This window comes from Nissabacter archeti (genome assembly GCF_018257325.1).
Taxonomy (GTDB): Bacteria; Pseudomonadota; Gammaproteobacteria; order Enterobacterales; family Enterobacteriaceae; genus Chimaeribacter; species Chimaeribacter arupi.
Map to the genome: position 1 here is coordinate 1 of NZ_JAERKB010000001.1, position 56,636 is coordinate 56,636.

The window sequence follows — 56,636 nt, forward strand, 5'->3', positions numbered from 1 at the left end:
CCCGACCGGCCCGCCCCAGCCCCACGGGCCGGTCGGGCCGGGCGGCATCACGACCTGCTGTTGCAGCCGCCAGCGTTTGTAACTGTTGGCGTTCATCACCACAAAGGTGTAATCAGTCTGGCCGATTTTCCCCTGCTCAGCCCCGGTGATCGGCCCAACGACCGTCACCAGTTGCCCGCGCAGGTCAACCGGGTCAACAAAGCCGTTGATGTACGCCACCAGCCGCCCGGTAGAGCGCTCACCCAGCACCGGCCGGGCAGCCGAGTCGAGCGGGACCGCCGCGATTTCAAGGCGCGTGCGGTTTTTTTCATTGGTCATATTGACCACCGACCCGCCAAAGCGCGCCTCCTGCCCGACATAGAGCTGGGGGGCGTTCTGCACGGCCGCCAGGTTCTGCTGCGGCGTGGCAGTGGTACCTTTAATCACATCCGGCACCGTGACGCACCCTGTCAGCGACAGGGCAGCCAGGCTGAGGATGGCGACAACGATCGGGCCTTTCATAGACGGCTTACGCATGACCTGCTCTCCGGGTTGAATCTGACTCTTTGACCACATCACCAGGTATAAGTTGCCGTATCTCAGCGGCCGGGAAGTTTCTTCCAGGTCACTTCATTGCGCAGATAGACCGGTTCAGCCTGGTCGACCGCCACGGTACGCTTTGCAGACCAGGCCTCCAGGGCCGGCGGCAGCATATCCTCAGCATGGGGCAACTGCATGTCGCCATCGTTCAGCGTCAATGCGGCACCTGCCACCAGATCAGGATAGCTCGTCCAGCCGGTTCCGGCTGTGGCCCACTGCCCGGAAAGCGACGCTGCACGGGCCAGCGCCTGCGCCGGTGTGAGCACGGCCTCACTCTCTTCGCCTTGCCAGCTGCCTTGTTCAGTGCGGCAGTATTCGCCCCAGTAGACTTCGCCCATCCGCGCGTCAATGGCGGTCAGCACGCGGGTTGCGCCGGTGCGGCGGAACGCGCCCTGCGCCATGGTTTGCAGGGTGGAGACACCAATCATCGGCAGATCGGCCCCCAGTGCCAGCCCCTGCGCAATGCCGATGCCGATGCGTACGCCGGTAAAGCTGCCCGGCCCGCGGCCAAAGGCCAGGGCGTCCAGCTGGGAGAGGGTCAGCCCGGCTTCCGCCAGGATCTGCTCCACCAGCGGCAGAATACGCTGCGTGTGCTCACGCGCGCAGAGTTCGAAATGGGCGAGGGTTTCGCCGTGGTTCCAGAGCGCGACGGAACAGGCTTCCGTGGCGGTATCAATGGCTAAAATTCGCGTGGACATGCCAACCTCAGGCAGGAAAGATGGGTTTTTATTAAGGGCGCGCATGATAGCACAGGGCAGCCGCTATTGCTGCCCTGCACCCTGCCGCAGAAAGGCGGCAGCCTCGGCCAGGTCACGGGTGCGCGGCGTCGGCGGCAGGCTGTTGAGGAACACCGCGCCATAGGGGCGCATCACCAGCCGGTTATCGCAGATCACCAGCACGCCGCGGTCATCGGTGTCACGGATCAGGCGGCCGACGCCCTGCTTCAGGGTGATCACCGCCTCCGGCAACTGCACATCCGCGAACGGGTCACCGCCGCGCAGGCGGCAATCCTCAATCCGCGCTTTCAGCAGCGGGTCGTCCGGGGCGGTGAACGGCAGTTTGTCGATGATCACCAGCGACAGCGCATCACCGCGCACATCCACCCCTTCCCAGAAGCTGCTGGTCGCCACCAGCAAGGCATTACCGGCGGCGATAAACTGCGCCAGCAACTGGCCTTTGCTGGTTTCACCCTGCACCAGTACCGGCAGCGTCATGCTGGCGCGGAACTCCTCTGCCAGCTGGCGCAGCATCTGGTGGGAGGTGCAGAGGAAGAAGCAGCGCCCGCCGTTGGCCTCAATCAGCGGTTTCAGCATCCGCGCCAGCTGGCGGCCGCCACCCGGCTGGTTCGGCTCCGGCAGGAAACGCGGCACGCAGAGCAGCGCCTGGCGGGCGTAGTCAAACGGGCTGGCCAGCAGCAGCGACTCGGCATTCTCCAGCCCCAGCCTATCGGTAAAGTGTGCCAGTTTGTCATCCACCGACAGGGTCGCGGAGGTGAAAATCCAGCTGCCCGGTTTCTCTTTCATCACCTCGGTGAATTTATCACTCACCGACAGCGGCGTCAGCGCCAGAATGAAATGGCGTGAGGTGCACTCGAACCAGTAGCTGAACCCCGGCTGAGACGTCTCTTTCAGCCGCTTCAGGCGGGCGCGGTAGAGGGTGGCGCGCTCGAAGGCCGCATCCAGCAGCGCCGAGCGACCCAGTGACAGCTTCACCACGTCGTAACAGAGCTCCAGCGCGTCATCAAGCCGCACCAGCGCCCGCTGCACCTGCGTATCCTGCAACGCTTCCCGCAGGTTGCCGCGGTAGCCCGGTTCCCCCAGCGCCAGCCGGAAATCCTGCGCGCTCTGCGCCAGCCGGTCAGCGCTTTTCTGTAACTGGGCTGAGTCCCGCACTTCGGTGCGGTAAGCGATGGTGATGTCTTTCGCCAGATCGATAAGCTGGCGGCTGGAGAGTTGCTGGCCGAAATACTGGCTGGCGATATCCGGGATCTGGTGCGCTTCGTCGAAAATCATCACATCCGCCGCCGGAATAAGCTCCCCGAACCCGCCCTCTTTCACCACCATGTCCGCCATAAACAGGTGATGGTTGACCACCACCACATCGGCATCCATCGCGCGGCGGCGCGCCTTGACCACGAAGCACTCTTTATAGAGCGGGCAATCGCTGCCGAGGCAGTTGTCATTGGTGCTGGTGACCAGCGGCCAGACCATACTGTCTTCCGACACGCCGCCGCAATTGCTGATGTCGCCGTCACTGGTTTCTGATGCCCAGCGCCGCAACTGCACCAGTTCAGCCAGCGCGGAGTTCGCCAGCTCGCCCCCGGCCAGCGTCTGCTGCTCGAGCCGCTCCAGGCAGAGGTAGTTGGAGCGCCCTTTGAGCAGCGCCAGTTTGCCGGTGTAGTTGAGGGCTTTTGCCACCGTCGGCAGGTCACGGCTGTAGAGCTGGTCCTGAAGGGCTTTCGACCCGGTGGAGATAATCACTTTGCGATCAGCGCGCAGGGCCGGGGCGAGATAAGCGTAGGTTTTGCCGGTACCGGTACCGGCCTCGACCACCAGCGGCTGTTTGGCCGCAATGGCACCCGCCACGGCGGCGGCCATCTGTTGCTGGGGTTCACGGGGTTTAAAACCAGGGATATGTTGCGCCAGGGCGCCATCAGGGGCGAAATCGTCGGTCACACTGCCTCTCAGCCGGAAAAAATCAGCGCTGATTATGCCAATCCTTCCCGCCGGCTACCACACCCATCTTTCCCAGGCTGTGGTACGCTTAGCCTGCCGCCGGGGAAGCCTCCCGGCATCCCCTTGAAAAAACAGCCAAAGGAGCTGCCCATGACCATTGAGCGTTATCTGCCGGAGCACCGGATGTCTGAAGCCACGATCTTCAATGACACCATCTACTACACCAGCGTGCCGGAGAACCTGGAGGCGGACGCCGAAGCGCAGACCGCCAACGCGCTGGCCACCATTGATGCCGTGCTGACGACGCTCGGCTCAGACAAGAGCCGCATTCTGGACGCCACCATTTTCCTGGTCGAAAAAAGTGATTTTGCCGCAATGAACCGCGCCTGGGATGCCTGGGTGTCACCCGGCAACGCGCCGGTGCGCTGCACGGTGCAGGCCGGGCTGATGAATCCCGGCTACAAAGTGGAGATCAAGGTGATCGCGGCCCGCTGAGCCCCGGCCCTGACAGCGCCATAAAAAAAGCCATCCCGGAGGATGGCTTTTTGACAGCAGGCTATGGATCAGCCGCGGGCACCGGCAACAGCCTCACGGGCCAGCTCAGTGATGCGGCCGTAGTCGCGTTGCGAAAGCGCATCCGCCGGCACCAGCCAGGAGCCGCCGATGCACAGCACGCTTTTCAGCGCCAGGTAGTCACGGTAGTTGTTCGGCGTGATGCCGCCGGTCGGGCAGAAACGGACCTGCGGGAACGGCCCGGCAATCGCCTGCAGCGCTTTCACGCCGCCATTGGCTTCCGCCGGGAAAAACTTGAACTCGCGCAGGCCATAATCCATGCCCAGCATCAGCTCAGAGACGGTGCTGATCCCAGGGATTAACGGGATCGGGCCGTCGGTGGCCGCTTTGAGCAGGGACGCGGTCAGGCCTGGGCTGATGGCGAACTGCGCACCGGCGCTTATCACCTCATCCAGTTGCTGCGGGTTGATCACCGTACCGGCACCGATAATGGCGTCCGGCACCTCGCGGGCAATCGCCCGGATCGCTTCCAGGGCGCATTCGGTGCGCAACGTCACCTCCAGCACCTTCACCCCCCCGGCCACCAGCGCTTTAGCCAGCGGCACCGCGTGTTCCAGCTCATTGATCACAATGACCGGGACCACCGGGCCTGAGGTGAGGATCTGTTCCGCGCTGACTTTCCAGTTTTTCATCCGTTTACTCCATCTATGCCGTACCGGCATCGGTTGATATATGGCGCGCCCCTGCCACAGGGACTTATCAGCGAACTGACAAGTGTCCGACCGCACCTTGTGCCATACTCACTTTTTGTTACCTAATACTGGCTGTTACGCAATACGGGCTGCTGCGCAAACTGGCCGGTGCCGCGGCACCGGGTGCTGCATACTGCCGGTCAGGCCGTCCAGTAGACGTCGACCGGTGTTTGTTGCTGGTGCAGGATCGCCCGCACCGGCATCTCATTCACATCCTCACCCTGCTCGGCCTGCTCATACCGCTCGCGTTTGGCCTCACCCACCAGATGCAGGTAGATGTGGCGGCTGCTGAGCAGCACCGGCAGGCTCAGGGTCAGCCGCGCCAGCGGCGCCGTCACCGGGGAGATGGCGAAACAGCGGCGGCCCGAGTCCATCGCCAGCGCGGCGGGGAGATTGGCGGCACCGGGGAACAGCGAGGCGGTGTGCCCGTCTGCGCCCATGCCCAGCACCAGCACATCCGCCGGCCACGGCACCTGGGCCAGCGCGGCCTCGGTGGCGGCCGCGCCCTCGTCCGGCGTGGCCTGGCTGTTTTTCAGGCCGACAAAGGTGGCGGCGGCCGCCGGGCCGGTCAACAGCGCGCGGCGAACCAGGCGCTCGTTGCTCAGCTCGTCGTCCGGATCAACCCAGCGCTCATCCGCCAGGGTAATCACCACGTTGCCCCAGTCCAGCGGCTGCCGGGCAAGCTGTTCAAACAGCCCCAGCGGCGTCCGCCCACCGGAGACGACCAGGGTGGCATGGCCCCTCGCTTCAATTCCCTGACGCAGGCTGTCGGCCACCTTACGTGCAAAACTCTGGTTCAGCGTCACTGCGCTGGGAAACTCGGCGAAATGTGCCATGCCCTGCCCCCTGTTATTCAAACTCGTTCCAGGAACGGCCGTCACGGGTGATCATCGCCACAGAGGCGACCGGCCCCCAGGTGCCGGACTGGTAAGGTTTCGGCGCTTCATTGTCCGCAGACCAGGCCTGCATGATGGAGTCGACCCATTTCCACGCCTCTTCCACTTCATCGCGGCGCACGAACAGCGCCTGGATGCCGCGCATCGCTTCCAGCAACAGCCGCTCGTAAGCATCGGCGATATGCTGCTGGTGGAACGTTTCGGAGAAGCTCAGGTCGAGTTTGGTGGTCTGCAGGCGGTGCTTGTGCTCCAGCCCCGGCACCTTGTTCAGCACCTGGATATCGATGCCCTCATCCGGTTGCAGGCGGATGGTGAGCTTGTTCTGCGGCAGTTGCTGGTAAGAATCACGGAACAGGTTGAGCGCCGGGTTCTTGAAGTAAACCACCACTTCGGAACATTTGGTCGGCAGGCGTTTGCCGGTACGCAGGTAGAACGGCACCCCGGCCCACTGCCAGTTGTCGATGTCCACGCGGATCGAGACAAAGGTCTCGGTGTTGCTGGTTTTGTTGGCACCCTCTTCTTCCAGGTAGCCCGGCACTTTTTTGCCCTGCACAAACCCGGCGGTGTACTGGCCGCGCACCGTGGTTTCACGCACGTTGCTCTGGTCAATGCGGCGCAGCGAGCGCAGCACTTTCACTTTCTCGTCACGGATGCGGTCGGTGGTCAGGTCAGCCGGCGGCGACATGGCGATCATGGTAAGGATTTGCAGCAGGTGGTTCTGGATCATATCCCGCATCTGGCCGGCTTTGTCGAAGTAACCCCAGCGGCCTTCGATGCCCACCTCTTCCGCCACGGTGATCTGCACGTGGTCGATGGTGCGGTTGTCCCAGTTGGTGGCAAACAGGGAGTTGGCGAAACGCAGCGCCAGCAGGTTCAGTACCGTCTCTTTGCCGAGATAGTGGTCGATGCGGTAAACCTGGGACTCATTGAAGAACTCCGCCACCTGATCGTTGATCACACGGGAGGATTCCAGGTCGGTGCCGAGCGGCTTTTCCATCACGACGCGTGCCGGATCTTTGTTCAGGCCCGCTTCGCCCAGGCCACGGCAGATCGCACCGAAGGTGTTCGGCGGCATGGCGAAATAGTTGATGGTGACGCGGTTTTCCTGATCGAGCATTTTGCCGAGGTTGGCAAAGTGTTCGCTGTCGTTGACATCCAGGTTACAGAAATCGAGGCGTGCACTCAGGGTTTCCCACAGCGTGTCATCCAGCTTCTCTTTCATGAACGTGGTCAGCGCTTCTTTCACCACCTTGATGTAAGCCGCTTTGTCCCAGTCTGCACGCCCAACACCGATGATTTTGGTGTCCGGGTGGATGTGGCCAGCCTTTTCGAGCTGATAGAGCGAGGGCAGCAATTTGCGGCGGGCCAAATCGCCTTTCGCGCCGAAAATAACCAGGTCACATGCCTGGGCTGTAGAGGTTACCGCCATGTTCTTCTCCTCATTGCAGGATATTTGTAATTTTCTTACATGAATAATGTACTCTGTTTAGCCGCAACCCGTAAACCCGGATCTAAGGCCTTAATAAACGTCCAGAAATTACACCCGGCAACCCTGTGGAAACAGACTGACCATATTCCCCGTGCCTATGATGTAATTTTCTGACGTTTTTGACACCCGTTTACCATTATGAAAGTTAGACACAGTTCAAATTCTGGTGAAAAAAGAGGAAATTATCTCTTTTGGCCGGTGCCAAGCCCTTTCGGGTCGTTGTATATTTTCATTAAACCGGTATTGATTTCTCCTTTGATTGAAATCGACAAAACCCATGAGTGACCGTTAACGAATGAACACGCTGGACATTATCCAGACGCATCTGGAGATCCTGAGCAAGTCGGAGCGCAAAGTGGCCGAAGTGATCCTGGCCTCGCCCCAGACCGCCATCCACTCCAGCATTGCCACCCTGGCCCGCCTGGCGGACGTCAGTGAACCCACCGTCAACCGCTTTTGCCGCCGGCTCAATACCAAAGGCTTCCCCGATTTCAAACTCCATCTGGCACAAAGTCTGGCTAACGGTACGCCATACGTAAACCGCAATGTGGATGAAGCGGACAGCGTCGCCGCCTATACCGATAAAATTTTTGAATCGGTAATGGCCAATCTTGACCATGTCAAAACCACGCTGGATATCGCCGCCATTAACCGCGCGGTGGATCTGCTGACCCAGGCAAAGAAAATCTCCTTCTTCGGCCTGGGCGCATCCGCCGCGGTGGCCCACGATGCGATGAATAAATTTTTTCGTTTTAACATCCCGGTGGTCTACTTCGATGACATCGTCATGCAGCGCATGAGTTGCATGAACTCCAGCGAGGGGGATGTGGTGGTGCTCATTTCGCACACCGGCCGGACCAAAAACCTGGTCGAGCTGGCGCAGATTGCGCGCGAAAACGATGCGACGGTGATCGCCCTCACCTCCCGTGACACGCCGCTGGCGCAGGAGGCGACGCTGCCGCTGCTGCTGGATGTGCCGGAAGATACCGATGTCTACATGCCGATGATCTCCCGGATTGCCCAACTGACGTTGATTGATGTGCTGGCAACCGGTTTTACCCTGCGCCGCGGCACCAAATTCCGTGATAACCTGAAGCGTGTAAAAGAGGCGTTGAAAGAGTCACGGTTCGACAAAGGAACGGCACCCCCACGAGAGCCCGGCAACAGCTGACCCGGCCTGCCGCTGACAGCGCGCAAGGCGTGTCGTGCCCGGCGGGCGTCATGTTTCACCCGGATGAAACACTTTTGTCGTAAAATTACAATTACTGCATTGTTTGGTTATCCTGCTTCAGGGAACAACCCATGCCTTACCAGTCAACGGAGTTATACATGTCCAGACGGCTCAGAAGAACCAAGATTGTAACCACGCTGGGGCCGGCTACCGACCGCGACAATAATCTGGAAAAAATTATTGCTGCGGGTGCCAACGTAGTCCGCCTGAATTTCTCCCACGGTACTGCCGAAGACCAGATGCAGCGCGCCAACAAGGTGCGTGAAATCTCAGCCCGGCTGGGCCGCCACGTTGCCATCCTCGGTGACCTGCAGGGGCCGAAAATCCGGGTATCCACCTTCCGGGAAGGCAAGGTGTTTCTCAATATCGGTGATCGTTTCCTGCTGGATGCCAACCTGGCCAAAGGCGAAGGGGACAAAGAGCGCGTCGGCATTGACTACAAAGGGCTGCCGGGCGATGTGGTGCCGGGCGACATCCTGTTGCTGGACGACGGCCGGGTACAGCTGAAAGTGCTGGAAGTCCAGGGCATGAAAGTCTTCACCGAAGTCACGGTGGGCGGCCCGCTCTCCAACAACAAAGGCATCAACAAGCTGGGCGGCGGCCTGTCGGCGGAAGCGCTGACGGAAAAAGACAAGGCAGATATTGTTACCGCGGCCAAAATCGGCGTTGATTACCTCGCCATCTCCTTCCCGCGCACCGGGGAAGACCTGCACTACGCCCGCCGCCTGGCGCGTGACGCCGGCTGCCACGCCAAAATCGTCTCCAAGGTCGAGCGGGCGGAAGCCGTCGCCAGCGACGCGGCCATGGATGACATCATCCTCGCGTCAGATGTGGTGATGGTGGCGCGCGGCGACCTGGGGGTAGAAATCGGTGACCCGGAGCTGGTCGGCATCCAGAAGAAGCTGATCCGCCGCGCCCGCACCCTCAACCGCGCGGTCATTACCGCCACGCAGATGATGGAGTCGATGATAACCAACCCGATGCCGACCCGTGCGGAAGTCATGGACGTGGCCAACGCCGTGCTGGACGGTACCGATGCGGTGATGCTGTCGGCAGAAACCGCTGCCGGCCAGTACCCGGCTGAAACCGTGGCCGCGATGGCGCGCGTCTGCCTGGGGGCAGAGAAGATCCCCAGCATCAATGTCTCCAAACACCGGCTGGATGTGCAGTTCGAGAACATTGAGGAAGCGATCGCCATGTCCTCGATGTATGCCGCCAACCACCTGAAAGGGGTGACTGCGCTGATTGCCATGACGGAATCCGGCCGCACGGCGCTGATGATGTCCCGCATCAGCTCCGGCCTGCCGATTTTTGCCATGTCCCGCCATGAGCATACGCTGAACCTGACGGCACTCTACCGCGGTGTGACGCCGGTATACTTTGACAGCAACAACGACGGCGTTGCCGCCGCGCACGATGCCGTGACCCTGCTGCGCGACAAGGGCTACCTGCTCTCCGGCGATCTGGTCATTGTGACCCAGGGGGATGTGATGAGCACCACCGGCACCACCAACACCAGCCGCGTGCTGCGTGTTGAGTAGCGTTCGCCCCTGCTGAACCGGGCCGGCCCTGTGCCGGCTTTTTTATTTCCCTTTCCGGCCACCCGTTATTTCCCCGCCCGTTTGCTTTCCCCTGATATCTCCCCACCCAGGCTACGCCCATTATTTCCTGGTAAACCGGAATACCAAGATAATAGCCTTATCGTTGTTATGACTTATCGACTTTATTTCCCTTTTAATACGCTTTATTTAAAATTTTATGACAGGCAAATAAACAGAACTTTCTTATTTTAATTCATTTACGCGGTAATTATCCCACATGGAAAGTGTGACGCCCATCACATTTTTCACCCTGTCTCTCCTTAATTTCTGCATTTTCACAACTGATAACTTGAATGATAATGATTTGCATTTATAATGCTTCGCAACCGTTAAATGTTTGTTACCTCTCGATCTGTGAGGCTTTACCTACTGATTAACAAAGAAATATTTTTTAACACCTGCTGAGCGCCCCGCCGCCCCTGATCCCGTATCGGGAGGCCGGCACACGCCGGCACTGCATCGTTACCTCCTTTTTCTCTCTTTTTTAGGGCGATTCCTGCACGCGCCGGAAATAACCTTAAAATAAAACAGGGCTCTATTATGTTTGATATTGATCATGCCATTGCCAGCTATGAAAGCCGCAAAAACAACAGAGCAGCGGCCTCGTTTATTTTTAATCAGCACAGTACGCAGGAATGGCAACAGCAAATTACTCAGGCCGCTGAATTGGTCAGTGAACATATTAACGGCGCTGAGAAACCCTTCAGCGGAATATTGCCTTCTGAACTGGTAGAGGAATTTACCCAGGTTGACCTGCACCAGCCGCTGGAAAGCACCGAAGCCGCGCTGGCCGAACTGAATACCCTCTACCTGCGTGATGCCGTTTACTTCCATCACCCGAAATACCTGGCGCACCTCAACTGCCCGCTGGTGCTGCCGGCGTTGCTGGGGGAAGCGATCCTCTCCAGCATCAACTCCTCGGTGGATACCTGGGATCAGAGCGCCGGCGGCACGCTGATTGAACAGAAAGTGATTGACTGGACGCTGGACCAGATCGGCCTCGGCCCACAGGCAGACGGCATTTTCACCAGCGGCGGCACCCAATCCAACCTGATGGCGATGCTGCTGGCGCGTGACAGCCATTGCAAACGCACTCACCCCGGCCACAGCATCAAATATCAGGGCCTGCCGCCGGATGCCGGCCGCTGGCGCATCTTCAGCTCCGGCGTCAGCCACTTCAGCATCCAGAAATCCGCCGCGTTGCTGGGGCTGGGCTACAACGCCGTGGTGCCGGTCGCCAGTGATGACCGTTTCCGCATGGACCCGCGCGCGCTGGACACCGCCATCGAACAGTGTCTGGCCGAGGGCAATATTCCGCTGGCCGTGGTCGCCACTGCCGGTACCACGGACTTCGGCAGCATCGACCCGCTGAACCCGATTGCAGAGATCTGCCGCCGCCACCAGGTCTGGATGCATGTGGATGCGGCCTACGGCTGCGGGCTGCTGGTTTCCCAGCGTTTTGCCGACCGCATTGACGGCATCTGCCATGCGGACTCCGTCACCGTGGACTACCACAAATCCTTCTTCCAGCCGGTCAGTTGCGGCGCGTTCTTTGTGCGGGACCACCAGCACCTGGAGCATGTGACCTGCCACGCCGACTACCTCAACCCGCTGAGCGCCAAACTGGAAGGCACGCCGAACCTGGTGAACAAAAGCATCCAGACCACCAAACGCTTCGACGCGCTGAAAATGTGGCTGACACTGCGCATCATGGGCGAGCAGAAGCTGGGCGAGGCGTTCGACACCCTGCTGGATCGCACCGCGGAGGCGCACCTGACGCTGGCGGCCCACCCACACATTGATGTGCTGCACCAGCCGCAGCTCAGCACCCAGGTGTTCCGCTTTGTACCGCGCCAGTCACTGGCCCCGGAAGTGATTGATGAGATCAACGCCAATATCCGCAAGGCGATTTTCCGTTCCGGTAACGCCGTGGTGGCCGGCACCAAAGTGGACAACCGCCAGTACCTGAAATTTACCCTGCTCAACCCGGCCACCACCCTGGCTGACGTTGAAGAAGTGATCGACCTGATCGTGCATTACGGCAAGGAACTGACTGCCCAGCACCTCTCCCTGATGGCTACCGAGTAAACATTATGTCCAGCAAAATTTATGACTTTATCGCCATTGGCATCGGCCCGTTCAACCTGGGGCTGGCCTGCCTGACGGCACCGGTTGAGCAGCTCGACGGGCTGTTTGTTGACCAGAACCCCGGCTTTGACTGGCATACCGGCATGATGCTGGAGAGCGCCATGCTCCAGACGCCCTTTATGGCCGACCTGGTCACGCTGGCCGACCCGACCAGCCCTTACAGCTTCCTGAACTACCTGAAGCAGAAGGGCAAGCTCTACTCGTTCTACATCCGTGAAAACTTCTTCATGATGCGCAAGGAGTTTAACCAGTATTGCCAGTGGGCCAGCGAGCAGCTGACCAACCTGCGCTTTAACACCCGCGTGGAGCATGTCAGCCATGATGCGGCGCTCAACTGCTACCGGGTGCGCACCTGCGACACCCGCAGCGGCGAACGTACCGAGCTGCTGACCCACCGGCTGGTGCTGGGCACCGGCCCTGCCCCGTGGCTGCCGCCCTGCGCCGCCGCGCTGGGTGACAAGGTGCACCACTCCAGCGCCTACCTGCCGAACAAAGAAGCGATGCAGCAAAACCGTTCAATCACGGTGCTCGGCAGTGGCCAGAGCGCAGCGGAAATCTTCTATGACCTGCTGGGCGACATCGATAAACACAATTACCAGCTGAACTGGATCACCCGTGCGCCGCGCTTCTACCCGCTGGAGTACAGCAAGCTGACGCTGGAGATGACCTCGCCGGAATACATTGATTACTTCCACGCCCTGCCGATGGCGAAACGTGATCAGCTCAACCGCGAGCAGAAAGGGTTGTACAAAGGCATCAACAGCAGCCTGATCAACGACATTTACGATTTGATGTACACCAAACGGCTGGACGGCCCGCTGAACGTCAACCTCTATACCCACTCTGAGCTGACCGGCCTGCAGTGGCGCAGCAGCGGCGAGCTGGAGCTGGCGCTGATGCAGCAGGAGCAACAGGTGGCCTATACCCACCGCACGGATTCCCTGATCCTTGCCACCGGCTACGCCTACCGCCAGCCGGACTTTCTGGAGGGCATCAGCGACCGCATCAACCGCGATGAAAAAGGCCGCTTTGCCGTTAACCGCAACTACAGCATTGACGACCATAACGAGATCTTCGTGCAGAACGCCGAGCTGCATACCCACGGCTTTGTCACGCCTGACCTCGGCATGGCCTGCTACCGCAACAGTACGCTGATCCGCGAAATGGTCGGGCGCGAAATTTACCCGGTGGAGAAGGCCATCGCCTTCCAGACCTTCTGCACCCACAAAATCGGAGGCCAGTGATGGAGAACCACGCGCCTGATACGCTGTTTTGCGCCACACGCCCGGCCGGGGAGTTCCGCCTGCGCCCGCTGCGCCTGCCGGAAGATGCCGCGCTGCTGCACCGCTGGATGACCCAGCCCTATGCCCAGTTCTGGGGAATGCTCGACAGCACCCCGGACGAGGTGCACCGTTTTTACCATGACCTGACGCAGGACAACCCGCAGGCCGCGCTGATCGGTGAGCTGGCGGGGCAGCCGGTATTCCTGATGGAATTTTACCGCGCACAGGATGATGAGATTGGCCGCCACTATCCGGCGCAGCCGGACGACTACGGCATGCACCTGTTGCTTGCCCCGGCAGACCAGCCGCTGCCGGGCTTCAGCTGGCAGGTCTTCACCACCGTGATGGACTACATGTTCAGCCTGCCGCAGGTGGCGCGGGTGGTGGTTGAGCCGGATGTCCGCAATGAGAAAATCCACCGCTTGAACAAACGGGCCGGTTTTGCCTACCAGCACACCGTGACCCTGCCGAACAAAACCGCCTGGCTGGCCTTTTGCCGTCGCGAAGATTACCCAGGCTATGTGGCCCCCGCCTCTACTTTTCCCGTATCACAGGAGCAGACTGCCATGACTACCCCCGCCGCCGACCCGCGTGCAGCGGCCTTACAGGCCGGTAAACACCTTGAGCCTCAGCGCTGGGCGCACGCCAATGCCCTGCTGCTGCGTAAAGCGATCTCAGAGTTCGCCCATGAGCGGCTGATTACCCCGGAACTGCTGGGGTCAGATCAGAACTGGAACCATTACCGCCTGCCGGTGCCGCATTCAGAGGTGGAGTACCGCTTCAGTGCCAGCCTGTTGCCGCTCAATGACTGGCTGATTGACCTGCCCTCCCTCACCCGGCTGGAAAACCTGGCCCCGGTGCCGCTGGACGCGCTGCAATTTATCATCGAATTCAGCGAGCAGCTCGGCATCACCCAGGAACTGCTGCCGACTTACATGGAAGAGATCACCAGCACCCTGGCCGGCAGCGCCTTTAAAATGGCGCGTAACGCCCCGGATGCCGCGGCCCTGACCCAGGCGGATTTCCAGACGGTGGAAAGCACCATGAGCGAAGGCCATCCCTGCTTTATCGCCAACAATGGCCGCATCGGCTTTGATGCCGGTGACTACCTGCACTATGCGCCGGAAGCCGCCTCGCCGGTGGCGCTGATCTGGGTCGCCGTGCATGACAGCAAAGCGACGTTTGCCAGCATCAACGGCCTCTCCTATCAACAGCTGATGCGTGAGGAGCTGGGTGAGGCGCAGGTTGCGGCGTTCACGGCCCAGTTGCAGCAGCAAGGCGTTGACCCGGCGCGCTACTTCTTTATGCCGGTTCACCCCTGGCAGTGGCAGAATAAATTGCTGACGGTGTTCGCGCCGGACATCGCCGCCCAGTCGCTGATTTACCTCGGCACCGGTGAGGATCACTACCTGGCGCAGCAATCCATCCGTACGTTCTTCAATGCCAGCCAGCCGCAGAAGCGCTACGTGAAAACCGCGCTGTCTATTCTGAACATGGGCTTTATGCGCGGCCTGTCGCCCTATTACATGGCGACCACGCCCGGCATCAATGAGTGGCTGGCCGAGCTGGTGGAGAAGGATGCCTGCCTGCAATCCTGTGGTTTCGGCATCCTGCGGGAAGTGGCCTCCATCGGCTATCGCAACAGCTATTTTGAGTCGGCAATTAAAGCTGACAGCCCCTACAAGAAAATGTTTGCCGCCCTGTGGCGGGACAACCCGGTCACGCACCTGCCGGAAAACCACCGCCTGATGACGATGGCCTCCCTGCTGCATGTGGACGATGCCGGGCATGGCGTGCTGCCGGCGATGATTGCCGCATCAGGCCTCAGCGCCACGGACTGGCTGTCGCGCTACCTGCGCTGCTACCTGACGCCGCTGGTGCACTGCTTCTATACCCACGATCTGGTGTTTATGCCGCACGGTGAAAACCTGATCCTGCAATTCGAGCACAACATTCCGGTACGCGCCTGGATGAAGGACATCGCCGAGGAGATCGCGGTGATGAACCCGGATGCCGACTTGCCGGAAAAAGCGAAACGGGTGGCGGTGGCGGTGCCGGAGCCACTGAAATTGCTGTCGATCTTTACCGATGTGTTTGACTGCTTCTTCCGCTTTATGGCGCGCATCCTGCATCAGGAAGGCACCCTGCCGGAAGAGGCATTCTGGCAGACCGTGGCGCAGACCATTACGGATTACCAGCAGCAGCACCCGGAACTGGCGGCCAAATTTGCCCGTTACGATCTGTTCGCACAGGAGTTTGCCCACTCCTGCCTGAACCGCCTGCAATTGGCTAATAACAAGCAGATGATCAACCTGGCCGACCCGGCACAGAACCTGAAATTTGCCGGCACCCTGAAAAACCCGATCGCGGCGTACCGCCCCTGATCGCAGCCTTCAGTGCCCTTTTTATCCTGCGCGGCCCCGGCCGCGCTTTTTCCGTTTTTAACGTTGACTGGATGCCATCATGAGCCCCTCTTTTTCCCCGGCGGTGACCCTGACCCGCCGGCATCTGCTGTTTCCCCTTTCCCTGGTGCTGTTCGAGTTCGCCACTTATATCGCCCACGACATGATCCAGCCCGGCATGTTGCAGGTCGTCAGCGATTTCAGCGCCGACAGCAGCTGGGTTTCCACTTCGCTCACGGCTTACCTGCTGGGCGGCATGACGCTGCAATGGCTGCTCGGCCCGCTCTCTGACCGGCTGGGTCGACGCCCGGTGCTGCTGGTGGGCGTCGCGCTGTTTGTGGCCACCTGCCTGCTGACACTGTGGGTCACCAGTATTGAGCAGTTTATCCTGATGCGCTTTTTGCAGGGCATCAGCCTCTGCTTTATCGGTGCCGTGGGGTATGCGGCGATTCAGGAAGCCTTCGCCGAAACCCTGAGCATTAAAATGATGGCGCTGATGGCTAACGTGGCGCTGATTGCCCCGCTGCTGGGGCCGGTGGCAGGCGCGGCGTTTATCCATGTCGCCCCGTGGAAAGCGATGTTTGCCCTGTTTGCGCTGATTGCGGCGTTCTCACTGTGGGGGTTATGGCGCGCGATGCCGGAAACGGCCGGCAACGCCGGGGAACGCTTCTCCGTTGCCCGGCTGCTGGCGGATTACCGGCAGGTGTTCAGCAACCGCCGCCTGCTTTGCGGCGCACTGGCGATCGGTTTTTCTGCCCTGCCGTTGCTGGCCTGGGTGGCGCAGTCACCGGTGATCCTGATACAGGATGGCGGCCTGACGCCGCTGGAATATGGGCTGGTGCAGGTGCCGATTTTTGTCTCACTGATTATCGGCAACCTGCTGCTCAGCCGCCTCAGTGGCCGGGTGACGATTGAGAAACCGCTGTGGCTGGGTGCCTGGCCGATTGTGCTGGGCCTGGCGATCGCGGCTGTGGCCGCGTTGAGCGACCCGCACCAATGGGTAGTCAGCGTCATTGGCCTGAGCCTCTATGCCTTCGGCACCGGGTTGATTAATGCCGGGCTTTACCGCCTGACGCTGTTTGCCAGCCCGGTCGGCAAAGGCACGGTGGCCGCGGCGGTGGGGTTGATTACGCTGGCGCTGTACGCCGGGGGCATTGAAGTGGCGAAACAGCTCTATACCACCTGGGGCAATGGCGCGTTCTCACTGTGGAACCTGCTGGCGGGCGGCCTGTGGCTGCTGCTGTTGCGCTATTTTCTGCGGACGCGGCCTGCCGCCTGATCCCAGAACCGGGCCATAAAAAAACCGGCGCAGGGTCTGCGCCGGTTTTTTTCACTCACGCGGAACGGTGTCGCTCAGCGTTTCTTTTTCGGGTAGAGCTCATCGCGGCTGTACGGCTCTTTCTCGCCGGGGCGGCGGGTCTTCAGCAGCTTCAGGATCCAGGTATATTGCTCCGGATTCGGCCGTACCACGTTTTCCACTTCCTCATTCATCCGGCGGGCGATGTAAGGATCATCCGCGTCGGCCAGATCGTCCATCGGCGGGCGGATGTGGATGTCGAGGCGGCTTTCTGCCGCGTTATACACCGGGAACAGCGGCACAATTGACGCACGGCAGACTTTCATCAACCGCCCGACCGCCGGCAGTGTGGCTTTATAGGTGGCGAAGAAATCCACGAATTCGCTGTGCTCCGCGCCGTGATCCTGGTCCGGCAGGTAATAGCCCCAGAAGCCTTTGCGCACTGAGCTGATAAACGGCTTGATGCCGTCATTACGGGCATGGAGTTTGCCGCCGAAACGCAGGCGCACGCTGTTCCACAAATAGTCCACCAGCGGGTTGCTCTGGTTGTGGAACATCCCGGCCACCGGTTTGCCCTCGGCTGCCAGCAACATCGCCGGGATATCAATCGCCCAGCCGTGGGGCACCAGCAGGATAATGTTTTTCCCTTCGGCGTGCAGGCTGTCCAGCACGTCACGGCCATGCCAGTGGATGCGATCCTGTACTTTTGCCGGGGTGCGGCAGGCGACTTCCGCCATCAGCACCATGGATTGCGGCGCGGTGGCAAACATCTCATCAATAATCCGTTCGCGTTCCGCTTCCGGCACCTCGGGCATGCAATAGAGCAGGTTAATCTGCGCCCGGCGGCGGGCGCTGCGGGCGTATTTACCGGCCAGTTTGCCGAGCTTGCCCAGCAACGGGTCACGGAGGCGGGGCGGCACATAGCCCAGCGCCGCCAACAGCCCGGTTCCCAGCCAGACGCCCCAGTAACGTGGATGGTAAAACGCTTTCTGGAACTGCGGAATGAACTCCGCGTTCGGTTTATTCTCTTTTTGCATGCGAAAACTCAATGTCTTTTCAATCGGCTAATGATAATTGCGGTGAGAATTTTTGCAATCTACCTTCGCTACATCAAAAAGTTTCCACGCAGCCGACACGCCCTGTCGGCAGGCGAAATGAAATTGTGAAAGCCGCAGGTGAAATGGCCTGCGGCAAATGAAACCGGGGTTAATCCAGCTGCAACTGCGGGATAACCTCTTTCGCGGTGGCCAGATAATCGCTGCGATCCTTGCCGCTCAGCCCTTCAGAGCGCGGCAGCTTGGCGTACAGCGGGTTGACCGCCTGCTGGTTAATCCAGATTTCATAGTGCAGATGGGGGCCGGTAGAGCGGCCGGTGTTGCCGGAAAGGGCAATGCGGTCACCACGTTTCACTTTCTGCCCCGGTTTCACCAGGATTTTGCGCAGGTGCATGTAACGGGTCATGTACTGGCGGCCGTGGCGGATCGCCACATAGTTGCCTGCCCCGCCGCTGCGCTTGGCCACCACCACTTCGCCGTCACCGACAGCCAGCACCGGGGTGCCGACCGGCATCGCGAAGTCCACGCCTTTATGCGGCGCAATACGGCCGGTCACCGGGTTGGTGCGGCGCGGGTTGAAATTGGAGGAGACACGGAACTGTTTCACCGTAGGGAAACGCATGAAGCCGCGGGCCAGGCCGGAGCCCTGGCGATCGTAGAATTTGCCGTCTTCCGCGCGGATCGCATAGTAATCTTTGCCGCCGCTGCGCATCCGCACACCCAGCAACTGGCTCTGTTCGCTTTTGCCTTCGAACGTCTCACGGGACATCAGCACCGCGAACTCATCACCTTTACGTAACTTCTTGAAATCCAACTGCCATTGCAGGGCTTTGGTCACCGCGCTGATGTCGCTGCTGCTCAGCCCGGCGGCGCGGGCGCTGCCGACAAAGCTGCCGTCCAGCCGGCCACGGATGACGCTGTTCTGCCATTCGCCCTGCTGGGTCTGTACCGACGATTTAAAGCCGGTGGGGGTACGGTCATAGGTGCGGGTTTCGCGGCGGGACATCTCCCAGGTCAGGCGTTGCAGGTCGCCGTCATTGGTGAGGGTCCAGGAGAGTTGCTGGCCGACTTTCAGGTTACGCAGCTCGCTGTTCTGCTGCGCCAGCACCGAGATGTCAGACATTTCGATGCCGTACTGGGTAAGAATGCTGCTGAGGGTGTCACCGGTCGAGACGACGTACTCATGTACGCCCTGCTCGCCCTCGACTTTTTCATCAATTTCATCCTGGGGGATGTCATCTTCCGGGGCCGGTTGGTCAATCGGCTCGCTGGCCTCCGGCAGCAATGACCGGAGCTGCTCGGCATCCAGCTCCACATTGCGCACAATCGGGTTCTGTTCCGGGTGGTAAACAAAAGGCCGCCAGACAGCGACGGCCAGAGTTACCACGGTAAGCGACCCCAGCATTACCCGGTGCGGTCGCGGTAAGTTGTTGTATGCCAAGGCAATAGCGCGGGCTAGTTGCTGCACGTGATGTTATCCTCTGATGTTACTTCAGGCAGCTCACGTACTGGTTGGCTATCTGTGACAGGAACGTCATGTAGCTCGTTTTCCCCAGTGGCAGCCCGGTGCCAAGCGGATCAAGGGTGCCCATCCGGACACCGGTCCCTTGCGCAACGGCCGCAATGACGGCTGGCCTGAATTGTGGTTCAGCGAAAACGCAGACCGCTTTACGCTCAACCAACTGTGTTCGAATGTGATGTAAACGCTGTGCGCCGGGCTGTATTTCCGGGTTGACCGTGAAGTGCCCCAACGGGCTCAGGCCAAACTGTTTTTCGAAGTACGTGTACGCATCATGAAAAACGAAATACCCCTTGTTTTGCGCGGGCGCAAGCATAGTAGCAATATTTTGCTGGCTTTGCGCGAGGTTAAGCTCGAAGTCGCGCAGATTCGCGTCTAGTTTGTCCTTATTTTGCGGCTTGAGTTCCAATAATTTGTCATGAATCGCAATGGCCGCCTGTTTTGCAATCGCCGGCGAGAGCCAGAGATGCATATTGTATTCACCATGATGGTGATCTTCGTCATGGTCATGCGCATGATTTTCTGCCGCTTCTCCCGCGTGATCGGCCGCTTCTTCGCCATGCTCATCATGATCATGCTCACCGCGTAATAACAGCGGCTTTACGGTGGGCAAGGCTGCCAGAGAGAGCTGCCGCTCCGCCGGTTGCTGCGCCAGGGATTTGGTCATAAACGCTTCCATCTCCGGGCCGACCCACACCACCAGATCGGCCTGCTTGATGCGCAGCACATCGGTCGGCCGCAGCGCGTAGTCGTGCTCAGAGGCACCGTCCGGCAGCAGCACTTCCGTCGGCGTGACGCCGTCAGCAATGGCGGCGGCAATAAACCCAAGCGGGCGGACGGAAGTCACCACGGCGGCCTCCGCGCTGTGTACAGAAGCAGCCGCCATCAAAGACGCACCGAAAAAGGCACACGGTAACCAGCGTTTTTTTTGTATCATAATGAGTTATCTCGTCGTTTTATTTTGTGAAACGTAATATTATAACATTCGAATTTTACTGCAAGACGTAATCACTATGTCCACATTGGTCACCCTGGAGAACGTGTCGGTGAGCTTCGGCAACCGGCGGGTGCTCTCCGATATTTCACTTGCCCTGAAACCGGGGCGGATCCTGACCCTGCTCGGCCCAAACGGCGCGGGGAAATCCACGCTGGTCCGCGTGGTGCTGGGCCTGATTTCCCCTGACAGCGGTTCGCTGGTGCGGGAAGCGGGCCTGCGCATTGGTTATGTGCCGCAAAAACTGCACCTGGATGCCACGTTGCCGCTGACCGTCAGCCGCTTTATGCGCCTGAAACCGGGCGTTAAAAAAGCGGACATCTTGCCGGCGTTGCAGCGGGTCAAAGCCGCCCATCTGCAACATCAGCCGATGCAGAAACTCTCCGGCGGGGAAACCCAGCGGGTGCTGCTGGCGCGCGCACTGCTGAACCGGCCGCAACTGCTGGTGCTGGATGAACCGACCCAGGGGGTCGACGTCAACGGCCAGCTGGCGCTGTATGACCTGATTGACCAGTTGCGCAAGGAGCTGGGCTGTGCGGTGCTGATGGTCTCCCATGACCTGCACCTGGTGATGGCGAAAACCGACGATGTGCTCTGCCTGAACCAGCACATCTGCTGTTCCGGCACGCCGGAAGTGGTGTCAATGCACCCGGAATTTATTGCCATGTTCGGCAGCCACGGGGCACAACAACTGGCGATCTACCGCCACCACCATAACCACCGCCATGACCTGAAAGGCCGCATTGTGCTGAAAAGCCAGGCGGCACCGCGCACAGGGGAACGTGAAGCATGATTGAACTGCTGTTACCCGGCTGGCTGGCCGGGGTGTTGCTGGCCGCCGCCGCCGGGCCGCTGGGGTCGTTTGTGGTGTGGCGCCGTATGTCCTATTTCGGTGACACGCTGGCACACGCCTCGCTGCTCGGCGTGGCGTTTGGCCTGCTGCTGAACGTTAACCCGTTTTATGCGGTGATCGCCGTGACGCTGGTGCTGGCACTGGCACTGGTCTGGCTGGAGCGCAAACCGCACCTGGCGGTGGATACCCTGCTCGGTATCCTGGCCCACAGTGCGCTGTCGCTCGGGCTGGTGGTGGTGAGCCTGATGTCCAATGTCCGGGTTGACCTGATGGCGTACCTGTTCGGCGATCTGCTCTCGGTGACGCTGAGCGATATCTGGATGATTGGTGCCGGGGTTGTCGTGGTGCTGGTGGTGCTGTGCTGGCAGTGGCGCGCCCTGCTCTCCATGACCATCAGCCCTGAGCTGGCGCATGTGGACGGCGTTAACCTGCAACGGGTGCGCATTGTGCTGATGCTGGTCACGGCGCTGACCATCGGGCTGGCGATGAAATTTGTCGGCGCGCTGATTATTACCTCACTGCTGATTATCCCGGCGGCCACGGCCCGCCGCTTTGCCCGCACGCCGGAGCAGATGGCTGCCGTGGCGGTGGGTGTCGGGGTGGTGGCCGTGACCGGCGGCCTGACCTTCTCCGCGCTGTACGACACGCCTGCCGGGCCGTCCGTGGTGCTGTGTGCCGCCCTGCTGTTTGTGCTGAGCCTGAATAAAAAGCAGCCTGCCTGACCGGCAGCATTTCATCTGCAACTGATGTGAAAAAGGAGCCGTGAGGCTCCTTTTTCATTTTTATTATTTCACCTGCGGCAGGTCAGTCCGGCCGGTCAATGCCGAAATGACGGTAGGCATGGAGCGTGGCGATGCGGCCGCGCGGGGTACGCTGGATAAAACCCTGTTGGATCAGGAAGGGTTCCAGCACATCCTCAATGGTTTCACGCTCTTCGCCGATGGCCGCGGCCAGGTTGTCCAGCCCGACCGGGCCACCGGTGAATTTATCAATGATCGCCAGCAGCAGCTTGCGGTCCATAAAGTCAAAGCCTTCGGCATCCACATCCAGCATATCCAGCGCCTTGTTGGCGACGTTGCCGTCAATGTTGCCGTCTGAGCGCACTTCGGCAAAGTCCCGTACCCGGCGCAGCAGCCGGTTGGCGATACGCGGTGTGCCGCGGGCGCGGCGGGCAATCTGGTGCGCGCCTTCGTCTGACAGCGACAGCCCCAGGCAACCGGCGCTGCGGCTGACGATGTGTTGCAGATCCGCCACCTGATAGAACTCCAGCCGCTGCACAATGCCGAAACGGTCACGCAATGGCGACGTCAGTGACCCGGCGCGGGTGGTCGCACCGACCAGCGTAAAGGGCGGCAGATCCAGCTTGATGGAGCGCGCAGCCGGCCCCTCACCAATCATGATGTCGAGCTGGTAGTCCTCCATCGCCGGGTAGAGCACCTCTTCCACCGCTGGGGAGAGCCGGTGAATTTCATCAATAAACAGCACATCGTGCGGCTCAAGGTTGGTGAGCATCGCCGCCAGATCGCCGGCTTTTTCCAGCACCGGGCCGGAGGTGGTACGCAGGTTGACGCCCATCTCGTTGGCCACAATGTTGGCCAGCGTGGTTTTGCCCAGCCCCGGCGGGCCGAAAATCAACAGGTGGTCCAGGGCGTCGCCGCGCTGGCGGGCCGCCTGGATGAAGATTTCCATCTGCTCACGCACATGCGGCTGGCCGACATATTCGTTGAGCAGTTTGGGGCGGATGGCCCGGTCAATAATCTCTTCTTCATTGATCACGGTGGAGGAGATCAGGCGATCGGCTTCAATCATGGTTTACCTCACAGCGCGGCGCGCAGGGCGTCACGGATCAATGTTTCGCAATCAGCACCCGGTTTGGCGGCTTTGCTGACCAGGCGGCTGGCTTCCTGCGGCTTGTAACCGAGTGCCACCAGCGCGGAGACCGCTTCGGATTCTGCATCGGCTTCCTGGCGCGCCTCTTCTGCCTGCGGCAGTGTGATGTCGCTGACGCTGTTGAACAGGTCGCCGTTCAGGCCCTTGAAGCGGTCTTTCATCTCCACCACCAGCCGCTCCGCCGTTTTCTTGCCGACGCCCGGCAGTTTCACCAGCGCGGTGATCTCCTCTTTTTCGACGGCCCGCACAAATTGCTGCGCCGACATGCCGGAGAGGATCGCCAGTGCCAGTTTCGGCCCGACCCCGTTGACCTTTACCAGCTCGCGGAACAGCGCGCGCTCCTGCTTGTCATTGAAACCGTACAGCAACTGGGCATCTTCGCGCACGATAAACTGGGTGAAAATGATGGCTTCCTGCCCCAGTTCCGGCAGCTCATAGAAACAGGTCATCGGCATATGCACTTCATAGCCCACGCCCTGCGTTTCCAGCAGCACCAGCGGTGGCTGCTTCTCCAGAATAATTCCCCTGAGACGACCGATCACACTCTTCCCCTTCGCAAAAAATGCCTGCCGGCCATCCCGTTTGCCGGGTATGGCAGACGGCCGGAATAACTAACTGCGCTGTTTATAACATAAAAAAGGCTGGATGAATATCCAGCCTGAAGTCAGCGCAACCTGCCGCGTGCTAACTGAAGCCTGTCGCTGCTCATCTTAAGCGCATTCTGGCTCAGATGGCAGTGGGTAATCGCGATGGCCAGCGCATCCGCCGCATCGGCCTGGGGATTGGCGGGCAGCTTGAGCAGCGAGCGCACCATATGCTGCACCTGGCTCTTTTCCGCCGCCCCGGTGCCGACCACGGTCTGTTTCACCTGGCGCGCGGCATACTCGAATACCGGCAGGTCGTGGTTGACCGCCGCGACAATCGCCACGCCGCGTGCCTGGCCAAGCTTCAACGCCGAGTCAGCATTTTTGGCCATAAACACCTGTTCAATCGCGAAAAAATCGGGCTGGAACTGGGTGATGATTTCACAGACCCCGGCGTAAATCAGTTTCAGGCGGCCGGGCAGATCGTCCACCTTGGTGCGGATACAGCCGCTGCCGAGGTAGCTGAGCTGGCGGCCCTGCTGGCGGATGACGCCGTAGCCGGTAATGCGTGAACCGGGATCGATACCCAGAATAATTGCCATAAGAGGGAAGTCGCCCTGTCGGGGTGCGGCTGCACCCGGTCTAAAAAAAGATGCCGGACAAGCGTCCGGCATCGGGTCGTGCAGCGGGCGGACGGTCGCTTAGAGCGTCGCGGCCACTTCGTCGGAAATTTCACCGTTATGGTAAACTTCCTGCACGTCATCACAATCTTCCAGCATGTCGATCAGGCGCAGCAGTTTCGGCGCGGTGTCGGCATCCATGTCCGCCTTGGTGGACGGGATCATGGAGACTTCTGCCGTCTCTGCCTTGAAACCGGCCGCTTCCAGTGCGTCGCGCACCTCGCCCAGGCTCTCCCAGGCGGTGAACACATCAATCGCGCCGTCATCGTAACCGACGATGTCTTCTGCGCCCGCTTCCAGCGCCGCTTCCATCACGGTGTCTTCATCCAGGCCCGGTGCAAAGGAGATCACGCCTTTACGGGTAAAGAGGTAAGCCACGGAGCCGTCAGTCCCAAGGTTGCCGCCGGTTTTGGTGAAGGCGTGGCGCACTTCAGACACGGTACGGTTACGGTTGTCACTCAGGCACTCAACCATCACGGCGGTGCCGCCTGGGCCGTAACCCTCATAAATGATGGTTTCCATGTTGCTGTCATCTTCGCCGCCCACGCCGCGTGCAATCGCACGGTTCAGCGTATCACGGGTCATGTTGTTGGACAGCGCCTTGTCGATGGCGGCACGCAGACGTGGGTTCGCGCCCGGGTCGCCCCCGCCCAGCTTGGCCGCTGTCACCAGCTCACGGATGATCTTGGTGAAGATTTTACCGCGTTTGGCATCCTGTGCCGCTTTGCGGTGTTTTGTGTTGGCCCATTTACTGTGACCTGCCATAAGCATCTCCAAATAGTCTGTTCAGACTGAATAATTAACAAACTCTTCTATTGCCTGCCGGTTGCTCCATGACTTGGTCAGGGCAGCCGCCTCGGGGGCGGCCAGCCACCGGTAGGCATGGTGTTCCGTGATCACCACCTCACGCTGCGTGGGCAGCGCCAGGCAGAACCAGTGCTCCTGATTACGGAACACCCCAGGGGCATAGCGGTGGCGCAGGTGCGGGAAGATCTCGAACTCAATGCAGCGCCGGCAATCCAGCAGCGGCAGGTTCTCCCCGGCAATATCAATGCCGGTCTCTTCCAGCACCTCACGCTGCGCGGTATGCAGCGGCGGTTCACCCTCTTCCAGGCTGCCGGTGACCGACTGCCAGAAATCCGGGTCATCCCGCCGCTGAAGCATCAGCACCCGGCCGGTGGACTGGGCATAGATCACCACCAGCACCGATTCGGGTCGCTTATAACCCATTACGCGTTCTCTGCGTTGTCACTGCCTTTTTTCACCACGCTGATTGCCAGCTCCTGCAGCGAAGCCGGGTTGGCGTAGCTCGGGGCTTCCGTCATCAGACAGGCGGCCGCGGTGGTTTTCGGGAAGGCAATCACGTCGCGGATGTTGTCCGTGCCGGTCAGCAGCATCACCAGGCGGTCAAGGCCGAAGGCCAGGCCGGCGTGCGGCGGCGTACCGTACTTCAGCGCATCCAGCAGGAAGCCGAACTTCTCGCGTTGTTCATGCTCATTAATGCCGAGGATGCTGAACACCGTTTGCTGCATTTCGCTGCGATGGATACGCACGGAACCGCCGCCCACTTCATAGCCGTTCAGCACCATGTCATAGGCGTTGGCGATAGCGGAAGTCGGGTCGGCCTTCAGCGCGTCCGGGGTCATGTCACGCGGGGCGGTGAACGGGTGGTGCATTGCGGCCAGGCCGCCTTCACCATCCTCTTCGAACATCGGGAAGTCCACCACCCACAGCGGCGCCCAGGTGCCTTCGCGGGTCAGCTTCAGGTCACGGCCCAGTTTCAGGCGCAGCGCGCCCAGGGCATCGGTCACCACTTTGGCGCTGTCTGCGCCGAAGAACAGCATGTCGCCGTCGGTAGCGCCGGTGCGCGCCAGCAGGGCCGCCAGCACCTCTTCACTGAGGAACTTGGCCACCGGGCTTTGCACGCCTTCCAGCCCTTTCGCCGCGTCATTGACTTTAATATACGCCAGCCCTTTCGCACCGTAGATCTCAATGAATTTGCCGTATTCGTCAATCTGTTTACGGCTCAGCTGGGCGCCGCCCGGCACACGCAGGGCCGCCACACGGCCTTTGGCATCATTGGCCGGGCCGGAGAAGACTTTGAACTCGACATCTTTCAGCAGATCCGCGACGTCCACCAGCTCCAGCGGGTTACGCAGGTCCGGCTTGTCGGAGCCGAAACGGCGCATCGCCTCGGCGAAGGTCATGATCGGGAACGCGCCCAGATCAACCCCTTTCACTTCCTGCCAGAGGTTGCGGACCATTTTCTCCATCAGCTCGCGCACCTGTTCTGCGCTCAGGAAAGAGGTTTCCACGTCGATCTGGGTGAATTCCGGCTGGCGGTCAGCGCGCAGGTCTTCGTCACGGAAGCATTTCACGATCTGGTAGTAACGGTCGAAGCCGGACATCATCAGCAGCTGCTTGAACAGCTGCGGGGATTGCGGCAGCGCGTAGAATTTACCTTTGTGCACCCGGCTCGGCACCAGGTAGTCACGGGCGCCTTCCGGCGTCGCTTTGGTCAGCATCGGGGTTTCGATGTCGAGGAAGCCGTGATCGTCCATAAAGCGGCGCACAAAGCTGGTGATTTTGGCGCGTGCTTTCAGGCGGTCGGCCATTTCCGGGCGGCGCAGGTCAAGGTAGCGGTACTTGAGGCGCTGCTCCTCGCTGTTCACCTGGTTGGAGTCCAGCGGCAGCGGCTCAGCGCGGTTGATGATGTTGAGGCTGTGGGCAAACACTTCCACCCCGCCGGTCGCCATCTCTTTGTTGACCTGGCTCTCCGGGCGCGCGCGCACGGTGCCGGTAATCTGGATGCAGAACTCATTACGCAGTTCTGAGGCCTGGGCGAAAGCGGCCTGGTGATCCGGGTCGAAGAACACCTGGACAATCCCTTCACGGTCGCGCATATCAATAAAGATCAAGCCACCCAAATCGCGACGGCGGTTTACCCAACCACACAAGGTCACTTCCTGGCCCACATGGGACAGGTTCAGCTGTCCACAATATTCAGTACGCATAACGATATCCTTTAACTCAGCTGGGGGAACGGCGGAACCGTGCCCCGCCGGTGCTGCTGTTTTTTAGTGTGCTGTTACTTCTCTGCGGCACCCTTGCCGGTGTTGCTGCCGCCCGGCTTGAAGTCGGTGGCGTACCAGCCGGTGCCTTTCAGCTGAAACCCGGCCGCAGAGATGAGTTTGGTCAATGTCGGTTTGCCGCAGGCCGGGCACTCGGTCAGAGGTGCCGCAGACACCTTCTGTAACTTTTCTAACCGGTGATCACAGGCCTGGCATGCATATTCGTAAATCGGCATCGCGTTATAGTGTCATAGCTGGTGAAAAAAGGCGGACATTATAAAGGAATTTCAGGCATCCGATAAGAGCGAACCCAGGGTCAGGCCGCGACAAAATTGCACGCAGGCGGTTGTCGGCACACATCATTTAACAAATTTGTTAACCCCGCGCTTACCCATTCCTCCGGGCAGTAGCATAAACTCGTGGCGGCCGGTTGTATAGCAACCCCCGGCCCCGCGCCGGCCCTGACGCCGGACGTTTTTCCGCCCCCTTTTTCAGGAGTCCCCACGATGCTCACATTATCCCCTTCAACCACCGCGCTGGTGCTCATCGATCTGCAAAAAGGCATCCTGCCGTTCGCCGGTGGGCCGCACAGCGCCCAACAGGTGGTAGACAACGCCGCCCGGCTGGCTGCGCGCTTCCGAAAGCACGGGTCGCCGGTCATCCTGGTGCGGGTCGGCTGGTCAGCGGATTTCGCTGAGGCGCTGAAACAGCCGGTAGACCAGCCCGCCCCAGCCGGTGAATTGCCGGCAGACTGGTGGGACTTTGCGCCGGAACTCAACGTGGCAGAGCACGACATCCTGGTTATCAAGCGCCAGTGGGGGGCCTTCTACGGCACCGACCTCGACCTGCAACTGCGCCGCCGCGGCATCGACACTATTGTGCTGGCGGGCATCTCCACTAATATCGGCGTGGAGTCCACCGCCCGCAGCGCCTGGGAATATGGCTATAATCAGGTGATTGTGGAAGATGCGTGCAGCGCGCATAACGCGGCGCAGCACAACGGCAGCGTCACCGCGATCTTCCCGCGTATCGGCCGGGTGCGGTCCACGGATGAGGTGCTGGCCGCCCTGCCCGCGTAACGCCCCGCCTGACCCCAGCGCCGCCGCGGGCGGCGCTTCAGCTCAAGGACCCCGCTTGCATGTATATCGGATTGCCGCAGTGGCAGCATACCGCCTGGCACCGCATCGGCCTGCATACCCTGGCCGACTACAGCCGCTACTTCACCTGTGTGGAGGGCAACACCACGTTTTATGCCCTGCCGAACGCGGAAACCGTGTTGCGCTGGCGTGACATGACCGGCGACGGCTTCCGCTTCTGCTTTAAATTCCCGGCCACCATCAGCCATCAGGCGGCGCTGCGCGACTGTGACGCGCTGGTGAGTGAGTTTTTCCACACCCTCTCTCCCTTAGAGGCGCGCCTCGGCCAGCTCTGGCTGCAACTGCCCGCCGTTTTCGGCCCGCAGGGGCTGCCGGCGCTGTGGCGTTTTCTGGATGCGCTGCCTGCCGGGTTCAGTTATGGCGTGGAAGTGCGCCACCCGGCGTTCTTTGCCAAAGGCGCGGAGGAGCGGCTGCTGAATCAGGGGCTGGCGCAGCGCGGCATCAACCGCGTGATGCTGGACAGCCGCCCGGTGCACCATGCTGACCCGGCCAATGCGGCCGTGCGTGATGCCCAGCGTAAAAAACCGCAACTGCCGGTCCATGCGCTCTGTACCGCTGACCGGCCCATCGTGCGTTTTATCGGCGGCGACAAACTGGAGGATAACCTCACCTGGTTTACCCCCTGGTTCAGTAAGCTGGCTGACTGGCAGCAGAGCCACCCGCCGTACCTGTTCATCCATACGCCGGATTGCAGCGATGCCCCGCAACAGGCGCAGAAGATCTGGCAGCGGCTGCAACCGCAGATCCAGGGCCTCGGCCCGGCACCGGACTGGCCGGAGCAGGCCGCGCTGTTCTGAGCCTGCTAAGGAAGTGTCAACCCCGGCGGACAGCCTCTCCTTTGCTTTCAGCGTTTTCCGCAAGACAGGCCCGGCGTGCGCGCGTATTATCCGTGCGCAAAACAATAAGTCGGTGGAGTGAACATGGTTAGCGCGCTGTATGTGGTGCTGGGCGCATTGTTGCTGATTAAGTTGTCCGTGGATGTGGTGAGGCTGCGGATGCAGTACCGGGTCGCCTATGGCGACGGCGGGTTTTACGAGTTACAGACCGCCATCCGGGTACACGGGAACGCGGTGGAGTACATCCCGATCGCCGCGCTGCTGCTGGTGATGATGGAGATGAACGGGGCGGATATCTGGATGGTGCACCTGTGCGGCATCATGCTGCTGTGCGGCCGGCTGTTCCATTATGTCGGCCTGAAACAGCGGGAGTTCCGCTGGCGGCGCAACGGCATGGCGGCGACCTACGCCTCGCTGCTGCTGATGGTGGCCGCCAATATCTATTACCTGCCCTGGAGCCAGATCCTGACCCTGCGCTGAGCCTGCGCAGAGGCGCAAAACGCGGTTTATGCCGCCGGCAGCATGATTTCCGGCGGTTATCTGTTAGAATACGCCCCCTCATTTTTCGATCAGACACAGCGCTATGCCAAACCGCGATACTCTTTTTTCTGCGCCGATTGCCAAGCTGGGCGACTGGACCTTCGACGAGCGCGTCGCCGAAGTGTTCCCGGACATGATCCAGCGCTCGGTACCGGGCTACTCCAACATCATCTCAATGATCGGGATGCTGGCCGGCCGTTTTGTCCGGCCGGGCAGCCAGGTGTATGACCTCGGCTGTTCGCTGGGGGCCGCCACCCTCTCCATGCGCCGCCATATTGAGGTGCCGGGCTGCCGCATTATCGCCGTGGACAACTCGCCGGCGATGGTAGAGCGCTGCCGCCGCCACATTGACGCCTTCCGCGCAGAGACGCCGGTAGAGGTGATTGAGGCCGATATCCGCGACATCCCGATTGAGAACGCCTCGCTGGTGGTGCTGAACTTCACCCTGCAATTCCTCAAGCCGGATGACCGCCAGCAACTGCTGGACACCATCTGCCGCGGGTTGCGGCCGGGCGGCGCGCTGGTGCTGTCGGAGAAGTTCAGCTTTGAGGATGGCGACATCGGTGAGCTGCTGTTCAACATGCACCACGATTTCAAGCGCGCCAACGGTTACAGCGAGCTCGAGATCAGCCAGAAGCGCAGTATGCTCGAGGATGTGATGCTCACGGACTCCGTGGAGACCCACAAAGCGCGGCTGCATCAGGCCGGTTTTGCCCATGTGGAGACCTGGTTCCAGTGCTTCAACTTCGGCTCGTTGCTGGCACTGAAAGCGGGGGACGCGGCATGATCGAATTCGGCGATTTCTACCGCCTGATTGCCAGCGGCCCGCTCAGCCACTGGCTCAATACCCTGCCCGCCCAGCTCACCGCCTGGCAACAGGAATCCCTGCACGGCAAGTTCCGCCAGTGGTTCAACGCGGTGGATCGCCTGCCGCTGCTGACGCCGGAACGCCTGGATCTGCTGCACAGCGTGCGCGCAGAGATGGACGCGCCGCTCGCTGACGGGCAGAAAGCCGGGATGGAAAACCTGCTGCGCAACCTGATGCCGTGGCGCAAGGGGCCGTTTTCCCTGTACGGCATCGACATCGATACCGAATGGCGTTCTGACTGGAAATGGGAACGCGTGCTGCCGCACATCTCCCCGCTGGCCGGGCGCACCATTCTGGATGTCGGCTGCGGCAGCGGCTACCACATGTGGCGGATGGTCGGGGCCGGGGCGCAGCTGGTGGTGGGGATTGACCCGATGCAGCTGTTCCTGTGCCAGTTTGAGGCAGTGCGTAAACTGCTGGGCGGCGACCAGCGCGCCCACCTGCTGCCGCTCGGCATTGAGCAGTTGCCGGAGCTGGCGGCGTTCGACACCGTGTTCTCCATGGGCGTGCTCTACCACCGCCGCTCGCCGCTTGACCACCTTTACCAGCTGAAAAACCAGCTGGTGAGCGGCGGCGAACTGGTGCTGGAGACGCTGGTGATTGAGGGTGACAGCCAGCAGGTGCTGGTGCCGGGTGATCGCTACGCGCAGATGCGCAACGTCTACTTTATCCCGTCGGCCGCGGCGCTGGAGGGGTGGCTGGCGAAATGCGGCTTTGTGGACATCCGGCTGGCCGATCTCTCGGTCACCAGCCTTGATGAGCAGCGCCGCACCGGCTGGATGACCAGCGAATCGCTGGCCGACTTCCTGGACCCGGATGACCGCAGCAAAACGCTGGAAGGCTACCCGGCACCGCGCCGTGCGGTGCTGGTGGCGCGCAAACCCTGACGCCGCCCCTGACCATCAGGCGAAAAAAAGCCCCGACAAAATGGACGGGGCTTGGTACACGCGCAGTACACGCAAAAGGTCTTGCGACCCGGTAATGCTGTTGCGCTCCCGGTCCGTCGCCTCAGGCGGTACGCGACAGGGAGCCATCATTACAGAGTGCACTTTTCATGGTCGCCACCACGTCAGCATCCACGCAGTAACGGCTGAACTCATCGAATTCCAGATCGGTACACAGGGTGACACCCGCTTTGCGGTGGCGCACCGGTGACGGCACATGGCCGCCGGCGGAGCTGTGCACCTCACGGATGCCGATATCCACAAATTTATGCAGGTTGGTCAGGCGGATGCCGCCCCCGGCCATGATCTCCGGCCCCTGGGTGTGTTGCACCAGTTCGCGCAACAGGGTCAGCCCCAGTTCCGCGCTTTGTTGTTGCCCAGAGGTTAAAATGCGCGCAACGCCGAGTTGCGTCAACTGTTCTAATGCCACCATCGGGTTGAGGCACATATCAAAGGCCCGGTGGAAGGTGACGTCCATGCCGTTGCAGAGCGCCATAATCTGCCGCATCCGCGCCAGATCGATATGCCCCTCCGCATCCAGCACCCCAATCACCACGCCGGGGAACCCCATATCACGTATCGCGGCGACATCATTTTTCATCGCGCTGAAGGCATAGCTGTCGTAACAGAAATCGCCCCCGCGCGGCCGGACAATCGGATGCACCGGGATCGCCAACCCCTCGCGCGCCATCATCAGCGTGCCGTAACTCGGCGTTAACCCCCCTTCCGGCTGGCTGGCACACAGCTCGATGCGATCCGCACCCGCGCGTTCAGCCTCCAGCGCACAGGCCAGGCTATAGCAGCATACTTCCAGTTTCGTCATTACCTCTCCCCTTATTCGGACCACATGCTATAACCCCGGAAACGGGGCCGGGCGCGGAGGCGTCCGGCCGGTAACATGGCGGCTTGTTATTGATAACGCGTCTCGCGTAGGCTGAGTGACGACCTTTCAGCCACGCAGAAAGAGATAACTATGGCATTCAATTTCGATTTACGAGTCGATCGCAGTCACAGCGATAGTATGAAATGGCATAAATACCGCGATCAGGCAGTGATCCCGCTCTGGGTCGCGGACACCGATTTCCAGTCTCCCCCGGCAGTGATTGACGCGCTGGCGCAGCGGGTGGCGCACGGGGTGTTTGGTTACGGCACCCCGCCGCCGGAACTGACGGCGCTTATCGTGGAACGGATGCACACCCGTTACCAGTGGGCCATCCGCCCGGAATGGATCGTCTACCTGCCGGGGCTGGTGTGCGGGCTGAACCTGGCGATGCGCAGCTATACCAGGGAAACGCAGGCTGCCATTATCCCGACGCCGCTCTACCCGCCATTTGCCGAGGCCGCCGGGTACGCCGGGCGTCACGCTTATGCCGCCCCGGTGCGGGAGCAGGCGGGCCGCTGGCAGCTGGATCTCGCGGCCATTGAGCCGGCGCTGAACGGCGATCAGGCGCTGCTGTTCCTCTGCAACCCGCACAACCCCGGCGGCACGGTTTACCGGCGTGAGGAGCTGGAGGCGCAGCACGCTTTTGCCCAGCGCCACGATCTGGTGGTCTGTTCTGATGAGATCCATTGCGACCTGATCCTGGAATCGGGGTGCCGGCATATTCCGTTTGCCTCGCTGAACCCGGACGCTGAACAGCGCACCATCACCCTGATGGCCCCGTCCAAAACCTTTAATCTGGCCGGGCTGGGCGCGTCGTTTGCGATTATTGCCAACCCGGCGCTGCGCCATGCGTTTAAGCAGCAGCGGCGCGGGCTGATCCCGCATGTGGATATCCTGGCGTTTGTGGCAGCGACCGCCGCGTACCGTGACGGTGAGGACTGGCTGGCCGCGCAGCGTGACTACCTGCGCGCCAACCGCGATGAGGTGACCGCACGCATCAACGCCCTGCCCGGCCTGCGGCTGTTGCCGGTGGAGGCGACCTATCTGGCGTGGATTGATGCCTCGGCCCTGCCGGTGGAGAATCCGTGGCGCTTCTTCCTGGACGCCGGGGTGGGCCTGACGGACGGCACCGCGTTTGGTGACGCCCGTTTTGTGCGGCTGAACTTCGGCTGCCCGCGCGCCCTGCTGGATGAGGCATTGACGCGGATCGCGCGTGCGGTCGCGGCGCTTTAGGCCTGTTCGCTGGCGACAATCTCACGCAGGGTGTGCGGGTGGAATTTGAGGGTCACGGAGCCGTCACTGACAGCCAGCGTCGGGTTGGGCAGGCGCTCATTCTCGCCCTGCGGTGAGCTGTATTTCAGCTTGATGCCGGGTGCCAGCAGCGCATCATCCGAGAAATAGGTCAGCGCCCGGGCGTAGAGCGTGTCCGGGTCGCCCGGCAGCACCAGTTCCACATGCTCCCACCCTTCATGCGGGTAGCGGCGCTCGCCTGGGTAAGGCAGCTCAATCAGGTCTATCTGCCATGAACAGACCCGCAGCGGTTCGCGCAGATCAAACAAACAGATGGCGCGCCCGTTGATTTGGTTTTCTGACAACAGGCTGCCGCACTGTTCAAACCCACGCCGCCAGCGTTCCGCGGTGGCAACCTGATGGCAACGCACGGAGATGTGGTCGGCCGGGAATGCCGGCAGGTCGAGCTGGAGTTTTTGCGCAAAGGTCTCGAGCGCCAGCTCAAAACGGCTCAGGTCAGCCACCAGATCGTGTAATTCGGCGATGCCCGCCAAGGGTGAGGACGGCATAGTTTCTTCTCTCTGTTCAACATCATAAAGCCTTAATTTACATGGCGCCCCGGCGCGGTGCCAGCCGGACGCCCTCTTTTCATCAGAAACCGCTGCATCGTGACCTGCCGGCCGCGTCGGCGGGAGCGCAATGAACCAAAATTTCGCTTTACCGACCTGCTTTACTTAAGGTAAATTTCTAAAGTGAAATTTCACTTTTCTATCAAATGAAATTATGCAACCCCATGGAAACATAAAGGAAATTTATAGCGCTATCCGGGTGTTTTTCACGCACGGCGAGAGTTCACCTCCCTTTTCATTCCTGTACGATTTTATTTTTTGTTATTAAATAGGGATATAAAACACATGATGTTACTGGTCGCTTCTGTTTCGCTGGTGGTTATCGCTTTATTTGCCCTTTACCGGCACCTCCGACTGATTAAAAAATCGCAGCCCATCCCAGGCAGGAAAGCGTTAAGACATTAATGATTTACGTTATTCCTTTACCTTCCCGCCCGTCTTTATTTAATTATTATTAACATTCCCTCCTCTGTCTTCACGCGGCCCTGAATGGCTTTTGGCAGGCAAGCCGGCCGCGTCTGCCCTGCTGACTGCCCGTAAGGCATACTGACGTTCCTGTCCGGATAGGATATAATGGCCGTTTGCTTAACGCCTTGCCGGCACTGCGTTATTTCTGTGCTTTTACGGCAGGCGTCCCTTGATCTCAGGCGGGCCGCGACGACCCAGGCCCCCCACCAGCAATAAAGGTAATCCGGTGAATATACAGGCACTTCTTTCCGAAAAAATCAGCCAGGCGCTGATTGCCGCAGGCGCACCCGCAGAGAGCGAAGCGCAGGTGCGTCAGTCAGCCAAGGCCCAGTTTGGTGACTATCAGGCTAACGGCGTTATGTCGGTTGCGAAAAAGCTTGGGATGCCGCCCCGACAACTGGCGGAAAAAGTGGTGGATGCGCTGGACCTGAGCGGCATCGTCAGCAAGGTTGAGATCGCCGGCCCCGGCTTCATCAACCTGTTCCTGGAGAAAAGCTGGGTGGCAGCCCAGGTCGACCACGCCCTGAGCGCGCCGAAACTCGGTATTACCCCGGTCACCCCGCAAACCATCGTGGTGGACTACTCTGCGCCTAACGTGGCGAAAGAGATGCACGTCGGCCACCTGCGCTCCACCATTATTGGTGATGCCTCGGTACGTACCCTGGAATTCCTCGGCCATAACGTCATCCGCGCCAACCACGTCGGCGACTGGGGCACCCAGTTCGGGATGCTGATCGCCTATCTGGAGAAGATGCAGAACGAGCACGCCGCTGAGATGGAGCTGGCCGATCTGGAGCAGTTCTACCGTGAAGCCAAAAAGCATTACGACGAAGATGCTGTCTTCGCTGAACGCGCCCGCGCCTATGTGGTGAAACTGCAGGGCGGTGACGAGTACTGCCGCCGGATGTGGCGCAAGCTGGTGGATGTGACGATGGCGCAGAACCAGATCACCTACAACCGCCTGAACGTGACCCTGACCGAACGCGATGTGATGGGCGAAAGCCTCTACAATTCAATGCTGCCGGGCATTGTTGCTGACCTGAAAGACAAAGGGCTGGCCGTGGAGAGCGAAGGCGCGACCGTGGTGTTCCTGGACGAGTTCAAGAACAAAGAAGGCGAGCCGATGGGCGTCATCATCCAGAAAAAGGATGGCGGCTACCTCTACACCACCACCGATATCGCCTGCGCCAAATACCGTTACGAAACGCTGGGCGCTGACCGCGTGCTCTATTACATCGACTCCCGCCAGCACCAGCACCTGATGATGGCCTGGTCCATTGTGCGCAAAGCCGGTTACGTACCGGATTCCGTGCCGCTGGAGCACCATATGTTCGGCATGATGCTCGGCAAGGACGGCAAACCGTTCAAAACCCGCTCCGGCGGCACGGTGAAGCTCTCCGATCTGCTGGATGAGGCGATCGAGCGCGCAGGCAAACTGATCAAAGAGAAAAACCCGGACCTCAGCGAGGCGGATCTGCAACAGCTGGTGAACGCGGTAGGGATTGGCGCGGTGAAATATGCCGACCTCTCCAAGAGCCGTACCACAGACTACATCTTCGACTGGGACAACATGCTGGCCTTCGAGGGCAACACCGCCCCGTACATGCAGTATGCCTACAGCCGCGTGGCCTCTATCTTCAAGCGGGCGGCGATCGACCCGGCCAGCCTGCAGGCACAGCCGCTGGTGCTGAATGACGAGCGTGAAATCACGCTGGCGACCCGCCTGTTGCAGTTTGAAGAAGTGCTGACCACCGTGGCGCGCGAAGGTACGCCGCACGTGATGTGTTCTTACCTGTACGATCTGGCGGGCCTGTTCTCCGGCTTCTATGAGCACTGCCCGATCCTCAGCGCGGAAAGCGACGAGATCCGCAACAGCCGCCTGAAACTGGCCCTGCTGACCCAGCAGACGCTGAAAACCGGCCTCGATACCCTGGGTATTGAAACCGTCGAACGCATGTAATCGCGCGGGTTGTGCAACAAAAAGGGCGACATTCACTGTCGCCCTTTTTTATGCCCCCAACCGGTCAGACGGTGCGGCGGGCAAAATCACGCAGGCGGAAGCCCAGCAGCACCAGCACGCCAAAATAGGCCACCACCCCGGCCACCACCACGGCCGCCAGCCGCAGCAGGCGCAGCGGCATGGTGCCGAGCGACCATTCAGGCATCAGCCACATCACGCCGACCAGCACCGCAGACATCACCACCACCGCGGCCAGCAGCTTCAGCAGGAACGGCGTCCAGCCCGGTTGCGGCTGGAAAATTTTCTGCTTGCGCAGTTGCCAGTAGAGCAGCGCGGCGTTGAGGCAGGCGGCCAGGCCAATCGACAGCGACAGCCCGGCATGTTTCAGCGGGCCGATAAACGCCAGGTTCATCAGCTGCGTCATCACCAGGGTGATCATGGCGATTTTTACCGGCGTTTTGATGTCCTGGCGCGAATAGAAGCCCGGTGCCAGCACTTTCACCACGATAAGCCCCATCAGCCCCACAGAGTAAGCCACCAGCGCGCGCTGGGTCATTGCCGCATCAAAGGCGCTGAATTTGCCGTACTGGAACAGCGCCACCGTCAGCGGTTTCGCCAGGATCCCCAGCGCCACGGCGCTCGGCAAGGCGAGCAGGAAACAGAGGCGCAGCCCCCAGTCCATCAGGCGTGAATACTCATCATGGTTGCCGCTGGCAAAACTTTTCGCCAGTGACGGCAGCAGGATGGTGCCGAGGGCCACCCCCAGCACGCCGGACGGGAACTCCATCAGCCGGTCGGCGTAGTACATCCAGGAGACCGAGCCGGAAGCCAGGAACGAGGCGAAAATGGTATTGATGATCAGGGAAATCTGGCTGACGGACACCCCCAGGATGGCCGGCCCCATCTGGCGCATCACACGCCAGACCCCGGCATCTTTCAGGTTCAGGCGCGGCAGTACCAGCATGCCGATTTTACGCAGGTGCGGCAGCTGGTAACCGAGTTGCAGCACCCCGCCCACCACCACCGCCCAGGCCAGCGCCATCACCGGCGGGTGGAAATAGGGTGCCGCAAACAGGGCAAAGCCGATCATGCTGATATTGAGGAACGTCGGCGCAAATGCCGGGATGGAGAAACGGTTCCAGGTATTGAGGATCGCGCCCACCAGCGAGGCGAGTGAAATCAGCAGGATATAGGGGAAGGTCACCCGCAGCAGGGCAGACGTCAGGGCAAATTTATCCCCGGTATCGGCGAAGCCGGGCGCCGTGACGAAAATCACCCACGGGGCAGCCAGCATCCCGGCCACCGTGACCAGCGCCAGCACCAGCGTCAGCAACCCGGAGACATAGGCAATAAAGGTGCGGGTCGCCTCTTCGCCCTGCTGGCTTTTGTATTCGGCCAGAATCGGCACAAACGCCTGGGAAAACGCCCCTTCGGCAAAGATGCGGCGCAACAGGTTGGGCAGTTTAAAGGCCACGAAGAAGGCATCCGTTGCCATGCCTGCCCCGAATACCCGCGCCACGATAGCATCACGTGCAAATCCCAGCACACGTGAAAACATGGTCATCGAACTGACGGCAGCTAATGATTTAAGTAGGTTCATCTCTGTTTTTCTGTAGTGCAGCCCAAACAACAACGCCTGCAAATGCAGGCGTCGGGGGTGGGCCGCCAGGCTCATGGTGCGCTTAGTCTACGTATCCGGCGCGTAATAGCCAGAACCAGTTGTTACTGCCGGTTACTCCGGCAGCTCGCCCTCGTACAGCAGTTGCTCAATCACCCGCTGGGCGTAAAGTGCCTGATCGCCCGAGGTTTCCGGCGCCGTCTGGTTACTGACGCACTCAATAAAGTGCCGCACCGCGCCGTCAAAGCCGCGCTGCACCAGGGTGCTCTGCCAGCCGGGCACCGGCCGCTCAGTCAGCAGGCCGCCCTGCTCCTGCGTCCAGTGGCGCATCTCATCCAGCTGGTAGACCGCGCCATCACAGACTGCCTGCACCCGTTCGCGCTGGCTGCCGGCCCGGCGGTGCATACTGGTGGTGACGTGGATACTGCCGCAACGGAAATGGTGCTCGGCATACAGCATCTGCCCTTGCGGGTTTCGGTGGATACTGCCGCCCTCCAGCGTGGCATCCCCGTTCGTGAGCCAGAGCGCGGTGTCGATCACATGCAGGTAATCATCCAGCAGAGTAAAGCGTGCATCCTGCGGGCCGACGCTGTCACTGCGGTGTTTGTCCATGCGGATGGAGGCCGGTTGCTGCATCTCATTGCGCAACTGCCGGTAGAGCGGGGAAAAGCGCCGGTTGAAGCCGACCATCAGCGCCTTGCCGTTGTCTTTGGCGATCTCCACCAGATGCTCGGCCTGCTCCAGCGTTTCAGCCAGCGGCTTATCGACGTAAACATGCACCCCACGGTTAAGCAGATCGCTCACCACATGGAAATGGCTGGCGGTGCTGCTGTGCACGAAGACCGCGTCGCACTGCTCTGCCAGTTCATCCAGCCGGGAGAAGGCGCGCATCCGGTAAGCGCTGCACACCTGTTCTGTTTTTTGTTGGTTGGGCGAGAAACCGCCCACCAGCGTCCATGCCCCGGCATTGGCCAGCACCGGCAGATACGCTTTCTGGGCGATGTCGCCCAGCCCCACCACACCCACACGCAACGTCGTCATGGTCTGCTCCGTTAGTTGCCCAGCCGGGCCAACAGGATTTCAAGGCGCTCATGTAATTCAGCCACCTGGGACTCCAGCCCGGCAACGCGGGCCTCCAGCGGGCTGGTCTCAGTGTTCGTGGCCGCGCCGGCGGCCGGGGCACCGGGTTCAGCAGGCGCAGTCACCGCCCCGCTGAACAGGTGCATATACCGGTGCTCGCGCTTGCCCGGCTCACGCGCCAGGCGCACCACAAACGGGCCGTCCTCACGCGTCTCCAGCCCGGTCAGGGCCTGTTCAGCCTCGCTGACATCGCTGAACTCATAAAGCCGGGCGGCACGGGTGCGCAGCTCCCCCGCCGTCTGCGGCCCGCGCAGCAGCAGCGTGGTCACCAGCGCCACTTCCGGCGCGGAAAATTTCAGGTTGCCGAATTCGGAATTACAGAACCGGTGCTCATACTTCAGCGTGCGGCTGCCGCTGACACTGCGGATCAGATGTTTTTTCACCAGCAGATCCAGTGTCTGCTGCACCTCGCTTTCACTCAGCTCCAGCACCGGGTCACGGTTGGTTTTCTGGTTACAGGCGGCAGCCAGGCTGTTCAGTGACAGCGGGTAGAGTTCCGGCGTGGTGATCTGTTTCTCCATCAGGCAGCCGATGACCCTGGCTTCTTCAACACTCAGCGGATGTTTCATCATGTTCCCTTAGCGTGGCGGCACCCAGTCATGGCAGGTCAGCGCCGTCAAAATATGGTCCTGCCATTTCCCGTTAATCAGCAGATAATCTTTGGCATAGCCTTCACGTTCAAACCCCAGCCGGGCCAGCAGATCGCCGCTGCGCTGGTTATGGGGCATATAGTTCGCCATGATGCGGTGCATCCGTTGCTGGCGCTGCATATAACGGATGGCGGATTGCAGTGCCTCATACATCAGCCCCCGGCCCTGCCACTTCTCCCCCAGCGAATAGCCGAGGAAACAGGCATGGAAAGAGCCGCGCAGCACGTTGCTGAAGTTAGCCACCCCGATAATTTCCCGCTCATCCGGGTCGAGCAGTATAAAATAGTAGGCGTTGCCCTGTTTGTGCAGGTCGGTAATCAGCCCCAGCCGCGCCTGCCAGCCGGAGGGGTGGCAATGGCTTTCGTCCCGCACCGGTTCCCAGGGTTTGAGAAATGCCCGGTTTTCGGCGTAATACTCCGCCAGGCGGTGGGCATCCCGCTCATGAACCAGCCTGACGACCAGCCGGTCGGTGATCAGGCGTACCTTTGGTGATGCCGAGCGATAGCCAAACATCCATTCCCTCCGCTCTCTGGACAGGTCGATAAATCATCTTTATGGCGGTACTGCCGGTATTGCCTGCCAGGATTGCCGGCGCTTATCACCGAGCATAGACCACCCCACGGGCCTGTGCTGACGGGCAGCACCGGGACGCGGCACCGCTCATAGAAATTTACCCGCATTCTCGCTTATCGTTAACCGCTTGACGATAAAAAAATATTATCTATCTGCCACCTGTCTTATGCCTGCGTTCAGGTTCAGAATAGAGGCTCTGCTTCCCTCTCTGACCCGCCGCCCGGTGGTCGCCTTTACAGGATGTGTCATGTCATTGGTTTCACAGGCAAGGAGCTTGGGCAAATATTTCCTGTTAATGGATAATTTGCTGGTAGTGCTGGGGTTTTTCGTGGTGTTCCCGTTAATTTCCATCCGCTTTGTCGATCAGCTCGGCTGGGCCGCGCTGATGGTCGGTATTGCGCTCGGGCTGCGGCAATTTGTGCAGCAGGGGCTGGGGATTTTCGGCGGCGCGATTTCTGACCGCTTCGGTGCCAAGCCGATGATTGTCACCGGGATGCTGCTGCGGGCCGCCGGGTTTGCCGCGATGGCTGAAGCCGCTGAGCCGTGGCAGCTCTGGCTGGCCTGCGTGCTCTCCGCCCTCGGCGGCACGCTGTTTGACCCGCCGCGCACCGCACTGGTGATCAAACTGACCCGCCCGCATGAGCGCAGCCGCTTCTTCTCCCTGCTGATGATGCAGGACAGCGCCGGGGCGGTGGTGGGCGCGCTGATCGGCAGTTGGCTGTTACAGTACGATTTCCGGCTGGTCTGCTGGGCCGGGGCGGTGATTTTCATCCTGGCGGCCGCCTGGAACGCCTGGCTGCTGCCCGCCTACCGTATCTCCACCGTGCGCGCCCCGATGCGTGACGGCATGGCACGGGTGCTGCGCGACCGGCGGTTCGTGACCTATGTGCTGACGCTGACCGGCTACTATATGCTGGCGGTGCAGGTGATGCTGATGCTGCCGATCATGGTGAATGTGCTGGCCGGGTCGGCCACGGCCGTGAAATGGATGTATGCGATTGAGGCCTGCCTGTCGCTGACGTTGCTCTACCCGGTGGCGCGCTGGAGCGAAAAGCGGTTCCGGCTGGAACAGCGGCTGATGGCCGGGCTGCTGCTGATGACGCTCAGCCTGCTGCCGGTCGGCATGGTGCACAGCCTGCATGCCCTGTTTGCGCTGATCTGTGTGTTCTACTTCGGCGCGATCATTGCCGAACCGGCGCGGGAGACGCTGGGGGCCTCCCTGGCGGACAACCGGGCGCGCGGCAGCTACATGGGCTTCAGCCGCCTTGGCCTGGCGCTGGGCGGGGCCATCGGTTACACCGGCGGCGGCTGGATGTATGACGCCGGCCAGGCATCCGGCCTGCCGGCGCTGCCCTGGCTGCTGCTGAGTGCGGTGGGGATGGTGACATTGCTGGCGCTCTATTGGCAGTTTAACCAGCGCCGGATTGAACCGGCGATGCTCAGCGGCAACTAGCTGATTTTCCACACTCTCTTTTCTGTTCCGCTGCCCGGCCGCCGCCGGGCAGTTTGATCTCCGGCCATTCCTTACCCATACTTTCCTTTCGCACATGCGGGCATACCACCGGCCGGGTTCCGGCCGCCTGCCCGTGATGGCAAACCTGAAGGAGCATGAAAATATGAAACTCTATGTCTATGAACATTGTCCTTTTTGTGTCAAAGCGCGCATGATTTTCGGCCTGAAAAACGTGCCGGTGGAGATCAGTGTTCTGGCCAATGATGATGAGAAAACGCCTGTTTCTATGGTCGGCCAAAAAATGGTGCCGATCCTGCAGACCGAAACAGGCGGTTTCATGCCGGAGAGCATGGATATCGTGCACTACATCGATAAAAAATATGGCGCACCGCTGATCACCGGCAGCACCAACCCGGCGATTGCCGCCTGGTTGCGCCACGTCAACGAATACACCTCCCGCCTGCTGCTGCCGCGTTTTGCCCGTGCCAATTTTGAAGAGTTTGCCACCCCGGAAGCGCGCCGCTATTTCGTGAATAAAAAAGAGGCCACGCTCGGCAGCTTTGACGAACATTTGCAGCACTCCCCCGGCCTGATTAAGAAAATAGGCCAGGACCTGCACGATCTGGACAAACTGATTGTCGAGCCGAATGCCGTCAACGGGGAGCTGTCAGAAGATGATTTCAGCCTCTTCCCGCTGTTGCGCTCACTGACCATCGTCAACGGCGTCACCTTCCCGACCCGCGTGGCGGCGTACCGTGACAATATGGCGAAACAGACGCAGGTGAACCTGCTGAGCAGTATCGCCCAGTGATCCTGCCGCCGCCGGGCTGACCGGCGGCGCTTGCCCCTTGCCGATGGCCCCCGTTTTTCATTACCCTGCCCCACAGGAACTCCTGCCCCCTTTTGCCGTCAAAGAGGGCACCCGCTTGCCGGCGTGGCAAGGGAGAGATGATTTTGGCTTACGAGGAAAAAATGAGAATCCGCTTTTTAGGGGCTGCGGCCCTGCTTTTTGCCGGTCTGCTTACCGGCTGTAACCAACTTACGCAGTACACACTCAGCGAACAGGACGTTAACCAGTATCTGCAAAAACACAATAAATTTGAGAAACAGGTGGGTGTGCCGGGGCTGGTGGAAGCCCACATTGTGCTGACGGAGCTCAACAGCCAGATTGGCCGCAGCCAGCCGGATCGCGTGATGCTCAAAGGCCATGCCGCCATCAGCATTACCTCCCTGCTCGGCCCGCAGCAGGCCGAGATGGATCTGGCCATGGAGGCGCGGCCGGAGTTTGATAACGAGAAAAAAGCGATTTTCCTGAAAGATCTGCAACTCACTGACTACACCGTGCAGCCGCAAAAAATGCAGGGGGTGATGAATACCCTCAGCCCGTACCTGAACCAGTCGCTGAAAAGCTATTTTGACCAGCGCCCGGCCTATGTGCTGAATGCCGATCGCAGCAAAGGCGAAGCGCTGGCGATACGGCTGGCGAAAGGGATTGAGGTGAAACCGGGTGAACTGGTGATCCCGTTTACCCAATAAGCCTGAAGCCACACATAAAAAACGCGCCCATCCGGCGCGTTTTTTTGTACTCAGGTGCAGTCAGGCCGCTATTCGTCTTCTGCCGCGTCGCTGTCCTGTGCCTGCGCTTCAGACAACTCATCCCACATGGCCTGAATCGCTTCCCGGCTCAATAACGCCAGCGTGCGGTAGAACGGGGTCGCGGCATGGGCCTCGACTTTCCCCAGGAAACGCCCGCACCACGGCAGCAAATAGGCATCAAACAATGCGATCTGCGCCTGCACCTCATCTTCCTGCGACTGATCTTCCAGCCATGAGGCCGCCAGCAGCAGCGCGCCGATATGGTCAGCCGGGGCGTCGCTCAGCGGCATCCCGCGCTGTTGCAGGAAAGCGCGCACCTCCGCCTCCGCAATCGCTGCGTCATAGTCATGGGCATAGGCTGACACCGCCGCATCACTGCCGAACAGCGCCTGATAATCTGCCGTCACGGCGGGAAGGTCTGCCGCACTTTGCTGCAACCGGGCCAGCAGCTCGTCCTGCTCCAGCGGCCAGTGCTGCGCCAGCTTGCCTTCACGGATCAGCGTAAACAGCGGGGCGACCAGCGGGTCTTGCGGCGAGCGGTTAAACAGCGTACCCAGTACGCGGCAGACAATCGAAAACTCATTCATCGGGCTTTACCTGTAAGGCGAAAAATTGGCGAGACGATGTCACAGATCGGCCCGTTCTGCAATCACCGGGGTTGGCAGCCGCATGGCCCCGCGCAGCGCGCCCGGTGAAAAGGTCAATAGCCCAGGGTACGATTGAACACCAGAGGTAACGCCTGCCCGGCGCGATCGGCCTGAATGATGGTGAGGGCGTGTTGCGCTTTGGACTGATGGGAAATCAGCGAAGCCACGTGGCTTGTCACAATAACGCCGGGATGGCACCAAAGAGGATCGTCCTCAGGTAACGGTTCCTGAGGGAAAACATCCAGAACAGCGCCGCTCACCCGGCCCCGGTCAAGGGCACGCAATAACGCATCATGCTGTAGCTGATGCCCGCGCCCCACGTTAATGATCCCTGCGCCGTCCGGCAATTGGGCCAGAAAGTCATCATTTATGATCCCCCGGGTTTCTGCGGTGTCCGGCAACAGATTCACCATGATCTGGCTGCGCGTCAGAAAGGGCGACAGCCCTTTTGCGCCATAAAAACCCACCACACCCGGCACAGTTTTGGCGGAACGTGACCAGCCGTTAACGGTAAACCCATTCGCCAGTAACCGCTGTGCGACGGCCGTTCCCAGGCGGCCCAGCCCCAGGATGCCGACGGCGGTTTCACTGGCCAGGCCACCCGCCAGATGGGCGGCCCAGCGTTTATGCCGTTGCGTCTGGATAATCTCAGGGAGCCGGCGCACTAACATATAGCTGGCCATCGTCACATAATCGGCCATCCTGGCCGCCGTTTCAGGGGTGACCATCCGCGTGATGGGAATATCCGGCGGCAGTGTGCTATCAGAGAGAAGGTGATCCACCCCCGCGGCTTCGCTGAGGATGACCCGCAGATGGGGAAACCGGGCTAACTGCCCCGCCTCCGGTTCCCATACCAGCACGTAACGCACACTTAAGGGGTCCACGGAAACGTCATCCCAGGCAGCGAGCCGTAAATCCGGCAAGCGCGAGGAGAAATAGGTTTTCCATTCTGCCAGCTCAGCGTCAGTCAAAAAATTAATCAGTAACGTCTCTTGCTCAGGTATGTTCATTTTTCACGCCGGGTTGGTGGGTGGAAACGCGTACCGGCCAGGTGTTCAGCCGGGCTCTTATCATCAAGGCAGGCAACGACCTTCGCCGGCAGTCAACCCTTGCCCGGCATGGGGCGGGGTTAATTCAATACTGCGGCAATATTCCATAAAAAGCCTGGCCGGCCGTGTCGGTTCATTATTTTTTAAATACGCCATGACCAGGGTTGATGCCGGCATATCATCCTCAATCTCCACCTGCGCCAGGCAGCCTCCATCATAGGTCATGATGGAATAAGGGCGGGTGACCAATACTGAAAACCCAAGACCCTGCCCCACCATACACCTGACCATTTCAATGGAGGGCGAACTGTAAGCCACATCCGGGTAATACCCTTTATCCCTGAAAATATTAATGAAATAGTTTTTACTGGGAATAGCATCCAGCAACACCATAGGCTCGCGGCTTAATTCATGCAGTGTCACACTTTTATTTTTGGCTAACGGATGGGCGGCCGGCAATAGCGCATAAGGTTTATGCGGCGCATTTAATTCCTCTTTATGGATATCATTCCCCAGCTCCAGATCATAAAGAAAAGCCACATCAAACCGGCCCCGGTGCAAACCATGCATCAGCTCATGCTGCTCGCCATCATTCAGTTGAATGCTGATATCCGGATAGATTTTTTTAAATCCGGCAATAAGTTTCGGCATATATAACGGGGCAGCCGATTCAAAGCAGCCGACGGCAATGGTGCCTGATACCACCTCGTTTTCTGCGCGGGAGTTTTGCTCAAATTCATAAGAGAGGCGTAAAAGATCTTTCGCCTTATCATAAAAGCGGCGCCCGCCCGGCGTCAGGGAAACCCCTTGCGCATGATGCCGGATAAATAATTGCTGATCAAAGGCATCCTCCAGGTTTTTAATGGCAATAGAGATAGAGGGCTGAGCAATATGCAATTGCCGGGAGGCTTCTGCAATGCTTTCCATTTCTACCACGGTCACAAAATACCTGAGCTGCTTCAGTGTAAAACGCATTATTATTCAACCTATTAAATAGTATCATCATGTAACAGACTGTCTGATGATAAGCCGTGATAGATGAAAGCAATCCCCATGCCAGCTATTTTTATTCGCCTGTAAAAGCAGAAACTGTTTTCCTGTTTCTTTCCTTGTTTGATAATGCTTTTCTTATTGCTCTTTATACCCCCGGATTACTCCCCAAAAATCCTGTTGGCCGGCCTGTTTTTTCTGCCTCATTTTAGCGCATGACCTGCCCTTAAAAAGGGCGGGCTGAGGCATAGTTTTTTTTAATCCAAAGGCCAAAAAATTACTAATTGCCTCTTTTATCCCGCTGCCGCCATAGTGTCACTGAAAAGTTAATGCGCGGTTCAAATGCGTTTGTGTCACGCGACATCATTCCTTTAAATACGGTGAGCCAATTATCCATGACGTTTAACTGGAACTATATGTTGGGTCTGCTGAGTGATGCCGATTTTTGGCTGGCGACCTGGACAGTAATAAAACTGAGCCTGTTGACGTGGGTGTTAAGTATCGTACTGGGTTTTATCCTGGCGTTGGGCAAACAGTCCACGAATCCCTTTCTGAGCCTGCCTGCACGCGGCTATATCTGGCTGTTCCGCAGCCTGCCGCTGTTGGTGTTGCTGATCTTTGTGTATAACCTGCCGCAAGCAGTACCGGCCTTCTCTGCCGTGCTGGGCGACCCCTTCTGGGCCGGGCTGCTGGCGATGGTCATCTGTGAAAGTGCCTATATCGCTGAGATCCACCGGGGTGGGCTGTTGTCTATCCCTAAAGGACAGCGCGAAGCCGCACATGCGCTGGGGTTACGTTTCGCCGGCATACAGTGGCGTGTGGTGATCCCCCAGGCGTTGCGCGTGGCGTTGCCGGCCCTGGCCAATGAATATATCGCCATCGTCAAACTCACCTCGCTGGTGTCAGTCATCTCCCTGACAGAAATCCTGATGGTGGGGCAGCGGCTCTATTCGCAGAATTTCATGGTGATGGAAACCATGGCGGCCGTGGCCTTTTATTACGTGCTCGTGGTGACCGTGTTTGATGGGCTGCTGAAATACCTGGAGCGCGCCCTGGATGTCACGCAGCGCAAGACCACCCGCGTGCCCGGCGCTGCCATGCTGGCCCTGGCCACCCAGGAACGGGCTGCGGTGGCCCGCCCCTTCTCCGGCAGCCAGAACCCGGCGCTGCAAGCCTCAGATTTGCATAAAGCCTACAACAATGTCGAAGTCCTGGGGGCCGTCAACCTGCAGATCCAGCCGGGCGAAGTGGTGTCAGTCATTGGCCCTTCGGGGTCGGGGAAAACCACGTTAATCCGCCTGCTTAACGGCCTGGAACAGCTTGATAACGGGGAGATCAGGATCAATGGCCAGCCTTTCCTGCATCTGCAACGCCAGGGTATGCAAAAGCCACGCTTTATCGAAAATGCCGAGCATCGCCTGAATATTGGGATGGTGTTCCAGAATTTTAATCTTTTCCCGCACCTGACCGTCATGAATAACCTGCTGCTGGCACCGCGTTACCACCGCCTGGCCCCCGCAGACGAGTTAACCCAGTACGCCTGCATGCTGTTACACAAAGTGGGCATGCTTGAACACGCCTGGAAATACCCGCATCAGTTATCCGGCGGGCAGCAGCAGCGTGTGGCGATTGCCCGCGCATTGATGATGCGCCCGCAAATCATGTTGTTTGACGAACCCACGTCAGCCCTCGATCCGGAAAAAATCAATGAAGTCCTGCAGGTCATTGAAACCCTGGCGCAGGAGGGGATCACCATGATGATCGTTACCCATGAAATGAATTTTGCTTTCAAAGTCTCTGACCGGGTTGTTTTTATGGAAAAAGGACGCGTGGTCTGCGATGACGCGCCGCAGGCACTGCGCAGCGGGAAACACCCTCGCGTAGACGCCTTCCTGAAGGATGTTTCACTGGCTTAACCATTCACACTTTTCTTAGGGGAAATCTCATGATCGAACAGTGGCAGGCAGAGCAGTTTCATCAACAAGGTTATCTGGTCGTGGAAGGGGTGTTATCCGCCGACGAGGTCGCCGCGTTGCAACGTGACTTTGACCAATGGGTTGAAGAGAGCCGCGCACGCAGCGATGCCTGGGGGGAGACACAGGATGGGCGGGCGCGTTTCGACCTGGAGGGCGATCACCGCCCTGATCATCCCTCGTTGCGCCGTGTCAGCTCCCCTACCGAGATCTCACCGGTGTATGAGCACGCGGCATTACAATCCCGTATGGCACAGATTGCCGGGGCATTGATTGGCGGCAGCGGTACCCGTTTTCACCACAGCAAAATCAATTCAAAACTGCCGCATACCGCCACCCAGGTGAAGTGGCATCAGGATTTCCTGTTCACGCCCCACAGCAATGATGACATCGTCACCGCCCTGTTGATGGTCAGTGAAGTGACGCCGGAAAATGGCCCCCTGAATGTGATACCCGGCAGCCATAAAGGGCCACTGTGGTCACACTGGCAGAATAACCGCTTTACCGGCGCGGTGGATGACGCCGTGGTGGATGAACATTGCCGTCAGCCCGTTGCGTGCTTTGGCCCTCCTGGGTCGGTCTGTTTCATGCACACCCGCTTGCTGCATGCTTCCAGCCCCAATGTCACTGAGTTACCCAGGACGCTCTTTATCTGTGTGTATGCCGCGGAAGATAGCCTGCCCTATGGTGAAAATCCTTTACCCAGCCAACATGCCGGCGTGATGGTGGCCGGTGAAGAGAGCGGGCTGGTACGCAGCACCGATAACCAGCTGCGGCTGCCGCAAAAACCGCGCGGCGCGTCCTTTTTTGTTCAACAGGCGGGGAAAGATCCCGCGATTGCCTGACTTCTTCTTTCCTTTGGAGCTGACATGAAGCCATTACGTCCCGTTGCCCGCCCTGTTGCCCTGTGCCTGAGCGCCGCCCTCGCGCTGGCCTCCTTTAGTTCACAGGCTTTCCTGCAGCCCGGAAAAATCATCGCCGGGTCTGACATGACCTTTTTCCCCTATGAATACGTCGAGAAAAACCAGCCGGCAGGCTTTGATATTGAATTCCTTGATGGCCTGGCAAAAATGATGGGGCGCAAGGCGGAAAATATCGATACCCGCTTCCCCAATCTGATCACCGGCCTGCAAGGCGGGCGCTTCGATATTACCAATTCATCGATGTATATCACGGCTGAGCGCCTGAAAGTCATCGATATGGTGCCTTACCTGAAAAGTGGTGAGGCTATTTTGTCGCTGAAAGGAAGCGACTATCAGCCCAAACGCCCGGAAGATTTTTGCGGCCACAAGATAGGCTCGATGGGGGCCACCTCCTGGTTGCAACAGCTGCAAAAGCTCTCCAGTGACTATTGCGTCAAGAAAGGGTTAAAGCCGATTGCGCTGAGCGAATACAGTACCGACCCGCAAACCACCCAGGCCCTGCTGTCACATGCGGTTGAGGCTCAAATCACCGATGCCGCGGTCGCAAAAGGGGTGATTGAGAAACTGGGCACTCGGATCGTCATCTCCTCCGACACCCTTATCTACCCGGTATTAAACGGGTTTGGGGTGAAAAAAGGCAATGATGAGGTGAAAAAAGCGCTGACGGATGCCCTGGAAAAATACCGCCAGACGCCGGAATACGCGGCGCTGCTGAAGAAATATAACTTCCAGTCACCCAGCGAGGAAGACATCAGCACCCTGATGCCCAAACCCTGACCCTTGATCGGCATGCCTCTCTCGCCGGGGCATGCCATGCCTGAAGAGATAACGTATGGCACTCTCCTTTGAAGAAAAAACGCGTATTGACCTGGCCGCGACGTTTCGCATTATCGCCCACCTGGGGATGCATGAAGCCGTGGCGAACCATTTCAGTGCCGCTGTTTCCCCTGACGGGAAAGACTTTTTACTCAACCCGAAGTGGAAACACTTCTCCCGTCTCCGCGCCAGCGATCTGTTACTGCTGAATGCGGACGACGCCGCCAACGCAGAGCGTGATAATGTGGATGCCACCGCCTGGGCCATTCATGGCCAGATCCACCAGCGCCTGCCGGAAGTGCGGGTGGTCCTGCATTTGCACCCCGTCTATACCACCAGCATCGCCTGCCTGGCGCACCCCCATATTCCGCCGATTGACCAGAATACAGCGCGCTACTTCAACCGTGTGGCGATCGATACGCTCTACGGCGGCATGGCTGACTCGGTGGAAGAAGGCGCCCGCCTTGCCGATCTGCTGGCAGGGAAACGCCGCCTGCTGATGGGCAACCACGGTGTCATGGTGACCGGGCAGACGATAGGTGAAACCTTTGATGATATCTGGACGCTGGAGCGGGCCTGCCAGATTCTGGTGACCGCCTGGTCCACCGGCCGGCCGCTGAAGGTGCTGTCTGATGACGTTGCCGAGAAGACCGCGCAGGATTGGGAAAAAATCAGCGACTTCTCCCGCCAACATTTTGAAGAGATGAAACACCTGATGATTGAGGCGGACCCTTCGCTGGTGGATTAACGGCCGCGGCTGCCGCCGGAGCGAAAGCGGCAGCCGCAACCCGTCAGGCCCGCATCCACCGGCAGAGGTTGTCCAGCATCTGCATACAGCGCGCAAGTTGATCCAGGCTTACGTACTCGTCGGGTTTATGGCCCTGTTCCATACTGCCGGGGCCGCATACCAGCGTGGCGATGCCCGCCTCATCAAATAAACCGCCCTCCGTGCCGAACGCCACGGTGCGGAAATCGTCACTGCCGCTCCATTGCATCATCCACTGCGCGAAGGCCGACTGTGGGTCGGTCATTAACGCCGGGTAGTGGCTTAACGGGTCAAACTGGATGGTGCAGCGCCCGTCCACCTGTTTCATCATGGGCAGCAGCGTGTGTTGGGCATACTCCTGTAACGCGGTGGTGACCTCCGCGACGTCTGCCCCCGGCAGGCTGCGGATTTCGACATCAAACCGGCAATCTTGCGGCACGATATTCAAGGCGGTGCCGCCCTGAATGGTGCCTACCTGTAAGGTGCTGTAAGGCGGGTCAAAACGGCTGTCGCGCTGCTCTGCCAACTGCTCCCCCAACGCCTCCAGCCGGGTGATGAGCCGGGCAGCATACTGGATGGCATTCACGCCTGAGGGCGCATACGCGGAATGGCAGGCATGCCCATGCACCCGGCACCGCATGGCCAGTTTCCCTTTATGGCCATACACCGGGCGCATCTCCGTCGGCTCCCCAATGATGCACATGGCCGGTTTTTCTGCACAGGCGTTGAGATAGGAAACCAGGCTGCGTACCCCGAGGCAGCCTACCTCCTCATCGTAAGAAAAGGCCAGGTGGAGCGGTATCCTGAGCGGCTGTTGCAGGAAATTCGCCAGCGAAGCCAGCATACAGGCGAGAAAGCCTTTCATGTCGGCACTGCCGCGCCCGTAACAGCGCCCTTCCCGCTCGGTGAGGCTGAAGGGCGGCACAGTCCAGGACTGGCCGTCAACCGGCACCACGTCGGTATGGCCGGAGAGCATGACGCCGCCCCCGCCCGGCGGCCCCAGCCGGGCATAGAGGTTCGCTTTACGCCCCTCCTCATCGTAAAAGCGCTGTGAAGGAATGCCGTGCTCCGCCAGGTAGTCATGAATGAAATCAATCATTGCCAGATTGGATTCACGGCTGGTGGTATCAAACGCGAGCAGCCTCGCCAGCAGCGCCCGCACAGATTCATTCATCACCCGGCACCCCGTAGCTGGGCGCGTCACGCGGGTCCAGTGCGCGGGTGAGATAAGCCTGCATTTGCGGCTCATAGGCCAGCCACAGCGTCTGGAGTTGCCCGACCGGGTCTTCCTCCGCCCAGTCCACGCGCAGATCGACTACCGGCCAGGTATAATCTTCCACGACTTTCACCGCCGCAGAATGTAACGGCCCCGCCTCCCCGCCGCGTGCCAGCCCGGCCTGCAGGGCACCGATCAGGCGCCCGGTAAGCTCCCCGCGGGAGGCGGTAAAGGCGTCCACCATGGCACCCATTACGGCTTTGTCTGCCAGCATATTGCCCGCGGCGACGCAATTCTCCCCCTGTGCCGTATGCCAGATGCCCAGCGTTTTATCGCCGCTGAACACTGCCGTGGCACCGTCCGCACTGATGACCGCCACCTGACGGTACTCACTGAACCGATCTTCTGCCAGCGCACTTTTCATCGCCTGCTGCGGGCTTTCGCCCGCTTCCAGATAAGCCAGAATCTGCTGCCCCAACGCGGGCAAGGTGATATTTTGGCTGGAGACTGCGCCGACACCGGCCTGTAGCCAGGGGCAACGCGCGCCGACCGCGATGCTGGAGGAGCTGATGGCAATGCCCAATTGCCCCGACTCCGGGCACCGGGCGGTGATAGACAGGGTCATACAGGCTCCTTAGCGTTCCAGTCGTCCGGGATCACGGCAATCACATCAATCTCCATCAGCCATTGCGGTTGCGCCAGCGCAGAGACCACCAGCCCGGTTGAAATGGGAAAGACCCCTTTCAGCCATTTCCCCACTTCCAGATAGATAGGTTCGCGATAGCGTGGGTCGATGATGTAGGTGGTGGTTTTCACAATGTGTGACAGGTCACTCCCGGCCTCTTCAAGCAGCTGCTTGACGTTTTTCATCGCCTGCTCAGCCTGCGCACGGGGATCGCCCAGCCCCACCAGGTTGCCTTCAAAATCGGTGCCTACCTGACCACGGACATACACCGTGTTCCCGGCGCGCACAGCCTGGCAGAGATCGTTATCCAGGGCCTGGTTCGGATAGGTTTCTTTGGTATTGAACATACGGATGCGGGTATGTGTCGGCATCATCTGTTTCCTGTGAGTTGACGGGAATGAAGGCGCATCAACGTTCTGACGTGCTCTGGTAATGCTGGTATTGGCGCTGGATGGCAATCTGATCGGCGATGTATTTCGCATCGTGCCACACCCCCCAAATGAAGGTTGACCCCCGGCGGGAGAGCCAGGGAAGGCCAAGAAAATAGACGCCCGGTTCGCTCGACACCCCGCGATGGTGCTGCGGTTTATGCTGCTCATTAAAGGCATTCACCTCCAGCCAGCGGTAATCCGCGACATAACCGGTCGCCCAGATAATGGCGGTAATCCCTGCCCCGGCGAGATTAAGCTCCCGCGTGGGGGCGGTCATGCAGGCGGGATCAGGCAGAAAATGGCGCGCCTCAGGCTCTTCCGGCAGGTCGAGGCCGTTCTGGGCAATGTAACGATCGGCGGCGTCCAGCAGCGACAGGTAATTGGCGTCCCCGCGGTGGATATTTTCGGCCAGATCCGGGTGAAAGCTCACCACGCCCTGGTGGAACGCGCTCGTCAGCCCGACCAGGTTAATGCCCTGCGCAGCCAGTTTGCGGAAGTCGACGGTGTGGCCGCCCCGTGCGCCGCTGACGGCAATGGTGACATGCTCTTTGCCGGGCTGGCTGGCTGCCGCATCCCACAACCCCAGGACGCCCAGCCACCAGCAGAAGTCCCGGTTGCGATAACTGCGCGGCGGGCGATCGTGCGGGCCGACGGAGAGCCAGACCTTTTTCCCGGCACGCTGCAACTCATCGGCAATCTGTACACCGGATGAACCCGCCCCGACCACCAGCACGCCGCCCGCCGGCAATTGCCCGGGATGGCGGTAATCCGCAGAGTGGATTTGGAAGAGGCGGTTATCCTCAGGCGCAATGGCAGGAATAACCGGGCGCTGAAACGGGCCGGTGGCCGCGACAATACGTTGCGCTTCAATAACCCCTTCAGAGGTTTCAATGGTAAATCCCGGCCGCCCCGAATTACGGGTCGCCCTTTTTACTTCAACGCCGGTTTGGATCGGCGCATTAAATTTTTTTGCATACGCAACAAAATAGTCAGCCACATCCTCTTTTGCGACAAAACTGTCCGGCGTGTAACCCGGAAATTCCATACCGGGAAACCGGTCATGCCAGGCGGGGCCGTTAGCCACCAACGAATCCCAGCGTCCGCTGCGCCATGCCTCTGCAATGCGGCTTTTTTCCAGCACCAGATGGGGGATCCCCAGCCGGCTCAGATGCTCACTCATCGCCACACCAGCCTGACCTGCGCCGACTACCAGTGTATCGATCTCTTTTTTTTCAACCGTCATTTCAGTGTCCTTCAAATAACTTCAGGCCAGGGTGAATACCTGATAATGAATTTCCAGATTATTTGAGAAACGGGGGAACGGTAAAATATTATTAAGCTAGCGTCTGGATAGAAAATAATGAGGCAGGCATCCGGCCACAATGCGTGAGAATCTTTTTTGCTTACCGTAATGGCATAATTTTATATTTTGTTGTGAGGCATTAAATTGGGTTCAGCGTATTTTATCGTGCTTAGGGTCAATGTATTGCGGGGAGGTGCCACCGCAGCGGCGGCACCCTGATACAACGTTCTGAAGATTTTCAATAACCGCGTTCGCGGTCAACCATTCCGGCGGGGGGTTTTCCCTGTTCAATGGCGCGGATATTGGCGGCTATCTGATCCATCGCCTGTGCCGGCAGGGTCACGGCCGCGATGTGCGGCGTCACCGTGACGCGCGGATGTGACCAGAACGGGTGCATCCGCGCCAGCGGCTCATCGGCAAACACATCCAGCGCGGCGGCGGCCAGGTGCCCCTGATCCAGCGCGGTAAGCAAATCCCCCTCTTTCAGGTGTGCGCCGCGCGCTGCGTTGATCAGATACGCCTGGGGGGCGAGCTGTTTCATCAGCGCCAGATCGAGGATGCCGGCCGTCTCCGGCGTGTTCGGCAACAGATTGATCAGCAGCCGGGTACCGTGCAGGAACGCCGGTAAATTATCGCGGCCGTGGAAACTCTCAACGCCTTCGATCTGTTTCGGGCTGCGGCTCCAGCAGCGCACGGTAAACCCGAGCGCCACCAGCACCTGCGCCACCTGCTGCCCCAGTACCCCGGCCCCCATAATGCCGATCGGGAAACTCTCCTGCCGGTAGGGTTTCAGCGGCTGCCACTGTTTCTGCTGTTGCTGGAGCTGGTACTCATCCATCCGGCGGAAAAAGCGCAGCACATAGGCCAGCACATACTCCTGCATCTGCTGCCCCATGCCGGTGTCCTCCAGCCGCAACAGCGGCACGCCCGCCGGCAGCGTGCCCGGTGCCTGCTGCTCCTGCGCCAGAATGGCATCAACGCCTGCGCCCAGGGCAAAGATGCCCTTCAGCCCGCTGCGGTCCGCCAGCATCTCACGCGGCGGCTGCCACACCAGCGCATAGTCCGCCGGGGCATGATCGCCGGGTTGCCAGACGCGCACCTGCGCCTCCGGCAGACGTTGCGTCAGCCCGGTGACCCACGTCTGGCTGTTAAAGGTCGGATGATAAAAAAGGATGTTCATGCACTGCCCTCCTGATGTTATTCCATGTCCATCGGCGCGCGGCGGGTTCAGGCGGCCGGGCGCTGTATCAGTTTACGCAGTAACGGTATCAGCACCAGTAATACCACACCGGTGGCCACTGCCCCCCAGCCTAACGTGTTGAAGATACTGCTGTAACCGGGGTTGGTGAGCAACGGCGTGCTGCCGCTGTTTTGCGGCATCAGCCCGGAGATGTACCCGGCCAGCACCGACGCCACGCCGGTGACCATCATCCAGCAGCCCATCATGATGCCCTGATAACGGGCCGGGGCGAGTTTGCCGATCATCGCATAGCCAATCGGGGAGATCAGCAGTTCACCCAAGCTCTGCAACACGTAGCTGGCAACAATCCATTTAAACGCCACCAGCCCGTCCGCGCCCGCCAGTGAGATCCCGATTGGCAGCACCAGCATCCCCAGCCCGATGCAGAACAGCGAGGCAGAAAACTGCAACGGGATGTCGATGCGCCAGCCGCGCAGGCGCAGGCGGCTGAACAGCCAGGCCATCAGCGGCCCGCCCACCACAATCACCAGGGTATTGATGTTCTGCACCCACTGCGGGGCGACGCGCAGGCCATAGACG

The 56,636-nt window shown here is 59.9% G+C and carries 54 protein-coding genes (1 of these 54 running past the window's edge); 23 read left to right on the forward strand and 31 right to left on the reverse strand.

Translation table 11 applies throughout. The features are described from left to right. The 3 genes from JK232_RS00005 to JK232_RS00015 form a co-directional block, all read right to left on the reverse strand. Positions 1-516, reverse strand: a 516-nt coding sequence (locus JK232_RS00005) for a Slp family lipoprotein (RefSeq protein ID WP_276515041.1), incomplete at its 3' end; no start/stop codon positions are given. Between the two features lie 62 nt (positions 517-578). Continuing rightward, on the reverse strand, positions 579-1,277 hold the full coding sequence (gene tsaB / locus JK232_RS00010) for a tRNA (adenosine(37)-N6)-threonylcarbamoyltransferase complex dimerization subunit type 1 TsaB (RefSeq protein ID WP_072931049.1): 699 nt from the start codon (positions 1,275-1,277) through the stop codon (positions 579-581). A 63-nt stretch (positions 1,278-1,340) separates the two neighbouring features. After that, on the reverse strand, positions 1,341-3,254 hold the full coding sequence (locus JK232_RS00015; protein ID WP_072931050.1) for a DNA repair helicase YoaA: 1,914 nt from the start codon (positions 3,252-3,254) through the stop codon (positions 1,341-1,343). Between the two features lie 150 nt (positions 3,255-3,404). Between JK232_RS00015 and JK232_RS00020 the strand changes: the two genes are divergently transcribed. Continuing rightward, positions 3,405-3,749, forward strand: a complete 345-nt coding sequence (locus JK232_RS00020) for a RidA family protein (protein ID WP_072931051.1) — start codon at positions 3,405-3,407, stop codon at positions 3,747-3,749. 68 nt (positions 3,750-3,817) lie between these two features. On the opposite strand, the gene JK232_RS00025 is transcribed toward JK232_RS00020, so the two are convergent. The 3 genes from JK232_RS00025 to zwf form a co-directional block, all read right to left on the reverse strand. Continuing rightward, complete coding sequence (locus tag JK232_RS00025; RefSeq protein ID WP_072931052.1) at positions 3,818-4,459, reverse strand: bifunctional 4-hydroxy-2-oxoglutarate aldolase/2-dehydro-3-deoxy-phosphogluconate aldolase; 642 nt, start codon at positions 4,457-4,459, stop codon at positions 3,818-3,820. Positions 4,460-4,659: 200 nt separating this feature from the next. Then, positions 4,660-5,355, reverse strand: a complete 696-nt coding sequence (pgl, locus tag JK232_RS00030) for a 6-phosphogluconolactonase (RefSeq protein ID WP_072931053.1) — start codon at positions 5,353-5,355, stop codon at positions 4,660-4,662. A gap of 13 nt (positions 5,356-5,368) precedes the next feature. Next, positions 5,369-6,844: a glucose-6-phosphate dehydrogenase gene (gene zwf, locus JK232_RS00035; RefSeq protein ID WP_072931054.1), complete on the reverse strand. Its 1,476-nt coding sequence runs from the start codon at positions 6,842-6,844 to the stop codon at positions 5,369-5,371. A gap of 355 nt (positions 6,845-7,199) precedes the next feature. On the opposite strand from zwf, the gene JK232_RS00040 reads away from it, so the two are divergent. The 6 genes from JK232_RS00040 to JK232_RS00065 all read left to right on the forward strand — a co-directional run bounded on the left by JK232_RS00040 (position 7,200) and on the right by JK232_RS00065 (position 16,848). After that, positions 7,200-8,075, forward strand: a complete 876-nt coding sequence (locus tag JK232_RS00040; protein ID WP_072931055.1) for a MurR/RpiR family transcriptional regulator — start codon at positions 7,200-7,202, stop codon at positions 8,073-8,075. A 158-nt stretch (positions 8,076-8,233) separates the two neighbouring features. Next, entirely contained in the window at positions 8,234-9,676 is a 1,443-nt protein-coding gene (gene pyk / locus JK232_RS00045; RefSeq protein ID WP_072931056.1) for a pyruvate kinase, read from the forward strand. A 600-nt stretch (positions 9,677-10,276) separates the two neighbouring features. Continuing rightward, a complete protein-coding gene (locus JK232_RS00050; RefSeq protein ID WP_101828430.1) occupies positions 10,277-11,824 on the forward strand; it encodes a pyridoxal phosphate-dependent decarboxylase family protein in 1,548 nt (515 codons plus the stop codon). Between the two features lie 5 nt (positions 11,825-11,829). Further along, entirely contained in the window at positions 11,830-13,128 is a 1,299-nt protein-coding gene (locus tag JK232_RS00055) for a lysine N(6)-hydroxylase/L-ornithine N(5)-oxygenase family protein (protein ID WP_101828429.1), read from the forward strand. Further along, positions 13,128-15,551, forward strand: a complete 2,424-nt coding sequence (locus JK232_RS00060) for a GNAT family N-acetyltransferase (RefSeq protein ID WP_101828428.1) — start codon at positions 13,128-13,130, stop codon at positions 15,549-15,551. Before JK232_RS00055 ends, JK232_RS00060 begins: the two co-directional genes overlap by 1 nt. 79 nt (positions 15,552-15,630) lie before the next feature. Continuing rightward, positions 15,631-16,848: an MFS transporter gene (locus JK232_RS00065; protein ID WP_212588624.1), complete on the forward strand. Its 1,218-nt coding sequence runs from the start codon at positions 15,631-15,633 to the stop codon at positions 16,846-16,848. 74 nt (positions 16,849-16,922) lie between these two features. Here JK232_RS00065 and lpxM read toward each other — a convergent pair whose 3' ends face one another. The 3 genes from lpxM to znuA form a co-directional block, all read right to left on the reverse strand. After that, entirely contained in the window at positions 16,923-17,903 is a 981-nt protein-coding gene (gene lpxM, locus JK232_RS00070; RefSeq protein ID WP_072931061.1) for a lauroyl-Kdo(2)-lipid IV(A) myristoyltransferase, read from the reverse strand. 169 nt (positions 17,904-18,072) lie between these two features. Next, the gene (gene mepM, locus JK232_RS00075; RefSeq protein WP_072931063.1) at positions 18,073-19,389 is read right to left on the reverse strand and encodes a murein DD-endopeptidase MepM; all 1,317 of its coding nucleotides are present in this window, start codon (positions 19,387-19,389) and stop codon (positions 18,073-18,075) included. Positions 19,390-19,408: 19 nt separating this feature from the next. Next, positions 19,409-20,377, reverse strand: coding sequence for a zinc ABC transporter substrate-binding protein ZnuA (gene znuA / locus JK232_RS00080; RefSeq protein ID WP_072931065.1), 969 nt, complete (start codon positions 20,375-20,377; stop codon positions 19,409-19,411). Positions 20,378-20,453: 76 nt separating this feature from the next. Here znuA and znuC point away from each other — a divergent pair, with 76 nt between their 5' ends. After that, positions 20,454-21,227: a zinc ABC transporter ATP-binding protein ZnuC gene (gene znuC / locus JK232_RS00085; protein ID WP_101828426.1), complete on the forward strand. Its 774-nt coding sequence runs from the start codon at positions 20,454-20,456 to the stop codon at positions 21,225-21,227. Continuing rightward, positions 21,224-22,009 (forward strand): zinc ABC transporter permease subunit ZnuB, encoded by a 786-nt coding sequence (gene znuB, locus JK232_RS00090; protein ID WP_072931069.1) that lies wholly within the window; start codon positions 21,224-21,226, stop codon positions 22,007-22,009. The genes znuC and znuB overlap by 4 nt, the downstream gene beginning before the upstream one ends. A gap of 82 nt (positions 22,010-22,091) precedes the next feature. Here znuB and ruvB read toward each other — a convergent pair whose 3' ends face one another. The 7 genes from ruvB to JK232_RS00125 all read right to left on the reverse strand — a co-directional run bounded on the left by ruvB (position 22,092) and on the right by JK232_RS00125 (position 27,748). After that, on the reverse strand, positions 22,092-23,096 hold the full coding sequence (gene ruvB / locus JK232_RS00095; protein ID WP_072931071.1) for a Holliday junction branch migration DNA helicase RuvB: 1,005 nt from the start codon (positions 23,094-23,096) through the stop codon (positions 22,092-22,094). Between the two features lie 8 nt (positions 23,097-23,104). Continuing rightward, positions 23,105-23,719, reverse strand: coding sequence for a Holliday junction branch migration protein RuvA (ruvA, locus tag JK232_RS00100; RefSeq protein WP_072931072.1), 615 nt, complete (start codon positions 23,717-23,719; stop codon positions 23,105-23,107). Positions 23,720-23,841: 122 nt separating this feature from the next. Continuing rightward, positions 23,842-24,363, reverse strand: coding sequence for a crossover junction endodeoxyribonuclease RuvC (ruvC, locus tag JK232_RS00105; RefSeq protein ID WP_072931073.1), 522 nt, complete (start codon positions 24,361-24,363; stop codon positions 23,842-23,844). Between the two features lie 99 nt (positions 24,364-24,462). Further along, positions 24,463-25,206 (reverse strand): YebC/PmpR family DNA-binding transcriptional regulator, encoded by a 744-nt coding sequence (locus JK232_RS00110; protein WP_072931204.1) that lies wholly within the window; start codon positions 25,204-25,206, stop codon positions 24,463-24,465. 21 nt (positions 25,207-25,227) lie between these two features. Continuing rightward, a complete protein-coding gene (gene nudB, locus JK232_RS00115) occupies positions 25,228-25,671 on the reverse strand; it encodes a dihydroneopterin triphosphate diphosphatase (protein WP_072931074.1) in 444 nt (147 codons plus the stop codon). Continuing rightward, a complete protein-coding gene (aspS, locus tag JK232_RS00120) occupies positions 25,671-27,455 on the reverse strand; it encodes an aspartate--tRNA ligase (protein WP_101828425.1) in 1,785 nt (594 codons plus the stop codon). Before aspS ends, nudB begins: the two co-directional genes overlap by 1 nt. Before the next feature lie 74 nt (positions 27,456-27,529). Further along, entirely contained in the window at positions 27,530-27,748 is a 219-nt protein-coding gene (locus tag JK232_RS00125) for an FmdB family zinc ribbon protein (protein ID WP_072931076.1), read from the reverse strand. A gap of 270 nt (positions 27,749-28,018) precedes the next feature. On the opposite strand from JK232_RS00125, the gene JK232_RS00130 reads away from it, so the two are divergent. The 5 genes from JK232_RS00130 to cmoB all read left to right on the forward strand — a co-directional run bounded on the left by JK232_RS00130 (position 28,019) and on the right by cmoB (position 31,800). Continuing rightward, positions 28,019-28,591: a hydrolase gene (locus tag JK232_RS00130; RefSeq protein ID WP_072931077.1), complete on the forward strand. Its 573-nt coding sequence runs from the start codon at positions 28,019-28,021 to the stop codon at positions 28,589-28,591. Between the two features lie 59 nt (positions 28,592-28,650). Then, complete coding sequence (locus JK232_RS00135) at positions 28,651-29,466, forward strand: DUF72 domain-containing protein (RefSeq protein ID WP_212588625.1); 816 nt, start codon at positions 28,651-28,653, stop codon at positions 29,464-29,466. Between the two features lie 123 nt (positions 29,467-29,589). Beyond that, entirely contained in the window at positions 29,590-29,985 is a 396-nt protein-coding gene (locus JK232_RS00140; protein ID WP_072931079.1) for an MAPEG family protein, read from the forward strand. Positions 29,986-30,088: 103 nt separating this feature from the next. After that, positions 30,089-30,832, forward strand: a complete 744-nt coding sequence (cmoA, locus tag JK232_RS00145; protein WP_072931080.1) for a carboxy-S-adenosyl-L-methionine synthase CmoA — start codon at positions 30,089-30,091, stop codon at positions 30,830-30,832. After that, entirely contained in the window at positions 30,829-31,800 is a 972-nt protein-coding gene (gene cmoB, locus JK232_RS00150; RefSeq protein WP_072931081.1) for a tRNA 5-methoxyuridine(34)/uridine 5-oxyacetic acid(34) synthase CmoB, read from the forward strand. Before cmoA ends, cmoB begins: the two co-directional genes overlap by 4 nt. Positions 31,801-31,921: 121 nt before the next feature. Here the strand turns inward: cmoB and cutC are convergent, their stop codons facing one another. Continuing rightward, on the reverse strand, positions 31,922-32,680 hold the full coding sequence (cutC, locus tag JK232_RS00155) for a copper homeostasis protein CutC (RefSeq protein WP_072931082.1): 759 nt from the start codon (positions 32,678-32,680) through the stop codon (positions 31,922-31,924). Positions 32,681-32,830: 150 nt separating this feature from the next. Here cutC and JK232_RS00160 point away from each other — a divergent pair, with 150 nt between their 5' ends. After that, complete coding sequence (locus JK232_RS00160; RefSeq protein ID WP_212588626.1) at positions 32,831-33,973, forward strand: MalY/PatB family protein; 1,143 nt, start codon at positions 32,831-32,833, stop codon at positions 33,971-33,973. Here JK232_RS00160 and JK232_RS00165 read toward each other — a convergent pair. Beyond that, a complete protein-coding gene (locus JK232_RS00165; protein WP_072931084.1) occupies positions 33,970-34,539 on the reverse strand; it encodes a VOC family protein in 570 nt (189 codons plus the stop codon). The two genes, JK232_RS00160 and JK232_RS00165, sit on opposite strands and share 4 nt — an antisense overlap. A gap of 754 nt (positions 34,540-35,293) precedes the next feature. Between JK232_RS00165 and argS the strand changes: the two genes are divergently transcribed. Further along, positions 35,294-37,027, forward strand: coding sequence for an arginine--tRNA ligase (gene argS, locus JK232_RS00170; RefSeq protein WP_212588627.1), 1,734 nt, complete (start codon positions 35,294-35,296; stop codon positions 37,025-37,027). Positions 37,028-37,091: 64 nt separating this feature from the next. On the opposite strand, the gene murJ is transcribed toward argS, so the two are convergent. From murJ to rimJ, 4 genes are all read right to left on the reverse strand, one after another. Then, positions 37,092-38,627, reverse strand: coding sequence for a murein biosynthesis integral membrane protein MurJ (gene murJ / locus JK232_RS00175; protein WP_212588628.1), 1,536 nt, complete (start codon positions 38,625-38,627; stop codon positions 37,092-37,094). 132 nt (positions 38,628-38,759) lie between these two features. Further along, positions 38,760-39,686 (reverse strand): Gfo/Idh/MocA family protein, encoded by a 927-nt coding sequence (locus JK232_RS00180; protein ID WP_101834153.1) that lies wholly within the window; start codon positions 39,684-39,686, stop codon positions 38,760-38,762. 11 nt (positions 39,687-39,697) lie between these two features. Continuing rightward, a complete protein-coding gene (locus tag JK232_RS00185; RefSeq protein ID WP_072931087.1) occupies positions 39,698-40,354 on the reverse strand; it encodes a DUF480 domain-containing protein in 657 nt (218 codons plus the stop codon). 9 nt (positions 40,355-40,363) lie between these two features. After that, positions 40,364-40,948 (reverse strand): ribosomal protein S5-alanine N-acetyltransferase, encoded by a 585-nt coding sequence (gene rimJ / locus JK232_RS00190; RefSeq protein ID WP_072931088.1) that lies wholly within the window; start codon positions 40,946-40,948, stop codon positions 40,364-40,366. 307 nt (positions 40,949-41,255) lie between these two features. On the opposite strand from rimJ, the gene mdtH reads away from it, so the two are divergent. The 3 genes from mdtH (at position 41,256) to JK232_RS00205 (ending at position 43,997) form a co-directional block, all read left to right on the forward strand. Beyond that, positions 41,256-42,461, forward strand: a complete 1,206-nt coding sequence (gene mdtH, locus JK232_RS00195) for a multidrug efflux MFS transporter MdtH (RefSeq protein ID WP_212588629.1) — start codon at positions 41,256-41,258, stop codon at positions 42,459-42,461. 163 nt (positions 42,462-42,624) lie between these two features. Continuing rightward, complete coding sequence (grxB, locus tag JK232_RS00200) at positions 42,625-43,272, forward strand: glutaredoxin 2 (RefSeq protein WP_072931209.1); 648 nt, start codon at positions 42,625-42,627, stop codon at positions 43,270-43,272. 161 nt (positions 43,273-43,433) lie between these two features. Then, the gene (locus tag JK232_RS00205; RefSeq protein WP_072931211.1) at positions 43,434-43,997 is read left to right on the forward strand and encodes a lipoprotein; all 564 of its coding nucleotides are present in this window, start codon (positions 43,434-43,436) and stop codon (positions 43,995-43,997) included. A 68-nt stretch (positions 43,998-44,065) separates the two neighbouring features. On the opposite strand, the gene JK232_RS00210 is transcribed toward JK232_RS00205, so the two are convergent. From JK232_RS00210 to JK232_RS00220, 3 genes are all read right to left on the reverse strand, one after another. Next, positions 44,066-44,644, reverse strand: coding sequence for a TorD/DmsD family molecular chaperone (locus tag JK232_RS00210; RefSeq protein ID WP_072931091.1), 579 nt, complete (start codon positions 44,642-44,644; stop codon positions 44,066-44,068). A gap of 113 nt (positions 44,645-44,757) precedes the next feature. Next, complete coding sequence (locus JK232_RS00215) at positions 44,758-45,714, reverse strand: 2-hydroxyacid dehydrogenase (RefSeq protein ID WP_212588630.1); 957 nt, start codon at positions 45,712-45,714, stop codon at positions 44,758-44,760. A gap of 63 nt (positions 45,715-45,777) precedes the next feature. Next, entirely contained in the window at positions 45,778-46,731 is a 954-nt protein-coding gene (locus JK232_RS00220) for a LysR family transcriptional regulator (protein WP_212588790.1), read from the reverse strand. Between the two features lie 407 nt (positions 46,732-47,138). Here JK232_RS00220 and JK232_RS00225 point away from each other — a divergent pair, with 407 nt between their 5' ends. From JK232_RS00225 to JK232_RS00240, 4 genes are read left to right on the forward strand one after another with little or no spacing between them, the layout of a single operon-like run. Then, positions 47,139-48,659 (forward strand): amino acid ABC transporter permease/ATP-binding protein, encoded by a 1,521-nt coding sequence (locus tag JK232_RS00225; RefSeq protein WP_072931213.1) that lies wholly within the window; start codon positions 47,139-47,141, stop codon positions 48,657-48,659. Positions 48,660-48,688: 29 nt separating this feature from the next. Then, the gene (locus JK232_RS00230; protein ID WP_072931097.1) at positions 48,689-49,561 is read left to right on the forward strand and encodes a phytanoyl-CoA dioxygenase family protein; all 873 of its coding nucleotides are present in this window, start codon (positions 48,689-48,691) and stop codon (positions 49,559-49,561) included. Between the two features lie 24 nt (positions 49,562-49,585). After that, positions 49,586-50,416 carry an ABC transporter substrate-binding protein gene (locus tag JK232_RS00235; protein WP_072931099.1) on the forward strand — a complete coding sequence of 277 codons (831 nt, stop codon included), beginning with the start codon at positions 49,586-49,588 and terminating at the stop codon, positions 50,414-50,416. Between the two features lie 55 nt (positions 50,417-50,471). Beyond that, on the forward strand, positions 50,472-51,203 hold the full coding sequence (locus tag JK232_RS00240) for a class II aldolase and adducin N-terminal domain-containing protein (RefSeq protein WP_072931101.1): 732 nt from the start codon (positions 50,472-50,474) through the stop codon (positions 51,201-51,203). A 43-nt stretch (positions 51,204-51,246) separates the two neighbouring features. On the opposite strand, the gene argE is transcribed toward JK232_RS00240, so the two are convergent. The 6 genes from argE to JK232_RS00270 form a co-directional block, all read right to left on the reverse strand. Beyond that, entirely contained in the window at positions 51,247-52,395 is a 1,149-nt protein-coding gene (gene argE / locus JK232_RS00245) for an acetylornithine deacetylase (RefSeq protein WP_212588791.1), read from the reverse strand. Then, positions 52,388-53,062 (reverse strand): DUF1028 domain-containing protein, encoded by a 675-nt coding sequence (locus JK232_RS00250; protein WP_101834159.1) that lies wholly within the window; start codon positions 53,060-53,062, stop codon positions 52,388-52,390. Before JK232_RS00250 ends, argE begins: the two co-directional genes overlap by 8 nt. Beyond that, positions 53,059-53,493: a RidA family protein gene (locus tag JK232_RS00255; protein ID WP_072931107.1), complete on the reverse strand. Its 435-nt coding sequence runs from the start codon at positions 53,491-53,493 to the stop codon at positions 53,059-53,061. The genes JK232_RS00250 and JK232_RS00255 overlap by 4 nt, the downstream gene beginning before the upstream one ends. A 37-nt stretch (positions 53,494-53,530) precedes the next feature. Beyond that, on the reverse strand, positions 53,531-54,796 hold the full coding sequence (locus JK232_RS00260; protein WP_072931110.1) for a flavin-containing monooxygenase: 1,266 nt from the start codon (positions 54,794-54,796) through the stop codon (positions 53,531-53,533). A 298-nt stretch (positions 54,797-55,094) separates the two neighbouring features. Further along, the gene (gene ghrA / locus JK232_RS00265) at positions 55,095-56,036 is read right to left on the reverse strand and encodes a glyoxylate/hydroxypyruvate reductase GhrA (protein ID WP_212588631.1); all 942 of its coding nucleotides are present in this window, start codon (positions 56,034-56,036) and stop codon (positions 55,095-55,097) included. A gap of 47 nt (positions 56,037-56,083) precedes the next feature. Continuing rightward, positions 56,084-56,636, reverse strand: partial view of a peptide MFS transporter gene (locus JK232_RS00270; RefSeq protein WP_072931113.1) — the final stretch only. It continues 917 nt past the right edge of the window; only the last 553 of its 1,470 coding nucleotides appear in the window; its start codon lies beyond the right edge, outside the window; its stop codon occupies positions 56,084-56,086.

What these genes read in the sequence shown, in the direction of transcription:
- tsaB (WP_072931049.1), bottom strand. Translation starts at nt 1,277, where the DNA reads ATGTCCACGCGAATTTTAGCCATTGATACCGCCACGGAAGCCTGTTCC.
- JK232_RS00020 (WP_072931051.1), top strand. Translation starts at nt 3,405, where the DNA reads ATGACCATTGAGCGTTATCTGCCGGAGCACCGGATGTCTGAAGCCACG.
- JK232_RS00025 (WP_072931052.1), bottom strand. Translation starts at nt 4,459, where the DNA reads ATGAAAAACTGGAAAGTCAGCGCGGAACAGATCCTCACCTCAGGCCCG.
- pgl (WP_072931053.1), bottom strand. Translation starts at nt 5,355, where the DNA reads ATGGCACATTTCGCCGAGTTTCCCAGCGCAGTGACGCTGAACCAGAGT.
- zwf (WP_072931054.1), bottom strand. Translation starts at nt 6,844, where the DNA reads ATGGCGGTAACCTCTACAGCCCAGGCATGTGACCTGGTTATTTTCGGC.
- JK232_RS00040 (WP_072931055.1), top strand. Translation starts at nt 7,200, where the DNA reads ATGAACACGCTGGACATTATCCAGACGCATCTGGAGATCCTGAGCAAG.
- pyk (WP_072931056.1), top strand. Translation starts at nt 8,234, where the DNA reads ATGTCCAGACGGCTCAGAAGAACCAAGATTGTAACCACGCTGGGGCCG.
- JK232_RS00050 (WP_101828430.1), top strand. Translation starts at nt 10,277, where the DNA reads ATGTTTGATATTGATCATGCCATTGCCAGCTATGAAAGCCGCAAAAAC.
- JK232_RS00055 (WP_101828429.1), top strand. Translation starts at nt 11,830, where the DNA reads ATGTCCAGCAAAATTTATGACTTTATCGCCATTGGCATCGGCCCGTTC.
- JK232_RS00060 (WP_101828428.1), top strand. Translation starts at nt 13,128, where the DNA reads ATGGAGAACCACGCGCCTGATACGCTGTTTTGCGCCACACGCCCGGCC.
- JK232_RS00065 (WP_212588624.1), top strand. Translation starts at nt 15,631, where the DNA reads ATGAGCCCCTCTTTTTCCCCGGCGGTGACCCTGACCCGCCGGCATCTG.
- lpxM (WP_072931061.1), bottom strand. Translation starts at nt 17,903, where the DNA reads ATGCAAAAAGAGAATAAACCGAACGCGGAGTTCATTCCGCAGTTCCAG.
- znuA (WP_072931065.1), bottom strand. Translation starts at nt 20,377, where the DNA reads ATGATACAAAAAAAACGCTGGTTACCGTGTGCCTTTTTCGGTGCGTCT.
- znuC (WP_101828426.1), top strand. Translation starts at nt 20,454, where the DNA reads ATGTCCACATTGGTCACCCTGGAGAACGTGTCGGTGAGCTTCGGCAAC.
- znuB (WP_072931069.1), top strand. Translation starts at nt 21,224, where the DNA reads ATGATTGAACTGCTGTTACCCGGCTGGCTGGCCGGGGTGTTGCTGGCC.
- ruvB (WP_072931071.1), bottom strand. Translation starts at nt 23,096, where the DNA reads ATGATTGAAGCCGATCGCCTGATCTCCTCCACCGTGATCAATGAAGAA.
- ruvC (WP_072931073.1), bottom strand. Translation starts at nt 24,363, where the DNA reads ATGGCAATTATTCTGGGTATCGATCCCGGTTCACGCATTACCGGCTAC.
- JK232_RS00110 (WP_072931204.1), bottom strand. Translation starts at nt 25,206, where the DNA reads ATGGCAGGTCACAGTAAATGGGCCAACACAAAACACCGCAAAGCGGCA.
- nudB (WP_072931074.1), bottom strand. Translation starts at nt 25,671, where the DNA reads ATGGGTTATAAGCGACCCGAATCGGTGCTGGTGGTGATCTATGCCCAG.
- aspS (WP_101828425.1), bottom strand. Translation starts at nt 27,455, where the DNA reads ATGCGTACTGAATATTGTGGACAGCTGAACCTGTCCCATGTGGGCCAG.
- JK232_RS00125 (WP_072931076.1), bottom strand. Translation starts at nt 27,748, where the DNA reads ATGCCGATTTACGAATATGCATGCCAGGCCTGTGATCACCGGTTAGAA.
- JK232_RS00130 (WP_072931077.1), top strand. Translation starts at nt 28,019, where the DNA reads ATGCTCACATTATCCCCTTCAACCACCGCGCTGGTGCTCATCGATCTG.
- JK232_RS00135 (WP_212588625.1), top strand. Translation starts at nt 28,651, where the DNA reads ATGTATATCGGATTGCCGCAGTGGCAGCATACCGCCTGGCACCGCATC.
- JK232_RS00140 (WP_072931079.1), top strand. Translation starts at nt 29,590, where the DNA reads ATGGTTAGCGCGCTGTATGTGGTGCTGGGCGCATTGTTGCTGATTAAG.
- cmoA (WP_072931080.1), top strand. Translation starts at nt 30,089, where the DNA reads ATGCCAAACCGCGATACTCTTTTTTCTGCGCCGATTGCCAAGCTGGGC.
- cmoB (WP_072931081.1), top strand. Translation starts at nt 30,829, where the DNA reads ATGATCGAATTCGGCGATTTCTACCGCCTGATTGCCAGCGGCCCGCTC.
- cutC (WP_072931082.1), bottom strand. Translation starts at nt 32,680, where the DNA reads ATGACGAAACTGGAAGTATGCTGCTATAGCCTGGCCTGTGCGCTGGAG.
- JK232_RS00160 (WP_212588626.1), top strand. Translation starts at nt 32,831, where the DNA reads ATGGCATTCAATTTCGATTTACGAGTCGATCGCAGTCACAGCGATAGT.
- JK232_RS00165 (WP_072931084.1), bottom strand. Translation starts at nt 34,539, where the DNA reads ATGCCGTCCTCACCCTTGGCGGGCATCGCCGAATTACACGATCTGGTG.
- murJ (WP_212588628.1), bottom strand. Translation starts at nt 38,627, where the DNA reads ATGAACCTACTTAAATCATTAGCTGCCGTCAGTTCGATGACCATGTTT.
- JK232_RS00180 (WP_101834153.1), bottom strand. Translation starts at nt 39,686, where the DNA reads ATGACGACGTTGCGTGTGGGTGTGGTGGGGCTGGGCGACATCGCCCAG.
- JK232_RS00185 (WP_072931087.1), bottom strand. Translation starts at nt 40,354, where the DNA reads ATGAAACATCCGCTGAGTGTTGAAGAAGCCAGGGTCATCGGCTGCCTG.
- rimJ (WP_072931088.1), bottom strand. Translation starts at nt 40,948, where the DNA reads ATGTTTGGCTATCGCTCGGCATCACCAAAGGTACGCCTGATCACCGAC.
- mdtH (WP_212588629.1), top strand. Translation starts at nt 41,256, where the DNA reads ATGTCATTGGTTTCACAGGCAAGGAGCTTGGGCAAATATTTCCTGTTA.
- grxB (WP_072931209.1), top strand. Translation starts at nt 42,625, where the DNA reads ATGAAACTCTATGTCTATGAACATTGTCCTTTTTGTGTCAAAGCGCGC.
- JK232_RS00205 (WP_072931211.1), top strand. Translation starts at nt 43,434, where the DNA reads ATGAGAATCCGCTTTTTAGGGGCTGCGGCCCTGCTTTTTGCCGGTCTG.
- JK232_RS00210 (WP_072931091.1), bottom strand. Translation starts at nt 44,644, where the DNA reads ATGAATGAGTTTTCGATTGTCTGCCGCGTACTGGGTACGCTGTTTAAC.
- JK232_RS00215 (WP_212588630.1), bottom strand. Translation starts at nt 45,714, where the DNA reads ATGAACATACCTGAGCAAGAGACGTTACTGATTAATTTTTTGACTGAC.
- JK232_RS00225 (WP_072931213.1), top strand. Translation starts at nt 47,139, where the DNA reads ATGACGTTTAACTGGAACTATATGTTGGGTCTGCTGAGTGATGCCGAT.
- JK232_RS00230 (WP_072931097.1), top strand. Translation starts at nt 48,689, where the DNA reads ATGATCGAACAGTGGCAGGCAGAGCAGTTTCATCAACAAGGTTATCTG.
- JK232_RS00235 (WP_072931099.1), top strand. Translation starts at nt 49,586, where the DNA reads ATGAAGCCATTACGTCCCGTTGCCCGCCCTGTTGCCCTGTGCCTGAGC.
- JK232_RS00240 (WP_072931101.1), top strand. Translation starts at nt 50,472, where the DNA reads ATGGCACTCTCCTTTGAAGAAAAAACGCGTATTGACCTGGCCGCGACG.
- argE (WP_212588791.1), bottom strand. Translation starts at nt 52,395, where the DNA reads ATGAATGAATCTGTGCGGGCGCTGCTGGCGAGGCTGCTCGCGTTTGAT.
- JK232_RS00250 (WP_101834159.1), bottom strand. Translation starts at nt 53,062, where the DNA reads ATGACCCTGTCTATCACCGCCCGGTGCCCGGAGTCGGGGCAATTGGGC.
- JK232_RS00255 (WP_072931107.1), bottom strand. Translation starts at nt 53,493, where the DNA reads ATGCCGACACATACCCGCATCCGTATGTTCAATACCAAAGAAACCTAT.
- JK232_RS00260 (WP_072931110.1), bottom strand. Translation starts at nt 54,796, where the DNA reads ATGACGGTTGAAAAAAAAGAGATCGATACACTGGTAGTCGGCGCAGGT.
- ghrA (WP_212588631.1), bottom strand. Translation starts at nt 56,036, where the DNA reads ATGAACATCCTTTTTTATCATCCGACCTTTAACAGCCAGACGTGGGTC.